The organism is Sphingobacterium siyangense, from assembly GCF_007830445.1.
GTDB classification, from domain to species: Bacteria; Bacteroidota; Bacteroidia; order Sphingobacteriales; family Sphingobacteriaceae; genus Sphingobacterium; species Sphingobacterium siyangense.
On the sequence record NZ_VLKR01000039.1, the window covers coordinates 1 to 53198 of the forward strand.

53 protein-coding genes and 1 pseudogene are annotated in these 53198 nt (G+C 40.4%); 25 read left to right on the forward strand and 29 right to left on the reverse strand.

Translation table 11 applies throughout. The features are described 5' to 3' along the window. From IQ31_RS23640 to IQ31_RS23655, 4 genes are all read right to left on the reverse strand, one after another. Positions 1 to 252 (reverse strand): DUF4372 domain-containing protein (locus IQ31_RS23640; protein WP_145330512.1); only part of this gene is annotated, 252 nt, incomplete at its 3' end. Positions 253 to 478: 226 nt separating this feature from the next. After that, complete coding sequence (locus IQ31_RS23645; protein WP_145330514.1) at positions 479 to 700, reverse strand: heavy-metal-associated domain-containing protein; 222 nt, start codon at positions 698 to 700, stop codon at positions 479 to 481. Between the two features lie 142 nt (positions 701 to 842). Next, positions 843 to 3260 carry a heavy metal translocating P-type ATPase gene (locus tag IQ31_RS23650; protein WP_145330516.1) on the reverse strand — a complete coding sequence of 806 codons (2418 nt, stop codon included), beginning with the start codon at positions 3258 to 3260 and terminating at the stop codon, positions 843 to 845. A gap of 126 nt (positions 3261 to 3386) precedes the next feature. Continuing rightward, complete coding sequence (locus IQ31_RS23655) at positions 3387 to 3647, reverse strand: hypothetical protein (RefSeq protein WP_145330518.1); 261 nt, start codon at positions 3645 to 3647, stop codon at positions 3387 to 3389. A gap of 167 nt (positions 3648 to 3814) precedes the next feature. On the opposite strand from IQ31_RS23655, the gene IQ31_RS27450 reads away from it, so the two are divergent. The 5 genes and pseudogenes from IQ31_RS27450 to IQ31_RS28310 all read left to right on the forward strand — a co-directional run bounded on the left by IQ31_RS27450 (position 3815) and on the right by IQ31_RS28310 (position 7824). Beyond that, positions 3815 to 3955 carry a hypothetical protein gene (locus tag IQ31_RS27450; RefSeq protein WP_158638965.1) on the forward strand — a complete coding sequence of 47 codons (141 nt, stop codon included), beginning with the start codon at positions 3815 to 3817 and terminating at the stop codon, positions 3953 to 3955. Positions 3956 to 4100: 145 nt separating this feature from the next. Further along, complete coding sequence (locus tag IQ31_RS27455) at positions 4101 to 4244, forward strand: hypothetical protein (protein WP_153848663.1); 144 nt, start codon at positions 4101 to 4103, stop codon at positions 4242 to 4244. Positions 4245 to 4331: 87 nt separating this feature from the next. Further along, entirely contained in the window at positions 4332 to 4700 is a 369-nt protein-coding gene (locus IQ31_RS23660; protein WP_075992579.1) for a response regulator, read from the forward strand. A 12-nt stretch (positions 4701 to 4712) separates the two neighbouring features. Beyond that, positions 4713 to 6711 (forward strand): annotated as a pseudogene (locus IQ31_RS23665) (lantibiotic dehydratase family protein); the annotation flags it as partial. Between the two features lie 72 nt (positions 6712 to 6783). Next, complete coding sequence (locus tag IQ31_RS28310) at positions 6784 to 7824, forward strand: thiopeptide-type bacteriocin biosynthesis protein (protein ID WP_425304075.1); 1041 nt, start codon at positions 6784 to 6786, stop codon at positions 7822 to 7824. On the opposite strand, the gene IQ31_RS23675 is transcribed toward IQ31_RS28310, so the two are convergent. After that, positions 7794 to 8498: a LytR/AlgR family response regulator transcription factor gene (locus tag IQ31_RS23675; protein ID WP_088161522.1), complete on the reverse strand. Its 705-nt coding sequence runs from the start codon at positions 8496 to 8498 to the stop codon at positions 7794 to 7796. The two genes, IQ31_RS28310 and IQ31_RS23675, sit on opposite strands and share 31 nt — an antisense overlap. Positions 8499 to 8526: 28 nt before the next feature. After that, positions 8527 to 9636, reverse strand: coding sequence for a sensor histidine kinase (locus IQ31_RS23680; protein ID WP_157698450.1), 1110 nt, complete (start codon positions 9634 to 9636; stop codon positions 8527 to 8529). 491 nt (positions 9637 to 10127) lie between these two features. Here IQ31_RS23680 and IQ31_RS23685 point away from each other — a divergent pair, with 491 nt between their 5' ends. The 3 genes from IQ31_RS23685 to IQ31_RS23695 all read left to right on the forward strand — a co-directional run bounded on the left by IQ31_RS23685 (position 10128) and on the right by IQ31_RS23695 (position 12706). Beyond that, positions 10128 to 10580, forward strand: coding sequence for a DinB family protein (locus IQ31_RS23685; protein ID WP_145330524.1), 453 nt, complete (start codon positions 10128 to 10130; stop codon positions 10578 to 10580). A 284-nt stretch (positions 10581 to 10864) separates the two neighbouring features. After that, positions 10865 to 11335 carry an OsmC family protein gene (locus IQ31_RS23690; protein ID WP_145330526.1) on the forward strand — a complete coding sequence of 157 codons (471 nt, stop codon included), beginning with the start codon at positions 10865 to 10867 and terminating at the stop codon, positions 11333 to 11335. Between the two features lie 135 nt (positions 11336 to 11470). Next, positions 11471 to 12706, forward strand: coding sequence for a TCR/Tet family MFS transporter (locus IQ31_RS23695; protein WP_333888926.1), 1236 nt, complete (start codon positions 11471 to 11473; stop codon positions 12704 to 12706). Between the two features lie 91 nt (positions 12707 to 12797). Here the strand turns inward: IQ31_RS23695 and IQ31_RS23700 are convergent, their stop codons facing one another. The 3 genes from IQ31_RS23700 to ribB form a co-directional block, all read right to left on the reverse strand. Beyond that, positions 12798 to 13367 carry a Crp/Fnr family transcriptional regulator gene (locus tag IQ31_RS23700; RefSeq protein WP_088161518.1) on the reverse strand — a complete coding sequence of 190 codons (570 nt, stop codon included), beginning with the start codon at positions 13365 to 13367 and terminating at the stop codon, positions 12798 to 12800. A gap of 70 nt (positions 13368 to 13437) precedes the next feature. Beyond that, positions 13438 to 14196 carry a siderophore-interacting protein gene (locus IQ31_RS23705; RefSeq protein ID WP_088161517.1) on the reverse strand — a complete coding sequence of 253 codons (759 nt, stop codon included), beginning with the start codon at positions 14194 to 14196 and terminating at the stop codon, positions 13438 to 13440. Continuing rightward, positions 14177 to 14854 (reverse strand): 3,4-dihydroxy-2-butanone-4-phosphate synthase, encoded by a 678-nt coding sequence (ribB, locus tag IQ31_RS23710; RefSeq protein ID WP_145330528.1) that lies wholly within the window; start codon positions 14852 to 14854, stop codon positions 14177 to 14179. The genes IQ31_RS23705 and ribB overlap by 20 nt, the downstream gene beginning before the upstream one ends. A gap of 258 nt (positions 14855 to 15112) precedes the next feature. On the opposite strand from ribB, the gene IQ31_RS23715 reads away from it, so the two are divergent. Further along, complete coding sequence (locus IQ31_RS23715; RefSeq protein ID WP_088161515.1) at positions 15113 to 16348, forward strand: MFS transporter; 1236 nt, start codon at positions 15113 to 15115, stop codon at positions 16346 to 16348. A 115-nt stretch (positions 16349 to 16463) separates the two neighbouring features. Here the strand turns inward: IQ31_RS23715 and IQ31_RS23720 are convergent, their stop codons facing one another. Further along, positions 16464 to 17333, reverse strand: coding sequence for a pirin family protein (locus tag IQ31_RS23720; RefSeq protein WP_145330530.1), 870 nt, complete (start codon positions 17331 to 17333; stop codon positions 16464 to 16466). Positions 17334 to 17579: 246 nt separating this feature from the next. Between IQ31_RS23720 and IQ31_RS23725 the strand changes: the two genes are divergently transcribed. Beyond that, positions 17580 to 18449 (forward strand): alpha/beta hydrolase, encoded by an 870-nt coding sequence (locus IQ31_RS23725; protein ID WP_088161514.1) that lies wholly within the window; start codon positions 17580 to 17582, stop codon positions 18447 to 18449. Between the two features lie 42 nt (positions 18450 to 18491). Here IQ31_RS23725 and IQ31_RS23730 read toward each other — a convergent pair whose 3' ends face one another. Both IQ31_RS23730 and IQ31_RS23735 read right to left on the reverse strand, forming a co-directional pair. Then, positions 18492 to 19418: an SRPBCC family protein gene (locus IQ31_RS23730; RefSeq protein ID WP_232475779.1), complete on the reverse strand. Its 927-nt coding sequence runs from the start codon at positions 19416 to 19418 to the stop codon at positions 18492 to 18494. A 40-nt stretch (positions 19419 to 19458) separates the two neighbouring features. Further along, complete coding sequence (locus IQ31_RS23735) at positions 19459 to 19773, reverse strand: EthD family reductase (RefSeq protein WP_088161512.1); 315 nt, start codon at positions 19771 to 19773, stop codon at positions 19459 to 19461. Between the two features lie 167 nt (positions 19774 to 19940). Here IQ31_RS23735 and IQ31_RS23740 point away from each other — a divergent pair, with 167 nt between their 5' ends. Then, on the forward strand, positions 19941 to 20930 hold the full coding sequence (locus IQ31_RS23740) for a GlxA family transcriptional regulator (protein ID WP_088161511.1): 990 nt from the start codon (positions 19941 to 19943) through the stop codon (positions 20928 to 20930). Positions 20931 to 20937: 7 nt separating this feature from the next. Further along, the gene (locus IQ31_RS23745; protein ID WP_145330532.1) at positions 20938 to 21738 is read left to right on the forward strand and encodes a GNAT family N-acetyltransferase; all 801 of its coding nucleotides are present in this window, start codon (positions 20938 to 20940) and stop codon (positions 21736 to 21738) included. A 62-nt stretch (positions 21739 to 21800) separates the two neighbouring features. Here the strand turns inward: IQ31_RS23745 and IQ31_RS23750 are convergent, their stop codons facing one another. After that, on the reverse strand, positions 21801 to 23003 hold the full coding sequence (locus IQ31_RS23750; protein ID WP_088161509.1) for an MFS transporter: 1203 nt from the start codon (positions 23001 to 23003) through the stop codon (positions 21801 to 21803). 170 nt (positions 23004 to 23173) lie between these two features. Between IQ31_RS23750 and IQ31_RS23755 the strand changes: the two genes are divergently transcribed. Beyond that, the gene (locus IQ31_RS23755) at positions 23174 to 24772 is read left to right on the forward strand and encodes a sulfatase family protein (protein WP_088161508.1); all 1599 of its coding nucleotides are present in this window, start codon (positions 23174 to 23176) and stop codon (positions 24770 to 24772) included. Positions 24773 to 24814: 42 nt separating this feature from the next. Here IQ31_RS23755 and IQ31_RS23760 read toward each other — a convergent pair whose 3' ends face one another. The 5 genes from IQ31_RS23760 to IQ31_RS23780 form a co-directional block, all read right to left on the reverse strand. Beyond that, the gene (locus IQ31_RS23760) at positions 24815 to 25612 is read right to left on the reverse strand and encodes a GIY-YIG nuclease family protein (protein ID WP_145330534.1); all 798 of its coding nucleotides are present in this window, start codon (positions 25610 to 25612) and stop codon (positions 24815 to 24817) included. Positions 25613 to 25795: 183 nt separating this feature from the next. Next, positions 25796 to 27829, reverse strand: coding sequence for a heavy metal translocating P-type ATPase (locus IQ31_RS23765; protein ID WP_145330536.1), 2034 nt, complete (start codon positions 27827 to 27829; stop codon positions 25796 to 25798). A 34-nt stretch (positions 27830 to 27863) separates the two neighbouring features. Beyond that, positions 27864 to 29174: an efflux RND transporter periplasmic adaptor subunit gene (locus IQ31_RS23770; protein WP_145330538.1), complete on the reverse strand. Its 1311-nt coding sequence runs from the start codon at positions 29172 to 29174 to the stop codon at positions 27864 to 27866. Between the two features lie 7 nt (positions 29175 to 29181). Beyond that, the gene (locus IQ31_RS23775) at positions 29182 to 33504 is read right to left on the reverse strand and encodes a CusA/CzcA family heavy metal efflux RND transporter (RefSeq protein ID WP_145330539.1); all 4323 of its coding nucleotides are present in this window, start codon (positions 33502 to 33504) and stop codon (positions 29182 to 29184) included. Positions 33505 to 33656: 152 nt separating this feature from the next. Then, positions 33657 to 33986, reverse strand: a complete 330-nt coding sequence (locus IQ31_RS23780) for a DUF6660 family protein (protein ID WP_145330541.1) — start codon at positions 33984 to 33986, stop codon at positions 33657 to 33659. A 513-nt stretch (positions 33987 to 34499) separates the two neighbouring features. Here IQ31_RS23780 and IQ31_RS23785 point away from each other — a divergent pair. Together IQ31_RS23785 and IQ31_RS27540 are read left to right on the forward strand one after the other, a co-directional pair. Next, positions 34500 to 36107, forward strand: coding sequence for a fimbrillin family protein (locus tag IQ31_RS23785; RefSeq protein ID WP_145330543.1), 1608 nt, complete (start codon positions 34500 to 34502; stop codon positions 36105 to 36107). Positions 36108 to 36187: 80 nt separating this feature from the next. Further along, positions 36188 to 36358, forward strand: coding sequence for a hypothetical protein (locus tag IQ31_RS27540; RefSeq protein ID WP_167512273.1), 171 nt, complete (start codon positions 36188 to 36190; stop codon positions 36356 to 36358). Positions 36359 to 36460: 102 nt separating this feature from the next. On the opposite strand, the gene IQ31_RS23790 is transcribed toward IQ31_RS27540, so the two are convergent. The 7 genes from IQ31_RS23790 to IQ31_RS23820 all read right to left on the reverse strand — a co-directional run bounded on the left by IQ31_RS23790 (position 36461) and on the right by IQ31_RS23820 (position 44040). Then, positions 36461 to 37120 (reverse strand): DUF6266 family protein, encoded by a 660-nt coding sequence (locus tag IQ31_RS23790; protein ID WP_145330546.1) that lies wholly within the window; start codon positions 37118 to 37120, stop codon positions 36461 to 36463. A gap of 383 nt (positions 37121 to 37503) precedes the next feature. After that, complete coding sequence (locus tag IQ31_RS23795) at positions 37504 to 38670, reverse strand: alpha-hydroxy acid oxidase (protein WP_075992560.1); 1167 nt, start codon at positions 38668 to 38670, stop codon at positions 37504 to 37506. Positions 38671 to 38769: 99 nt separating this feature from the next. Next, complete coding sequence (locus tag IQ31_RS23800) at positions 38770 to 39540, reverse strand: SDR family NAD(P)-dependent oxidoreductase (RefSeq protein ID WP_075994786.1); 771 nt, start codon at positions 39538 to 39540, stop codon at positions 38770 to 38772. Between the two features lie 57 nt (positions 39541 to 39597). Then, a complete protein-coding gene (locus tag IQ31_RS23805; RefSeq protein WP_145330548.1) occupies positions 39598 to 41241 on the reverse strand; it encodes a sodium:solute symporter in 1644 nt (547 codons plus the stop codon). Positions 41242 to 41250: 9 nt separating this feature from the next. Then, entirely contained in the window at positions 41251 to 42471 is a 1221-nt protein-coding gene (locus IQ31_RS23810; RefSeq protein WP_145330550.1) for an enolase C-terminal domain-like protein, read from the reverse strand. A 48-nt stretch (positions 42472 to 42519) separates the two neighbouring features. Further along, positions 42520 to 43566 (reverse strand): alpha-L-fucosidase, encoded by a 1047-nt coding sequence (locus IQ31_RS23815; RefSeq protein ID WP_145330553.1) that lies wholly within the window; start codon positions 43564 to 43566, stop codon positions 42520 to 42522. Between the two features lie 45 nt (positions 43567 to 43611). Continuing rightward, positions 43612 to 44040, reverse strand: coding sequence for an L-rhamnose mutarotase (locus IQ31_RS23820; RefSeq protein WP_244294568.1), 429 nt, complete (start codon positions 44038 to 44040; stop codon positions 43612 to 43614). A gap of 162 nt (positions 44041 to 44202) precedes the next feature. Between IQ31_RS23820 and IQ31_RS23825 the strand changes: the two genes are divergently transcribed. Both IQ31_RS23825 and IQ31_RS23830 read left to right on the forward strand, forming a co-directional pair. Next, positions 44203 to 45084, forward strand: coding sequence for an AraC family transcriptional regulator (locus IQ31_RS23825; protein WP_145330555.1), 882 nt, complete (start codon positions 44203 to 44205; stop codon positions 45082 to 45084). Positions 45085 to 45216: 132 nt separating this feature from the next. Then, the gene (locus IQ31_RS23830) at positions 45217 to 45708 is read left to right on the forward strand and encodes a low affinity iron permease family protein (protein ID WP_145330557.1); all 492 of its coding nucleotides are present in this window, start codon (positions 45217 to 45219) and stop codon (positions 45706 to 45708) included. A gap of 221 nt (positions 45709 to 45929) precedes the next feature. On the opposite strand, the gene IQ31_RS23835 is transcribed toward IQ31_RS23830, so the two are convergent. After that, positions 45930 to 46520, reverse strand: a complete 591-nt coding sequence (locus IQ31_RS23835; RefSeq protein WP_075992554.1) for a YciE/YciF ferroxidase family protein — start codon at positions 46518 to 46520, stop codon at positions 45930 to 45932. A gap of 261 nt (positions 46521 to 46781) precedes the next feature. Between IQ31_RS23835 and IQ31_RS23840 the strand changes: the two genes are divergently transcribed. The 3 genes from IQ31_RS23840 to IQ31_RS23850 all read left to right on the forward strand — a co-directional run bounded on the left by IQ31_RS23840 (position 46782) and on the right by IQ31_RS23850 (position 48544). Beyond that, positions 46782 to 47033 carry a hypothetical protein gene (locus tag IQ31_RS23840; RefSeq protein ID WP_145330559.1) on the forward strand — a complete coding sequence of 84 codons (252 nt, stop codon included), beginning with the start codon at positions 46782 to 46784 and terminating at the stop codon, positions 47031 to 47033. Positions 47034 to 47357: 324 nt separating this feature from the next. Beyond that, the gene (locus IQ31_RS23845) at positions 47358 to 47966 is read left to right on the forward strand and encodes a DUF4142 domain-containing protein (RefSeq protein ID WP_145330561.1); all 609 of its coding nucleotides are present in this window, start codon (positions 47358 to 47360) and stop codon (positions 47964 to 47966) included. Between the two features lie 77 nt (positions 47967 to 48043). After that, positions 48044 to 48544, forward strand: coding sequence for a hypothetical protein (locus IQ31_RS23850; protein WP_145330563.1), 501 nt, complete (start codon positions 48044 to 48046; stop codon positions 48542 to 48544). Between the two features lie 33 nt (positions 48545 to 48577). Here IQ31_RS23850 and IQ31_RS23855 read toward each other — a convergent pair whose 3' ends face one another. Both IQ31_RS23855 and IQ31_RS23860 read right to left on the reverse strand, forming a co-directional pair. Beyond that, positions 48578 to 48805 carry a hypothetical protein gene (locus tag IQ31_RS23855; RefSeq protein WP_145330565.1) on the reverse strand — a complete coding sequence of 76 codons (228 nt, stop codon included), beginning with the start codon at positions 48803 to 48805 and terminating at the stop codon, positions 48578 to 48580. A 132-nt stretch (positions 48806 to 48937) separates the two neighbouring features. Further along, entirely contained in the window at positions 48938 to 49423 is a 486-nt protein-coding gene (locus IQ31_RS23860; RefSeq protein WP_075994783.1) for a DUF421 domain-containing protein, read from the reverse strand. A gap of 228 nt (positions 49424 to 49651) precedes the next feature. On the opposite strand from IQ31_RS23860, the gene IQ31_RS23865 reads away from it, so the two are divergent. From IQ31_RS23865 to IQ31_RS23880, 4 genes are all read left to right on the forward strand, one after another. Continuing rightward, positions 49652 to 50395: a nucleotidyltransferase gene (locus tag IQ31_RS23865; protein WP_145330567.1), complete on the forward strand. Its 744-nt coding sequence runs from the start codon at positions 49652 to 49654 to the stop codon at positions 50393 to 50395. A 1-nt stretch (position 50396) separates the two neighbouring features. Continuing rightward, positions 50397 to 51131 carry a metallophosphoesterase family protein gene (locus tag IQ31_RS23870; RefSeq protein ID WP_088161493.1) on the forward strand — a complete coding sequence of 245 codons (735 nt, stop codon included), beginning with the start codon at positions 50397 to 50399 and terminating at the stop codon, positions 51129 to 51131. Between the two features lie 135 nt (positions 51132 to 51266). Next, positions 51267 to 51821 carry a type 1 glutamine amidotransferase domain-containing protein gene (locus IQ31_RS23875; protein ID WP_145330569.1) on the forward strand — a complete coding sequence of 185 codons (555 nt, stop codon included), beginning with the start codon at positions 51267 to 51269 and terminating at the stop codon, positions 51819 to 51821. Positions 51822 to 51908: 87 nt separating this feature from the next. After that, positions 51909 to 52160 carry a Rho termination factor N-terminal domain-containing protein gene (locus IQ31_RS23880; RefSeq protein WP_145330571.1) on the forward strand — a complete coding sequence of 84 codons (252 nt, stop codon included), beginning with the start codon at positions 51909 to 51911 and terminating at the stop codon, positions 52158 to 52160. 63 nt (positions 52161 to 52223) lie between these two features. On the opposite strand, the gene IQ31_RS23885 is transcribed toward IQ31_RS23880, so the two are convergent. Continuing rightward, the gene (locus IQ31_RS23885; RefSeq protein WP_145330573.1) at positions 52224 to 52427 is read right to left on the reverse strand and encodes a hypothetical protein; all 204 of its coding nucleotides are present in this window, start codon (positions 52425 to 52427) and stop codon (positions 52224 to 52226) included. Positions 52428 to 52708: 281 nt separating this feature from the next. Between IQ31_RS23885 and IQ31_RS23890 the strand changes: the two genes are divergently transcribed. Next, positions 52709 to 52924 carry a hypothetical protein gene (locus tag IQ31_RS23890; protein WP_145330575.1) on the forward strand — a complete coding sequence of 72 codons (216 nt, stop codon included), beginning with the start codon at positions 52709 to 52711 and terminating at the stop codon, positions 52922 to 52924. Positions 52925 to 53198: the final 274 nt, after the last annotated feature.

The following is a 53198-nucleotide window of genomic DNA, read 5'->3' on the forward strand; positions in this document are numbered from 1 at the left end:
GGATATATTAGACTTACTTGGAGCTCTTACTACACCTAAGTGGTTCAGATTACCAGTGGTACTGCGTAGACCGTTACTAATATCACGAACCGAATCTGCCGAGGAAAAATGACAGAAAAGCATACTGACTAGATGCGTCCAGCTGTTGATCCCTTTCTGATGTTTGTCACTTTTGTGCTTTGAAACCAAATCTTTGAATAATTCGCGGTCGATAAGAGATAAAATCTGACTAAAAACATTTAAATTTATCATGGCGGTGTGTTATAATTTTGCGATTTAAATATAGCAACTTTGCTATATCTAAACACCGCCACTTTTTAAACGTTTAGGACGCAAGTGAAAATGGATAAAAAGGAAACCCGAATTTATAACTAATAAAACTGAGTTCAGTTTCGTCTTATAATTATACTTCATAAAAACACCCTAAAAGTTTTGTCCAGCTTTTAGGGTGTGATGCTTCTATAGATTTATGGAACAATTATGTGGAGTAGATCACTGCATTAAAACCCTTCTTTTTGATAATTTCAATTATTTCTTCTTCCGAAACGCCTTCAGATTTTACAGTCAGAATTTTGTCTGCATTTGTGGTGTCAACATTCCATTCACATATACCGTCCACATTATCTAGATCTGCACTTACTTTGGATACACATCCCCCACAAGTGAGGTTTGTTTTGAATTGAAGTTCTTTGCTTTCCATGTTATTTAATTTTAATGTTATTAATCTATTTAATTATCTGTACAAATATCCCTTTAATTCGATTGGCTATACTTACAGTTTTTCTATTTTGTTTTATAATATTTACCGTTTAAAACACGGTCTACGGCTCAACCATCGTTAGCTATTTTTTCCAGCGAAGCCGCAAGCTATTACTGACAACACTTACACTGCTCAATGCCATTGCAGCTCCAGCTATCATCGGGTTTAAAAGGAAACCATTGAATGGATACAGAATGCCTGCAGCGAGGGGAATTCCAATTAAATTATAAATAAATGCCCAAAACAAGTTTTGCTTAATCGTTGCGACCGTTTGTTTCGACAGTCGAATTGCCTGGGGTATCTTCGTCAAATCAGAAGAAATAATTGTCATTTTCGCTACATCCATTGCAATATCACTTCCTTTTCCCATTGCAATACTGACATCCGCTGTTGCTAAGGCTGTACTATCATTAATACCGTCCCCAACCATAGCGACCACCTGTCCCCTTCGCTGCAATTCCTTAACAAAATCAGCTTTGTGCTCTGGCAATACCTCGGCTTTGTAATGCTGAATCCCTGTTTCCGCAGCGATGGCCCTCGCTGTAGCCTCGTTGTCACCAGTCAGCATATATAGTTCAATTCCCATTGCTTGCATCTCCTTGATTGCACGTACAGAAGTTTCCTTAATCTGGTCCGCAATGGCAATTACAGCTAATGCAGTATGACTATTGGCAAACCAGATCACTGTTTTCGATTGATTTCCCCATTGAGTAGCATGTTCCATCAATTCTGTCGAAATTGTAATCCTATTTTCATCCAACAACCTCCGATTCCCTACATAGTAAGTTTCGATTCCTTCACTGCCTTTTACACCCTTCCCCGTAATACTTTCGATAAAGGATATTGGAGTAACTTTCACATCATTAAAATACCCTACAACAGCTTCTGCCAATGGATGTTCTGACTGTTTCTCCAAGCTTAACAGGATACCTTTCAAATTATCTTCATTATTTTCCCAATACACGTCAGTAACAACAGGTTTTCCCTCCGTAATGGTACCGGTTTTATCCAAAACAACTGCACTTACCTTTTTGGCCAGCTCCAGACTTTCCGCATCCTTAATTAAAATGCCCTGTTCAGCTCCCTTACCCACTCCAACCATGATCGCTGTAGGAGTTGCTAAACCTAGTGCACAAGGACACGCAATAACTAAAACCGTTACTGCCGCCAACAAACCCTGTACCAGATGGTTTTCTCTACCTAAAGTAAACCACAGTAGAAAAGTTAAAATAGCAATACCAATGACAACAGGAACGAATACACCAGCAATTCGATCGACCAGTTTTTGTACAGGAGCCTTACTTCCCTGTGCATCCTGTACCATTTTAATGATCTGTGCAAGCATTGTTTCCCGCCCAACTTTTGTAGCTTTGAACTGAAAACTTCCCTTTTGATTGATCGTCCCTGCAAATACCTGTTCATTTCCCGTTTTTAAAACCGGGACCGGCTCTCCGCTTAACATACTCTCGTCAACATAGGAATTTCCACTGATAACAACACCATCGACAGCGATCTTCTCCCCTGGTTTTACCAGAATGATATCGCCGGTATGAACGGCTTCTATAGGAACCTGACGCTCTACTCCATCCGATTGAATGACCATAACCGTCTTCGGCTGCAACCCCATTAGCTTTTTAATGGCAGATGAGGTGTTACCTTTGGCCTTCTCCTCCAGCAATTTACCCAATAAAATAAAAGCAATGACAACTGAGGCGGCCTCAAAATAGACATGTGCATGCAAGCCACGTTGATGCCAAAATTCAGTAAAGAGCATATTAAATACGCTAAAGATGTAAGCTATCCCCGTGCTCAACGCAACAAGTGTATCCATATTGGCCGAACGGTGTTTCGCCTGTTTCAACGCATTGACAAAAAAGTCCTTACCTAGCCAAAGAACTACGGGTGTAGAAAACAGCCACATAATAGGATTTGCGTACGGCATATCCATAAAGAACATACCAATTACAACTACGGGAAGGGATAGCAATACTGCCCATCGTGTTTTGATTTTAAGCTTGTGAAATTTAGCGGCGTGAATAGCCTCCAATGTTTCCTGCTGTGTAGATTCATCTTCGATTAATAAATCATAGCCACCAGCCTGGACTGCTTTCTGAATTTTTAAATGATCCGTAATATTAGGCAAATATTCAACTGTAAGATTTCCAGTTGCAAAATTTACAGACGCATTGACAACCCCTTGTTCATATTTCGCCATACTTTCGGCGCTACTGGCACATGAGGCGCAAGTCATCCCAAGAACTGGAAATGTTTTGGTCAATGTAGAAACACCATAACCAAGATCTTTGATCGTCTTTACACTGCTAACGACCGCTTCACTATCTTTAGGTACGATAGCAGCTCTATGGTTATTCAATTCCACCCGATAGCTCGCCAAGCCTTTGACCTGAGCTAGTCCTTTTTCGACAATTGAAGCACAATGTTCGCTTTCAACATCTTCTAAAGGTAGATAAACCGTATCTTTATAAATATCTGTCGCCATAACTGATTGTTTTATTTTACACAACAAATTTGGCCACAAATAACATCGAAATCATTACACAATTAAGGAATTGATTTGTAATATTTATTCGATAATACGATACGACAGGTTAAACTCAATTCTTCTTTAGCTTTCCACTTCCTCAACAAAACCATAGATAATATAATCGCCGCGTTCTTCGAGTTTAATCGTTTCCATTCCACTCCAGCCGGATGCATTGGTATTTTCATCGATAAAATTTTGAATTCTGTCAAATGCGACACCAATCTTTGTTTTCCCATCGGCATAGATCTGATATTTCGCAGAGGTCTGCCAGCTTACTTTTTTTCTAAATAACCGTAACCCTTCTCTTTTCAAAAAACTGTGCATTTCATTCGATAAATTCATATTCTCATTTGTTTTACGCGCTCACACTACTCACCTATTTATTTGGCAGATGCTTTTCTGGTCAAGGACTTACCTCAAGCCTCCTCATTAGTTTATCTATTTACGCAACACGGTTTTAATGGCTAAAGAAATGGTTTTTCGCTGCTAAAATAGATAGCCCTAAAATAATGAACCTGATAGAATCCTACAATAATGCCGTCACTATTTCATCGTACTCAAATGCTATTTTGTCGAATTTTCCAACAGCACACGATGGACCTTCTTTCAATGCTGATTATAATCTAGCAGACGATTTGAACAGCATCTAATACACGGCGAACAGAAATAGGAACAGGCGCTATTTTTTCGTCGAATAGATTCTTTAGTTCGTCCGATTCATTTTCAATTCTGTCGATATTTTTCGTTGTTCTTTTCCATAGCTAGCACATTTGTTTACAATTTAAACGTATAACTATGGAAAACATTGAAAATTTTTTAGCGGAGGATTTTGTATTGGATGTACAAACTGTCTGCGTGGTCGAACCGATCTCATTTTTTGATTTTGATGATATGGAACTGGTAACTATTAAGACAGTTACATCTTCAAAAGTAATATAAAAGAGGATAATGCTGTGAGGGCGTTCTGGTAGGCGCCTTTACAGCAATCGTCTTTATTGCCTACTAAATAAAAAAAGAACCGAGTATATGACTTCACCCAAGCTTAAATGTATTCTTATTGAGGATGAACCCTTGGCGACAAAAAAAATAGTTGAATACATTCACATGTTTCCAGATCTTCAATTGATAAAGATGGTTGAAGACATTGAAAATCCAGCATTATTTAGTCATGATCTAAAATCTGCAGACATCCTATTCCTCGATCTCATTGTTAGCGGCGGTAATATTAATACACTTGCCGAATTGATCGCCGATATTCCTATCCTGATCATAACGTCCGCTGTGTCACGCTGGCATTATCCGGAATTTATCAAAAACAGAAAGCATTTTGCACTACAAAAACCAATTTCGCCCGAAATGTTTCAGTCCTGTATAAAACAAGTCATGCAATACTAGTCCTACTAATTCATGTCATTATTTCACTTATCCGATTATTTTCTTCTGCGCACGCCGCTGCTTCCAGCTGCATTTGCCGTTGATCTTTTAACGATAAAAGAGAGACATGAAATAGAAGAAAAACTTCGTCATTTGTTTCAAAATGAGCAATTAAAAGAAGCCCTATTTCTGGCAAGCCCTGCCTTCTCAGTAGAAGTTCAAAAATGGCTTGAATACAAGAAAGAGAGCAGCTCAAAAATGATCGCTTCACTACTCAAATATGCGATTAGGATGAGCACTAGAAGTACGCCTTTCGGTTTATTCGCAGGGGTATCTTTTGGGAACATTGCCGTCTCCGAAAAAAAGGTATCGTTAATTAGGGCTAATGCGAATAAAGCTGTATTAAAACTGGATGCCACCATTTTGACAGGAATTATTGAACAGCTATCAAAAGATAAAAGAATTTACAGTCAACTCTATTATCGTATCAATCCGACCTTATACTTAGATGGTAAATATTACAAATATTATCAAAAAGGGTCAAATGGGAAGAAAGGACAGCATATCCTGAAACGCATAAGGCTTACCCCAGTTTTGGATCGAGTCATCCAACACTTTGAACGTAATAAGAGAACCAGCCACTATCAATCATTAATCGATCTGCTGCAAGGTCTTGGAGCATCAACAACGCATGCGCCCCTATTCGTCAATAACCTCATCAGCCTTGGAATCATATCTTCTGAATTACAGCCCAATGTAATTGGCCGAGGTTATCTGGATAGCCTGATAACGACGCTTGAAAGAGTGGATAAGGCGGAAAATTATTTAAATCCTTTATTAACGATAAAAAGATGGCTTCATAGTTCTCAATCTGTCATTGAGATCCGAACCGCCATCCTTAAATTATTGCAGCCTTTGGCTCCAGACCTCGATATGACCAATTCGTTACAGGGGGACCTACTCATAGGGATGGACGAAAACAATTTATCAGATACCGCATTAAATCACATAAGAGATCAATTTCAGGATTTACTGCCACTTTGCAGCCAGGCTAAGTTAACAGATTTTGACCAGTTTAGAGCTGCGTTCTCTGTTAAATATGAAGATAGAATGGTCCCGCTAACGACAGCTTTAGACCCCGATATTGGGATTGGTTACGGACGTCAAGAAGGTGTTTACAATATAACGGATGAAATACTCGGGGATGTTAAAAACATCACTCCGACGGGCGAAAAAAAATATGGGGACCACCATTATCAAGATCTGGTCATTGAAAAATTTGTAGCAAGTGTAAAAAATCAATTCACCGAAATTCGGCTGACCGGCAAAGATCTAGATCATATCGCTAAACAGCGTAAACAAACAGCTCATACTATCCCTTCTTCATTCTATGCCATCGGCAATCTCCTTAGAAGTTCATGTCAGGAAAATTTATTCTTCAATCTAGGTACTATTGGTGGTTCGTCATCAGGAAACTTAATTTCCAGATTTGCACATTTGGATGAAGAATTGCATAACAAATTTAAAAGAATCGGCCAACAAAGAGCAACAGCAGTTTCCCAATGCAATACTTGCCGAGATTTGTCATTACCCAGACAATAATGCTGGTAATATAATTTATAGACCTGCGCTGCGAAAGACATCAATTTGTCTAAGCCCAACAATCGACGAAGAACAAGAGCAAATTGATGTTAATGACTTATACCTGTTCCTTAAAGAACAGCGTCTAATCTTGTGGTCCAAGAAATTCAATAAAATGGTTATCCCCCGTTTGACGACGGCCCACAATTTTGAACAAGGTATGAATATTTATAAGTTTCTCGCAGATTTTCAGTTCCAAAATAATAGGTTGGATCTTTCCTGGAATTGGGGAATTATGAAAGAGCAGCGGAGGCTCCCAAGAATAAGCTACAAAAATATTATCTTGTCTAGAGCCCAGTGGCGAATTCAAAAAATAGCGAAATACCCCAGCAACCCTCAGGCTTTCATAAAAAATATACAAGCGGAGTTAGCAATCCCTGCAATGGTCATCATCAGCAGCGGCGATAATGAACTGTTGATAAATTTAGACAATCCTTTTTGCATAGAAATCATATTGGATCATATGTGCAAAAGAGAGACCATATTAACCGAATATATCCTGAATGACTATTCATCAATAGCCAGGGATAAAGATGGACATATTTTTGCCAACGAAATCATTATTCCAATAGAATCACAACATGAGACTTTCACAAATGAATCAGCTCCGCAAGACAATAACCTAAAAAGATGCTTCCCTTTGGGCAGTGAATGGCTTTACGCCAAGATCTATTGTGGTTTACATTTTGCAGACACCTTGTTAAAGGAAGTTTTCCCCATTATCGTAGAGACAATTAGTCAACAAAATGTCCTAAAAAAATGGTTTTTTATACGGTACAACGATCCATCGCCCCACATTAGGTTTAGAGTTGAGCTTTCAGATCCAAGCCAGTATTATTTCGTTATATCCACGCTTAATACCCTATTGGAACAGTTTATTAAAGACGGCCAGATATCAACGCTATCCTTTGACACTTATACACGGGAGATTGAACGCTATACCCCATTTTGTATGGAACTTAGTGAGGAGCTATTCTATCAACAGAGCGAAACGGTACTGAAGGTTATTCACCAAAGTACTTCAATCAATGATCGATGGCGCCTGGCTTTCGAAAATATTGAGTCGCTATTAGAAGCTGCAAAATTTACACTGATCGAGAAAAGAGATTTCTGCCTACAGATGAATACCCTTTATCAGCAAGAATTTGATAATAATAAAAACCTTTGGATTCATCTCAACAATAAGTTTAAAGAGAAAAAAGACTGGTTCGACAAACCTTTAGACAACCTAGAAGAATCGAAAAAGAAACTAAATGCACTTCAATACAGCATATTTAACACCTTACAGAGCCATAACGAGCAAGATGAATTCAAGTCGGCTCGGACATCGTTACTATCAAGCTACGTTCATATGTTTATTAATCGATTGTTCATGTCTGATCAACGCTTACATGAACTTGCCGTTTACCACTTTATGGTTGGCTATTATAAAATGCAAATTGGGAAACAGAAAGAACGTATGAATCCGATAAATTATAGGAGTCCCATCTTCGCGAAAAGTTGATTACGATATTGTAAACCTATAGCGAGTTCTGTCCCATTTTTCAGAATGACTTTACTTGCCTCAACACCCTTGATCTGTTTGATATTGACAATATAGGACCGGTGCATACGAGCAAACATATCCCAAGGCAGTTCTGCTTCCATATCTTTCATGGTAGACAGCAACGTTTGCATACCTTCTAACGTATAAATTTGAATGTAATCCCCCCAGGCTTTAAGATAGAAAATATCCGCCGGATCTATAAAAATAGTTTTGTTCCGATCCTTTATCTTAATCGCCTTTCTTTCACCCTGTGGGCCCCTTCTAGAAAACAAAATTGCCTTTTGGACTTTTTCAATTGCCTTGATCAAGCGCTCTTCCGTCAGGAGTGGCTTTAAGATATAATCGATCACATCCAGCTCAAATCCATCGACCGCATACTCATAATGCCCAGTTATAAAAACAACAAATGGTGGATGAGCAAGTCCTTTGAGAAAGGTAATTCCGTCCATTTCAGGCATATCTATATCCGACAAAATGAGATCTACCTCGTGCTGCCTTAAAATGTCAATTGCTTGCAATGGGCTCTCGAATACACCCAATATTTCGATCAGGCCTAATTTGGAAACTAATTTCTCCAGGCGACCTCTCGCAATAGGCTCATCTTCAATAAGGATAGTTTTAATTCTATTCATAAGTACTTCGCAACCCGTTGCTTTGGTGCTACGGCTCTGTTTCCGAATGTAAAGTTACAACAAGATTAACACTAAATACACCCTCCTGCGACTTTATTTCCAAATTGTGATTATGAGGATAATGAAGTTCCAGTCGTTTTTTTACATTTTCTATCCCTAATCCGCCGATATAATTTTCTGGTTTTGAAAGTTCTCTATACGCATTAGCCACGTGCATATACACCTTGTCATCCGCAACCTTAATGTCTACGGATATCCATCCCGCCGAAGAACTTAACCGAGGTCCGTGTTTGAATGCATTTTCCACAAACGGAAAAAAGATCAAAGGAACAATCATGCTGTTTTCGTCCTCGGCCACCAAATTTAGATTGATCTGCACGGTCTCGCTATAGCGTAACTTTTCCAATTCAACATAATCCTTTAGCAATTGAAATTCGCGACTAATTTCGATCCTGGGTTGATTACTTTCATGCAGTAAATACACCATAATACTACTTAAACGCATCATACTTTCGCCGCCTCGTTCATCATGATCAGATACCAGCACATAGATGCTATAAAGTGTATTAAGTAAAAAATGTGGATTAATCTGGTATTTTAGAAAGGCGAGTTCCAATTGGACATTGTTCAATTCCAATGCCGAATTTTTCAATTCGAGTTTCATTTTTGAATTTCTGACAGACATAAATGCCTGTACAATTTTTACAGTCAATGGCAGCGCCACCAAAAAAATAAAATCCAACAAATAATCGCTAATGGAAGAAAGGCGAAAAGCACCAAAGATTCCTTGACTTAATATTATTTCAAGATAGCTTGACAGGCGAACATCTGGTGTTAGATATTTCAACGTTAATAGGGCAGCAAAGTAACTTAGAAACGACCACCAGGCGTAAATAAACAACAACCATAATATACATAATACAAACTTCCCTGGAATAAACCACCGCGGAATGATGATATATGCTGTCACATAAAATATTGTCAACAAAGAAAAGACGTCCTTTACAAACAAAATCCAGGAATTATCAATATCTATCCGCTGATAGGAAATGAATTGCATTCCCAAAACCAAAAACCAAAAACACAAATGGAGAATAATACGTTTCCCCGTATTGTAATTTTGGAAAAACCTGTTCATAGATAGCATACTTTTCAATAATATCAGTCTAATATAATGATATCCTTTAGTTTGTGGTAGTCTGACTTATCAAGTGATAACGCAAAAAGACATTTCTGCGACAAAAAACAACCACCTATAACGCTAACAATCTGAATATATCCCAATTAGGATCTGAGCAAATCAAAAAAAATAGCATTACGCACAAAACAATAAAATTGTAACAAATATATTGCTTTAAAATGAAAATGATTTTTAGCGTGCATAAAACAGCTAGCTCATCCAGCAAATAAAGTAATTTGCTAAGTTATCAATATAGAATAACGTTATCTCTAATTTCAATTAAGTTGGTAATTTTCAAAACTTACCTAATAAGGTAAATATAATACGTAGCGATCACTAAAATGTCTATTTACATAACATAAATTGTCCATAATTGAAGGCTCAGCAAAAAAAGTTATTGCGATCTTCCGTATATTTAATTTTACAGAACCCACATAAACAACAATTAGATGTCAACTACTTTTATGCAGCTTTGGTTATATAATAACTGGGCCAATACAGCACTACTGGATAAACTGAAAAGTGAAGGCGAAAATGTACCTCATTCTTGCATACGGCTCTTTAGCCATATTGTCAATGCTCAGATTATTTGGTTAAGTCGATTAACTGGTGAAAAACCACCTGTTGGTGTTTGGGATGAGCACAGTATCATCGATTGCCAAAGGTATCACGATTTAGCTTCAGAAGGATTTGGGCAGCAGATTCAGCGCAGAAATGATATAGAGGATGAAATTATCAATTATACAAACACACAGCATCAGGCTTTTCATAATAAGGCCAACGACATTCTGTTACACGTCTTTAATCATGGCACCTATCACAGGGCGCAAATAGCAAGCGAAATGCGGAAAAATGGTATTGAACCTATCAACACAGATTATATCACTTTTGTTCGCACATAACAGTACTGTAATCAGACGCCACTGTAGTCTGATTACAAACGAAGTAGTTTTATTGAAATGCCGATTTGCTCCAAACGATAAATATCATGCTGGATCAATCCTTCCGTAAGGTAATAAAAGGAATACCCTAGGACATACTCGTTTTCAACCAGATAATGGTCGCTTTGATTTTTAAGCAGTTCTATTAAAATTTTGATCTAGTCGATGCGACCTATCCTACACATCTTGCAATTGGCGGACTAGACCCTCTATAATATTGGAGAATACCTTAACTTTGAAACAAAATGAGTTACAAACATATCTTTAAAGCGACCTTAACATGGGACCATCCTGAACAGCCTAGTGCTGTGGGTTCAAAAATTTATACAAAGAGCCATCACATCGCGATCGAAGGCAAAGCTGACCTGCAAGTTTCCGCAGCAAAAGCATTCAAGGGTGACCCCGCATTGTACAATCCGGAAGATTTGCTGCTTAGCAGCCTGATTTCTTGCCACATGATGTCCTATTTATACGTCTGCTCGAAAAATGGCATCGAGATTTTATCCTATACGGACAATGCTATCGCTACCCTCGAAACGGATGGAGATGGAAGTGGTCGTTTTACGGAAGTTATATTACACCCCGAGGTTCTCATCACAGATGAATCCCAGATAGAACTTGCTTTATCCTTACATACCCAAGCAAATAAACTGTGTTTTATTGCGAATTCATGTAATTTTACTGTGCTGCACCATCCCCAATGTCAAGCGATCTAATCATACCTGGACGTTCTATCGAAAGAAAAAAGCCTCTTGTTTTCGGTTTGTTAACACAACCGAAAATATAACACGCAGCAAAAATTCGTAATTAAATAACAAACAAGTTTTTAAGGATTTCATTACTTTTGAATCATGATGGAAAATTCCAAGAAAAAAGCAGCAATCGGATTCATATTTATTACACTACTAATCGATATTACGGGTTGGGGAATCATTATTCCAGTCGTCCCTAAACTTATCGAGGAATTGATTCATAGCGACATCAGTGAAGCGGCAAAATATGGCGGCTGGCTCGGCTTTGCCTACGCTTTCACCCAATTCATCTGTTCTCCCGTCGTTGGTAACCTCAGTGACAAATATGGCAGAAGGCCAATTATTTTGATCTCACTTTTTGGGTTTGCTGTAGACTACATCTTTCTTGCCCTCGCGCCAACTATAGGTTGGTTATTCTTAGGACGCGTTATCGCCGGATTGACAGGTGCTAGTTTTACAACGGCAAGTGCTTATATCGCCGATATATCTACGGATGAAGATCGGGCAAAGAACTTTGGCTTGATAGGCGCTGCATTTGGTCTTGGCTTTATCATCGGCCCAGTTATCGGCGGTCTACTCGGTCACTATGGTGCCAGGGTTCCCTTTTATGCGGCTGCAGGACTGTGTATGCTAAACTTCCTGTATGGCTATTTTATCTTACCTGAGAGCTTAGATAAAGAAAAACGTAGAGCTTTTGAATGGAAACGCGCAAATCCAATTGGATCCTTTAAGTTTCTTGGAAAACATCCAGAAATATCCGGATTAATCGTTGCCTTAATTTTAATATATATCGCAGGCCATGCAGTTCAAAGTAACTGGAACTTCTTCACCATGTATAAATTCGACTGGACAGAAAGAATGGTGGGTATCTCATTAGGTGTTATTGGATTATTGATTGGATTGGTTCAGGGCGTTTTAATTCGATGGACAACGCCCAAACTTGGTGAACAAAAAAGCATTTTCTATGGATTGACCCTGTATGCTATTGGACTACTGTTATTCTCGTTTGCAAGCGAAGGATGGATGATGTTCGTCTTCCTTATCCCCTATTGCTTGGGTGGTATTTGTGGACCAGCTCTTCAGTCTGTTATTACAAAAAATGTTCCTTCAAACGAACAGGGTGAACTTCAAGGTGCACTAACAAGCTTAATGAGTGCAACATCGATTATTGGTCCACCGATGATGACAAACCTATTTTATTATTTCACCCATGACAAAGCACCATTTAAATTTTCTGGCGCGCCGTTTTTCTTAGCATTTATCCTGATGACGATTAGTGTGATCATTGTCTATAATGCTTCTCGCAAAAGGAGAAATCAGCAAATAAATCTTTAGACCTGATTGATCAGTCTGCACTATTTTCATCTATCTTCCTCTAAAACTCAACTGGCCTATGCAGTTCTTAAATGCATAGGCCAGTTGAGTTTTAGAGCTTTGACTTTAAACGGCTCAATGTCTCCTGTGAAATATTCAGATAGGAAGCAACTATTCTATTGGACAGCCTTCTGACAACCATTGGATTTTCATCCAACAATAAACGATATTTTTCAAGGGCATCTTGCATTAAAAATGACATCAGACGCTTTGTATTTGTTACATAGGCAATTTCCAAATAGAGACGGTAGAACTTCTCCCACTGTGGAATAAGGTCCAACAAATGATAAAAATCCTTATGACTTATATAGTAGATTTCAGTAGGTTCCAAAGCCTGAATAAATTCTTCAGACTCTTCTCCTGTAATAAAACTAACTAATGCGGTTGCAAACTGATTCTCAAAGGCAAAGTAGCGTGTTGCTTCTTGTCCAGACTCATTTATAAAAAAAATACGTAAACACCCCTTGGTCACGAAAAATGAGCGTTGGCTTATTTCACCATTGGCCAACAAAAACTCATTTTTCTTTAGCTTTAAAGGCTTAAAATAGGAGCCTATTAGATGTAATTCATCTTCTGTTACCGTAATTTTACTCGTGATATAGGATATCAATAGCTCATCCATTTTAATTGCTGTTCTAAATTAATTTCCAGCAAAACTAATAAAATTGGATTAACAGAAACTAATTTAAGAACTAGATCGGCTCATTTAAATTCGTAAGTTCACTTTCTGCATGCCCCGCTCTCCAATATGCACAGGTATATAGGTCTTGTGAAGTCCTCCCCTTTTCCTCCCGAAAGTAATGACGTAATTCTTTCACAATGGCATACTCCGCAGCAATAAAGATATAGCTCGTTTGATCATCCGCCCTAAAGTCGGCTTTCTTAACATATTCAGCGAGATTACTCCCTTGTTCTGGTGTCTGATTATAACACCATTGTATGCGTGCGCTGCAGGCTGAGGACAATACAAGCTCGTCTTCTTTTGCCAGAATCTCAATAATTACTTTTGCTCTAGCCGTCGCTGGAAGCTCTTCTAATATTGCAGCAATAACAGGTAAAGCTGTTGTGTCTCCAACCAGCAGGTAACAGTCTACCTGGGGAACCAATTTTCTTTTGCTCTCCTTCATGCCAATTTCCAATTGATCGCCCTTTTCCGCCATGATTGCCCAAGCAGATGCAGGACCGCTATCACCGTGAACAACAAAATCGACATGCAATTCTCTGTTATAAAGATCTATTTTACGATTGGTGTAAGTTCTGACGACTACTTCTTGCGCATTGTGCTGTAACGGAACGAAAAGCTTGTTATTTGAACCCGAACTGACTTCGGCCAATAACCCGAGCTGCTCATCGGTTAAATCAAATATTACCCGGATAAGATGTGGTGTAAGGTACTCTTTTCGGCCAACACGGAATACCGATCTTATTTTTTTAGTGTTTGTCTGATTCATATGCTGTCTTTCGAAAATTATTATTTAGCTTTCTATAGGTAATAATATCCTCAATAGATAATACGGTAAGATTATGTTTCAGTCCGAATGCTGAGACCTCATTCAAACGCGCCATTGTCCCATCCTCATTCATCAATTCACATAAGACAGCCATCGGTTCTAAACCCGCCATAAGCATCAAATCGATACTGCCTTCTGTATGACCATCGCGACCCAATACTCCGTTCGCGTGCGCCCGCAAGGGAAAGATATGACCTGGGCGAACAAGGTCCCCCGGTTTAGCATCCTGCGCACAGGCCGCTCTTATTGTGGCAATTCGATCGGAAGCCGAGAGCCCCGTAGTTGCCCCTATCTTTGCATCGATAGATACTGTAAATGGCGTTTGGTAAGGACTTGAATTAGCTGACACCATATAAGGTAAGTCTAATTCATTCGCTTTCTCATGGGTGAGACAAAGACAGACAACACCACTACAATACCGGATCATTTGTACCATATCCGGTATGCTCATGTTTTGGGCAGAGAAAATAAGATCCCCCTCATTCTCTCGATCTTCATTATCGATAAGAAGAACTCCTTTACCGGCCTGTAAATCCATTAATGCTTTTTCTACCCTTGCTATGGGATCATCCCCAAACATTGTTAACAAATTTCTCATATCATTCTATATTATCCTGCCTCTTTACGAATAACAGAGGCTGGCTTATTTGATGACAAAGATCTATCCATGAAAAACAATAAACATTGACTTAAGTCAAAAAACAGAAAAACAAAAATGGAGCTCAACATTCAATTATTTCAAATCTAAAGCATCTTTAAACACCCAAAACTTCAATTCTTCAATTCATGGATCGAATTCTTCAATTCCTCCATTACTGATCGCTGTAAATTTGCAGCCAAGGAAATAAAATTCAAAATGATACATACAACAGACATAACAAATCAAAACATAGAGCTTCACGTAGACTCAAAGCGGGATACACCAATACTTACGAAGCCTCTTTTATGGCTTATTACCTTGACAACTGGAATAGTCGTCGGCAACAACTATTATAATCAACCGCTTTTGGGATTAATGGCAAAAGACTTTCACGTTAGTGAAGCTGCAATTAGTATGATTGCTATGCTCACCCAGATCGGTTTTGCAACAGGACTACTCTTTCTCGTTCCTTTGGGCGATATGATAAAAAGAAAGAAATTAATATTATCAATTTTTCTACTTATCATAGCCTCCTTATTGGCAATGGTCTTCGCTCCCAGCCTCGAGCTACTTTATATCGCAAGCTTTATGGTTGGATTTAGCTCAGTCGTTCCCCAAATGCTCGTCCCCCTTACGGCCGAACTTGCTACTCCCGAAAAACGCAATTCTTCAATCGGAATGGTCATGAGTGGCTTACTATTAGGTATTCTGCTCTCCCGCGTCGCAGCAGGATTTATTGGCGATATCTGGGGATGGCAAGCGATCTATTATATAGCGATAGCGTTAATGGTTCTATTCATGTTATTATTAGCTTTCGCACTCCCCGATGTGAATCCGACATTTCAAGGAAGTTATCTACAATTAATGCACTCATTGATCCATCTAACAAAAACTCAACCGGTATTACGGCTATCTGCACTCAGAGGTGCCCTAGGTTTTGCGGGATTCAGTGCTTTTTGGATTACATTAGTATTTCATTTACAGAAAGCTCCTTTGCACGCGGGTTCCGCTGTAGCTGGATCCTTCGGATTAATAGGGGCTGTTGGCGCTCTAGCAGCAGCATTGGTAGGCCGGATTTCAACGCGTGTTTCTACGTATACCGTTATTCTTGGTTCCATATGTATCCTGCTATTGAGCTGGATTGTATTCTACATCGGGGGGAATAGCTATACCGGATTAATAACTGGTGTAATCTTAATTGACCTGGGTTTACAATCAATGCATATCAGCAATCAATCTGCTTTCTTTGCCTTAAATCTAGGGGCAACCAACCGACTAAATACAGTCTATATGTTTAGTTACTTTGCGGGTGGATCATTGGGTAGTTACTTGGCCTCGCTCGCTTGGAAATACTTTCAATGGAATGGCGTGGTATTGACAGGCTTTTGTTGTACACTACTGGTTCTCATCATCCATATCTGCTACGACAGACGGCCAAAAAACTTTTCTTAGGCGTTGAACACCATAATCTAAAGAAAAGCTAGTTAACAGAAAATCTTCTATATGATGATATCCATTCATGGCCTACATGTTATAAATGTAGGCCATGAATGAAAACTTATTTCATTTATTCAAGTACGCCAAACTTGCCAGCCTGAAAATCTTCAAAAGCTTGGTAAATCTCTGCCTGTGTATTCATTACAAATGGGCCATAGCTCACGATAGGTTCATCAATGGGCTCACCGCTTAACACAAGTAAAACCGCATTTTTTTGGGCCTTTATCGAGATCTCTTCACCATCATGACCAAATAAAACAAAACTATGTTCCTTCGCAAGTTCGCCGTTGACCTCGACCTCCCCATTCACAACCAGCATCGCAGTATTATGATTTTGTGGGACTAAAAAGTTCGTTTCATGTTGCTCCGCCAATTTGATATCAAATAGATTGACAGGCGTATAGGTGTTCGCTGGCCCTACCGTATCCTGAAATTTCCCCGCGATGACATTAACTACCCCTGCGGCGTCAGGCAATAGTACCTTCCCCATCTGATTGGCTGTAATCGCCTGGTAATGTGCCTCCGTTGATTTATCTTTCGCTGGTAAATTAACCCAGAGCTGAACCATTTCAAACAATCCACCTTTTTTTGAAAATTCCTCTTCATGGTATTCTTTATGTAATATACCCGCACCGGCAGTCATCCATTGTACATCACCCGGACGAATAACTCCACTGTTTCCCGAACTGTCGTGATGGGCTACACTGCCTTTGTAGGCGATAGTAACGGTTTCAAATCCCTTATGCGGATGTACATCCACGCCTCTGATATGATCCGAAGGTCCAAAATCAAATGCTGCGTTGAAATCTAGTAAAAGAAATGGACTCATCCTCCTTTGGGAAATCCCATTCCCTGGTATCATATTAAATACACGAAATCCATCCCCTACCATACCCGGTTGAGCTGGACGTTGGAAAATTCTTTCAATTGATTTTTTCATATTATGATCTCCTTTTTTATCGTTCTTGATGAATTTAAGTTGAAGCCCAAATTGATTCACTTCATTTTAAATTGCTATCTCAAAGGTACGACAAGAAGAAGCCTGCTTCCAACAACCTGGATTAAGGCATAAACTTAACCTAGATTAAGTTTATAAGAAAAGATACTGCTAAAACTAGTAATCCCACATTTTCTGGATGCCATAGAAATATGTAACTTCAATAAAAATCATAGACCAAGTATCCTTATGAGCTCAAACAATACCGTTACATTAATAAAATTTTACAGTCACCTTTGGTTACGCCCAATACTAGTACTCCTGCTATTCATCTTTTTATCCCCCGTAGTACATGCGCAATCCAACAATAAATCTAAAGTTAAAACAAACTGGAATGAAATACTTGAAGAACAACTGTTTCCAGGTAAAAAGCTCCAAGATTCCACGTTCAGCTTTCAGGGCAAATTTGAAGAACAATTTATCACAACAGCAGATCATGTTAAACTCCATGGAATCTTGTTTAAGGCAGACAAGAGCAAAGGACTAATTTTCTATTTGCATGGCAGTAATGGGGCTGTAGATACCTGGGGTAAAATTGCCAATATCTATACTGATAACGGATATGATCTTTTTATGTTGGACTACCGAGGTTACGGAAAAAGTGAGGGTAAAGTAACCAATGAAGAACTACTTTATCGTGATCTGCAAACGGTCTATGATAAGCTGACACAACAGTATCGGGAAGATCACATTATCATAATCGGTCAATCTATGGGCACGGCACTTGCTTCAACTATTGCTTCGCATAATTCTCCGAAAATGCTTATTCTTCAGGCACCTTACTATAGTTTTCAAGATTGGACACAACATATCGCTCCTGAACTCGATACAAGCGGGATCCCCTTTTATTTCGACAATGCTGCGGCATTGCAAAAAGTAAAATGTAGAACGATCATCTTCCACGGAGACCAGGATAATGCCGTCTATTTTGATTCTTCCATTAAACTGAGTAACTTCTTTAAAAAACAGGATAAATTGATACGTTTGGCAAAGGAAGGACATAATGATTTTTCTAAAAATAAAGACTATCTGCATGCGATTGCCGAGCTATTGCGATAGTCTCATTTTATACCAAAAATACACTATGCCCCTTCAGGAATTTTATACATTAAATTCGGGATAAGGAAAACCCTTTCCTTTTTCACAGAAAAATTTTAAACTCCTGAAAAATAGTGCCCAATCAAAACTACAGGAAGCGAATTCCGCACTATAATTTGTCCAGCCATCATGGTGAAACAGCAGCATACATCCCTTTTGCTGAGGTTCAAGTTCAAAGGTCAGTGTCGTTCCAATCCATTCCTCAAATGCTTTGACACAGCGCCACTCGACCCTGGAATAAGGCTTCAGCGAAATAACTTCCATATTTTTAAAATAGCTGGGACCAAATCCAAAGCGCAGGATCGCACCAATCTCTGGCTTTGCCTTCGTATCTGGTGTCCACCAGCCTGCTAGTCCTTCCGCCGTTGTAAGCGCCTTGTAAACAGTCTCTACAGGCGTTTCAATTAACAGCCTATGGTAGATACTTTTTGTCCCAGGATCATGTGGTATGCGATTCTCTTCCATAGCCCCCAGCGCTATTTTCTCCTTTGGAGTAGGCTGTCCCAGCCCCGTTAAAATCAATTGTCTTAGGCTGTCCGCTATATAATACGTCCAGGCATCATGACATACCTGATAACATTCCATCTGGGAATTAAGCCCACGATGGGTGAAATGTAATGTAGTTGTACCCTCATCTTCCACAATATCGAAGATAATGGAACTATTAGTCCATTCCCGTTCATCCTGGGTAAATTTAAAATAGTTTTCGAGGACCCGCCAGACTACTTTACGATCTGTTTCCATCGTTTCTATTCGTATTCGACAACGATGTACATCCTGATAATGATATATAAACTCATCATGCAAAGCAGCAGTTGGCCCTTCAATATTTTGAGACCACCATCCACGGACATTATTGATTGCTTCAAATACACGTTGAGCACCTGCTTCAACGGTAATGCTTATTTTAAAATCGTCCTTTTTCATCATTCATCGTATTTTATAACGTTAACTCATACTTCTTATATTCCTATACCTCAATCGAATCAAATATGTAAATCTGAACATCATGATCATGAGGTGCCAAGATTCTCCGGTCAACTGCACAAGCCTTTCCTTGTTCAGACGCAAATGCTATTTTAATTGCTGCTAAACTTTCAAAATATAAAGTTCCAATACAATACACATCGTCGTGTCCAGTCGTGGACATAATTCCACCTTTGGCCACTTCATAACGAATAAGTCCGGGAAGCGTTTTTGCCAAGGGAATATGTGTCTCAAAATAGTGTTTGTCAAAAAACTCCCTATTCGTAGGAGTCTTATATATTGCGATCACTCGTACCATCTTGTGGTATTAATTTAAATTTATAGATCAAATATAGCGGACTTCAAAACACAAAAAGGGGTGTAAAATAGACATTCTCAGCGGTTGATTTAGACAAGTCGTTTCGGTATATTTGAATAGTATCAAATAAGCGTATTATCGTTTATTCAATCTTATAAACTTTCAACATGAAACACCTAACAATCTTAGTTCCAGACAGTCAGACAGGCCCTAATACCATATCGTGCATTGTTGGAACATACCATGTATTCACAGAAGCGAACCGCTATTACGATCAACTGAACAGGGAACCTATATTTAATATAGAATTGGCAGGAGTTTCCAGGCAGAGTAACTTTGTCAATGGATTGTTAACGGTCATGACGCAGAAAGATATCGCTACGATTCAAAAGACCGACCTCATTATTGTACCCGCTGTCATTTCTAATTTTAGTGCGATAGAAGCTGGTAATAGCATGCTCTCAGCATGGATATTAGACCATTATACCAAGGGAGCAAATGTTGCAAGCATGTGTACCGGCGCATATCTGCTCGCATCCACAGGGCTTTTGGATAACAAAAACTGCTCTATCCACTGGAAATCAGCGGCAAATTTTCATAAGCTCTTTCCAAAGGTTAACTTAAAAACAGAACAAATTATTACTGATGAGCAAGGAATCTATACCAATGGTGGCGGTTATTCGTTCCTTAATCTCCTCCTTTACCTGGTCGAAAAGTTCTACGACAGACAGACGGCTATTTATTGCTCCAAAATATTTCAAATTGATATTGCCAGACAAACACAGTCCGATTTTATGATCTTTAATGGTCAAAAATCACATGGAGATGAAATGGTCATGCGTGCACAGGACTACCTCGAGAATAACTTTTCAGAAAAAATTTCCATGGAGAAGTTATCTGAAAAATTCACTGTCGGACGTCGGAATTTCGACCGTAGATTTATTAAAGCGACAGGCAATACGCCCGTGGAATATCTTCAACGGATAAAAGTAGAATCGGCAAAAAAAGAATTGGAAAGCTCGAGGAAAACGGTAAATGAAGTGATGTACGCTATTGGATATACGGACATAAAGGCTTTTCGCGAGATATTCCGTCGGTTTACAGGAGTCTCTCCCCTTGAATATAAAAACAAGTACAATAAAGCAGCAATAAAATAGATGTTAGATGAATTTTGAACCGATTCAGTTTACTGATCTCCCCGTCATCACAGCATTAAGTCCAGAAGGATGGGGTAATGTGCCGATCAAAATACAGCATTATATAGAAAGCCCTTTTTGTTTCCCCATAAAACTCCTGGTCGATCAGAAAATTGTGGCCATAGGTACGACCATTATCCATAGCAACGTTGCCTGGCTCGGACATATTATCGTCGCTCCCGATGAAAGAGGAAAAGGCTATGGGAAACAAACCACCCAAGAACTTATTCGTATGGCAAACAGCAAAAAATGCAACAGCATTCAACTCATTGCAACGGATATGGGCGCGCCTGTTTACACAAAGCTCGGCTTTAAGGAATCTTCTTCTTATCTTTTCTTTGATGATATACAAGCACCCCATCTTGAAGAAGCGGACAATAATATACAGCAATATCAATCCCGATACAAAGAGCAACTTCTGAGGCTCGACCTGACAACCGCAGCCGAAAATAGACAATGCGAAATAGAACCGCATTTCATTTCAGGTTTTCTATATGTGAAGAACCAAACGCTCCGCGGTTATTATCTTCCTTCTTTGGGAGAAGGCCTTATTGTTGCCAATGAACAAGCTGCAGGAATGGCATTGTTAAAAATGTATTTAATGCAAAATTCCAAAGTTGTGCTACCAAAAGAGAATACAGCTGCCGTTTCCTTTCTATTGAACCAAGGATATCCAATAAAACGCCAGGCCAAGCGCATGTACCTGGGGGAAAATATCGATGTTCAATTTCAGTCCATCTTCAATAGAATTGGTGGAAATCTAGGTTAACACCAATTCTATACGTTATTTTTTTTAGACCGATAGCAAATTTCAAGACAACATAATGGACGCTACGAAAGCTGACCTACGGCATCCTCAAGAACCTCTTTGGCAGCCACAGCCGGTTGCTTTTTGCTTCGTTGGATATAACATAGGGAAATTACGATTCCTAAAGCTGCCATAACCGCACCAACCAAGGCCGGAGAAGTATAACCGTAGCCTTGATTAATGGGTACACCACCGAGAAAGGCACCCAATGCATTCGCAATATTAAAACAAGCAGGTCCTAAAGAAGCAACCAACATTTCAGCATCACTTTTTACCGAGTTAAGCAATAATAAGGTTAACGAAGGTACGAGCGCAAAAGTTGTGACTCCGGTTAAAAAAGTCATCACCAAAGATACCCAAACGTTGTCGGACAGCCCGTAACTAACCAACATACATAAAATCTGAACCACCAGTACGGCTACAACCACCTTTGTTGAAGAAAAAGCGTCCGTCAACTTCCCTCCGATCAAATTCCCCACAAACATACCTAATCCAGCCAAAACCATAATATAAGGCAGGTATTTATCAGCAACACCAGACACTTCAGTCATCAGCGGAGCTATATAACTTATCCAGGCAAACAGCGCTCCTGGAGCTACAGAAAATAACAAAACCATAAACCATACATTCACATTCCGAAAAATGCCAAAGTCCTTCCAAGGATTATTTTTAGGTGCTGCTTTCATCTTAGGCATCCACAACTTTAAGGCTAACATGGTCAAAATACCGACGATAACAATCAATAGAAAAGTATAACGCCATGAAAAATGATGTCCAATATAGGTCCCCAATGGAACCCCAAATAAATTGGCAACTGTCAATCCGGAAAACATCGTCGCTACAGCCTGCGCTTCTTTACCAGGATCAGCCAATCGACTGGCAATGACAGACCCTACTCCGAAGAAAGCACCATGTGGCAATCCCGAAATAAAACGCGAGACCAACAAAAGACCATAGTCTGGAGCAACCACAGACAGTCCATTAAATAGGGTAAACAATCCCATGAGGATAATCAAAGTCTTAAGTGGCGAGAATCGATTCATCACAACCACCAACAGTGGGGCACCGATAACTACACCTAAGGCATAAGCTGTAATGAGATAACCAGCTTCCGGAATTGAAACTTGCAGACTTTGGGCAACGTCCGGTAGCATCCCCATCATACTAAATTCGGTAATTCCTATCCCCAATCCCCCCAGTGCAAGTGCTAATAAACTCTTCTTCATATATAAGTGAAATTATTAATAACACAAATTTCTATTAGAATAATTTAACAAACAAATCATTTAAATAGTACAACCTATCATTAAACTAATAGCACCGTCTTTGTCTCAATGAAAACACCTATATTAGCCTGAGGTAAAATCGTTCAGCATAACACATTCAAACCCTAACCATGAAACTGCATCATTATATACTTACTTTCACCTTGTACACACTTGTACCTTCGTGGGCATTGGCACAAAAAGGCCATGCAAAAAAGCATCCAAATATTGTATATATCATGAGTGATGACCATGGTTATCAAGCGATAAGCGCTTATGGTTACGGACTGAACGAAACGCCCAATATTGACAGATTAGCAAAAGAAGGTGCCATTTTCACACGTGCGACCGTGACAAATTCATTATGTGCGCCCAGTCGGGCTGTACTCCTAACTGGGAAGCACAGTTATATGAATGGGAAAATTGATAATGAGGCAAAATTCGATTGGAATCAGGACAACTTTGCCAAGATTCTCCAAAAAAACGGGTATCAAACAGCATTAATCGGTAAAATCCATATGGATGGCCTACCTCAGGGATTTAACCACTCAGCGGTCCTTATTGACCAAGGCGAATATTATAATCCAAACTTTATTATCAATGGTGTAAAACAACAAATACAAGGCTATGTATCGGATCTCACCACCGATATGACCCTAGATTGGATCGCTAAAAGAGATACCAGCAAACCTTTCTGTGTGCTCTATCATCAAAAAGCGCCACACCGAGAATGGCTACCTGCTTTGCGACATCTTCAACAATATACATCAAAAACCTACAAAGAACCGAATAATCTATTCGACACCTACGAAGGAAGAGGAACTGCTGCTAAAACCGCTGAAATGAATATCCTTAAACACATGAACTGGGCTGGTGACAACAAGATACCTCCTGCGCTAATGGATGAATTGGGACTAAAAGAATATCTATCCTGGGATAAAGCTGCCTTCAATGGAAACCTAGGAAGAATGACTGCAGCGCAGCGCGCAACATGGGATTCAATCTACAACCCAATCATGGCAGATTTTAAGATGAAATATCACAACATGTCCAAAGAGGACCTGATGCGCTGGCGATATCAACGTTATATGCAGGATTATCTGGGTACCGTTGCTGCAGTGGACGACGGTGTTGGACGTCTATTGGAATTTTTGAAAGACAATGGACTCGACGAAAATACAATTGTCATTTATACCTCAGACCAAGGGTTCTATCTGGGTGAACATGGTTGGTTTGACAAACGTTTTATGTATGAAGAATCGCTCCGAACCCCCTTATTGATCCGCTATCCAGCAGAAATTAAAGCTGGCCAATCCTCAAAAGCACTTGTTCAGAATCTTGATTTTGCCCCCACAATCCTAGATTATGCAGGACTTGCAATCCCGAAAGATATGCAGGGAAAATCTTTTCGTGGTCTACTCAATGGAAAAGAAAAACAATGGCGCGATGCAGTATATTACACCTACTATGAGTACCCTTCCATTCATATGGTAAAACGACATTATGGGATTCGTACCGAAAGGTACAAACTGATCCATTTCTATTATGACAAAGATGAGTGGGAATTATACGATCTAGAGAAAGATCCACAGGAAATGCAGAATGTATACAATGTACAAGCATACCAAAACGTACGTGAAGAAATGCATCATAAACTGGACGAAGCCCGAGCCTACTACAAAGATTCCGATGAGAACGACAAAAAGTTTTTACCGAAGGTAAAACAATAATTTACTGGCCTACTAAGCCAGTAAATTATTGTTGTTAAAAATCTAAACAGGGTTGAGTTTGAAATAACGTCTCAAAATACGTCTAACGTCCCTATTGTCGGCTTTGAAGATGATGGCTTCTCGCTTTTTCTTTTCGCTATATACACGCTTATTACAGTAGCCAAATCCTTTATATCGACCATCCAACAAGTAAACAAGTCCCTTTTCTTTGGGATTACGCCCTAAGAACTCCAAAAATATCTCGCCCATCGGAAGCTCCGAAGAGGCTACAAATTCCTGCACTCTTCGATTATAGTCATCTGGAAGCTCCTGCGCAATACATGCCCCTTTGCAGGTCTTCAACATATATTGAAAACAATGTTTCGTATACGTCTGTAATTTGTTTATTTTTTGGCAGAGCTGATAAGCTTCAACAATAGTGAATAATTGCTCGCGCCCCTCCTGGTAACTCGAAAAGGTCATTAGCTCCTCTCGCTCGGGATCAAGCGTTTCAACTTGAAGAACTTGATAGCCCAATGGATTCACCGCTAGATAAAGGCCAAATCCGTAGTGGGTTCGACGCTGCGCCCGATTATAATAGGGTTGATATTTTTTGATCAGGTCAGATTCATGCAATAGCGCTAGTAATTCATGGCCAGTCAGTTCAAATCCAACTCTGCAGGCTGCTCCTTGGATTTTGCGTTCCTTAAAATCTGTGCTTCTAAAATGCTGCAATAACCTATTTCTAATATCGATACTCTTGCCGACATAAATTAGTGCATCATACTTATCATAAATATAATATACGCCGACTGCAGCGGGAATTCCTTCAAGCAATCCCGCAATTTGCTCTTTCGTCATCACTTTAACACCAGGTAATACCTTACAAAGGTAATTTAAAAAATAGTCGATTCACTTCGTGGATCTGCACGCTCAAATATACTAATATATTTAGTATTTATAAATGATAGCGAATAAAAATAGGAATACACCCGCCCTTCATTTCATCCAATGAAAAGGGCGGGTGTAAGTTAGCGCCAATTGTTAAAATTTCATTTTCTGAATTCTAATGGCATTCAATATCGCTATTAACGATACGCCAACATCGGCAAATACAGCCTCCCACATTGTTGCCAAACCTCCAGCTCCAAGAATCAACACGATCCCTTTGACTATAAAAGCAAGGCCAATATTCTGATAAACAACTTTTTTCGTTTGTTTCCCAATGCGAATGGCCGTTGGAATCTTCGAAGGTTTGTCATCCTGTATCACGACATCTGCCGTCTCGATCGTCGCATCACTGCCCAGTCCACCCATCGCTATTCCAACATCACTCAGTGCGACAACCGGAGCATCATTAACGCCATCACCAACAAAAGCAACAGATTCGTTTAGCCCCTTTATTTCCTTGACCTTATTCACTTTATCTTCCGGAAGCAGGTCACCATAGGCCTGATCTATTCCAAGTTCCTTGGCAACATAGGCGACTACTGTCGACTTATCCCCGCTCAACATCGTTGCTTTTACACCGAGCTTATGCAGTAGCTGAATTGTAAGCGCGGCATCTGCTTTAATGCTATCAGCGATCGTCATGAATCCTACAAATTTACCGTCCAAAGCAATGGCAATGGTCGTATATACGATACTATTCGGATCGATATCATAGGCTACATTAAATTTGTCCAGCAATTTAAAGTTACCCACCAGCAACTCTTTGCCTTCAGTAATTCCTTTTAATCCATGTCCGGCGATTTCTTCTATATTATGGAGATTAATAGACTCGTCGATCGCACCTGCATATTCCCTAATCGCTGTTGCAACTGGATGGCTACTGTGGCTCTCTATTTTATTGACGAGCTTTAAAATTCTTGACTCGTCGTAACCAGCCTGTAGCTTAATTTCCTGCACCTTAAAAACGCCGGCAGTCATTGTTCCGGTTTTATCCATCACCACATGCCGGATATCTGCCATCGCATCCAAAAAATTACTGCCTTTAAAAAGTATACCATTTCTACTCGCAGCACCGATTCCACCAAAATACCCCAAAGGGATTGAGATGACGAGTGCACAGGGACAGGAGATCACTAAAAATACGAGTGCTCTATACAACCAGTCGCTAAATACATATTGATCGACAAACAAGTAAGGCAGGAGGCAAATTCCAATAGCCAAAAACACGACAATTGGGGTATATATCTTAGCAAATTTGCGGATAAACAGTTCAGTAGGCGCTTTTTGAGCTGTTGCGTTCTGTACAAGCTCTAGGATTTTACTCAGTTTGCTATCTTGATAAGCTGTTGTTACCCGAATTAGGCTCACCGTGTTCATATTAATCATTCCTGCCAGCACAACATCACCTTTCATTTTTGTATCTGGCTTGCTCTCGCCAGTTAGCGCTGCAGTATTAAATGCGCCTTGTTCAGAAAGCAACTCACCATCGAGCCCGAGCTTTTCGCCAGGTTTCAGCTGAACAATTGCTCCGATACCTGCGTCTGCGGCTTTGATTACTTTGCTCTTTCCATTCTCCAAAATAGTCACTTCATCCGGACGCTGATCCAGTAGTGCCTTAATATTACTTTTAGCTCTACTCACCGCCAAGGTCTGAAATACCTCGCCTACAGCATAAAATAACATCACCGCCACAGCTTCTGGGTATTCTTTGATCGCAAAAGCTCCTATCGTAGCGATACTCATTAAAAGAAACTCCGAAAAGATTTCCCCTTTAGCAATACTCTTTAGGGCATCTCTGACTACAGGAAACCCAACAGGCAGATAAGATACGATATACCAGCCCGAACGAACCCAATCCTTAAACCATGCTTGCGCAATCCAATTATCCATGGCTATTGCTGCAATGAGCAAAATAAAAGAAATTAGCGCGGGTAGAAATAACTGCATCTGACTAGCCCCTGCCGTTGAGTGATCGTGACCGTCTTCATCATGGCTATGATCATGACCATGACTGGAAGCTGGAGCTTTCCCAATAAGGTCTTCAGCTCCCGCCTGACTATATATTTTTTCTGTCTGTGTACAACAAAGCTGTCTGCCTTGTGCATCATAACGATGTTGATGTTCCATAACTTGCTTTGATTCTGTTAACAAATACTGTCAATTAATGTTCGTGCCCACCTGTATTGCTCATTTTAGCATTGATAAAAAAGGCACCCTTTACAACAATTTTCGTTCCAGCAGGAACTTCGGTAACCGGGGTAATCGCCGTATATCCCAGAGCAGACACGCCTTTTTGAATCTCTATTTTTTCAAAATTGATGTTTTTAGCCTGTTCTTCGCCATGCTGCCCAGCTTCTTGCTCATTTTTATGCGCATGTTTTGCTTCACCTTCATCGTGTGCATGCCCGCGATCGTCGTGCCCTTCTTCATGCTCCTCAGGTTTCTTGTCTGTCTCCACAAAAATATAATACTTGCCGTCAGCCTCCACGATTGCATCATTCGGAACAGCCGGAGTCCGTACATTATTGACACCGATCATACCCGTGATGTTCATCCCATCAATCAACCCCACTTTGCTGCCCACAACCGTACTGTGCACAGCGATGGTCTTGCTATCATTTTCAAAGGAAGATCCAATTGTAAAAACTTTGGCGGTATAGGTCTTATCCGGGTTGTTGGTCAGTTGAAAGTTGATGAGCTGTCCGACTTTAACCAAAGGTAGATCCTTTTCAAACACCTGCAGATCCAAATGCAACAGACTATTGTCAACAATCTCGATCACGGGTGAAGAGACATCTACATAACTCCCAATTTTCGCAAAAACATTACTTACTGTTCCATTGATAGGGCTTGTTACGGCTAATGAGGTCCGCATATTGGACAGATTAACGCTATTGGGATTAATGCCCATCAATTGGATCTGTTGTTGCAAAGAAGCCTTTCGAGCCCGCAAACTATTGAAGTCTGCTGTTGCGGCCTGCAGATTTTTCCGCGCCCCCGCATTACCTTCATTGAGTTCCTGTTGCCTTGCCATTTCTTGTTCTGCCAAGGTAATCTTACTTGCGAGGGAGACATATTCCTCCTGCAACTGTACAAACTGGGGGTTGGTGATCGTAGCGATCACCTGCCCCTTGCGTACGTGATCACCCAGCTGCACGTTTAATGACTTTACAACACCACCGTAAAGCGCCGTTGCATTCGCTTTATTGTTATTGGGTACACTTAAAAGTCCATTGGCCTTGATTGTAGCCGTTAGTTCCTTCTCTTCAATACCTCCAAAAACGATGCCCACAGCTTTTATTTGTGCCGCACTCAATGCCGCTATGGTAACCGGACCTTCCTCATGCCCCGCTTCGGATTTAGGCGCTTCCTTTCCCTCCGGTTGACCTTTAGGCTCCGACTCATTAGAACCGCAACCGTAAAAAACAGTAACGGCTATACATACGATAAATATCTTTATGAAAACTTTCATTGCTGACTTATTTGTTATTGAAGTAATTATATTGAATTGCTGATTGATTATACTGATTGAGGACGTCTAAATAATTCTGGCGAATCCCAATGGCCTGACTTAAAAATTGACTTAATTCAGCAAAATTGATCTCCCCTGTCCTATAAGCCAAACTAGCCGCTTTAATGATGGCATCAGCTTGTTTTAAACCCGAAGACTCATAAAATTGTAGTAACGCACTATTCTTGTCAATTTCAGCAAGTGCGTTTCCTTTATTTGTCTGGAATGCCTGCGTCTCATATTCCAACTTACGCTGTTGAACTTCCATTTCAGCGTTGGCAGCCTTCACTTTACTTTTATACGCGCCTAGGCTAAAGACCGGAAAAGATGCGGAGACCGAAAATCCCGACAATGGATCTTTGGCTCCCCAAACACGTTGGGAGAAAAATCGACCCGAGAACTCAGGCTTATTTGTATTTTTCTGAACACTGATATTTGATGAAGCAATATTTACGTTTTGCTGCTGTAAAACAAGTAAAGGATGTGCTGTTTCCTCAGATGGACTGGCGTTCACGACAATCTTCTCCAAGGACTGATCCAATGGGAGCATCCACTCGTTACGGTCCAACAAGAGCATAAGTTGCTGTTGCTGGATAACAATGTCCTTTTTGTTTTGAACAAGTTGTGCTTGCAGTTCCTTCAGTTTTGCTTCAGCTGCGATCTTGTCCAGCGCAGCCACGTCACCCGTTCTGAAGCGAAGTTCAGTTGCTTTGAACATGGCTGTATAGATGCTATCCAGCTCCATATACAGCTTTTGGCGATCCTGGAGATACCAAAGTTGAAAATAGGCTGTCCTCACGTCTTTGGTAATCGCAGTTTTCAATACATCCGTATTTAAATTCGCATATTTTAGCTGCTGTTTAAAATACTCCTTGCGCGCCGCATAGAGCCCGGGCCAGGCAATACTTTGCGTTATACCAATTTTCAATAAGCCGGCCTTATCCGTAGGACGGTAATCTTCATTTTCTGCAAAAATCCCGGTCTTGGGGATTTCGGTCGCCGTTTTGACATTGAAACCAGCGCCTACGATTTCAGCCTGGTTGACCTGAAACTGACGATTGCTCTTCAGTGCAGTTTCCACAGCTTCTGTAACAGAAATGCGCTCTTGGCCAAACACCTGAGATCCCAAGGCCATAAATAAGAAAGCAAGTACTGTAACAAAGGTCTTAGCATCCCTACTTCGTTTCATATTCAATTTAGAATTAAAAATTATATACAATAAGGGCAGCACAAACAACGTCAGGAAAGTTGCCGTTATCAGTCCGCCAATAACAACCGTTGCCAAAGGCTTCTGAACTTCAGCGCCGGCACTTGTACTTATTGCCATCGGTAAAAAGCCCAGTGAGGCCACTGTCGCTGTCATCAGTACAGGACGTAAACGGGTCAAAGTACCTTCTTTAACGCGTTGAAAAATATCATCGACGCCCTCTTTTTTCAACTGATTGAATGTCCCAATTAAAACGATACCGTTGAGTACGGCCACACCAAACAAGGCGATAAAACCGATACCGGCACTAATACTGAAAGGCATACCGCGCAACATCAATGCAAAGACACCCCCGATAGCACTCATTGGTATTGCGGTAAAAATTAACGTGGCCTGCTTAAAGGAATGGAATGTGAAATACAACAGCATAAAAATAAGCAATAAGGAAACTGGCACAGCAATCAGCAGGCGCGAGCTCGCTTTTTGCAAATTCTCGAACTGACCTCCGTAGGTGAAATAATAACCCGCGGGAAGTTTTACATTTGCAGCCAATTGTTGCTGGATATCCTTTACTACGGTTTGAACATCACGCCCTGCCACATTAAATCCAATCACAATTCTTCGTTTACCAGCTTCGCGACTGATTTGGGCCGGCCCCAATTTATAATCGATGGCAGCAACCTGAGAAAGAGGGATCTGCGTACCCGTATCTGTAGGAATCATCAGATTACGCACATCATCAATACTATTTCGGTGTGTTGTATCTAACCTGACGACCAGATCAAAGCGACGTTCATTTTCATAGATCTGGCCCGTACTCCGACCGGCAAAGGCGGTACTCACCACATCATTAACGTCCTGAATTGTCAATCCATAATTCGCGATACGGGTGCGGTCATAAACGATATTAATTTGCGGGAGACCAGATACACGCTCCACCTGTGGAGAAGTTGCCCCTTGAACAGATTGAATCTGAGCGGCAACCACATTGGCGTAAGCGGCCAGTGAGTCGATGTTTTCACCGAAGATCTTTACAGCAACATCCTGACGGATACCCGTCATTAACTCATTGAAACGCATTTGAATAGGTTGATTTTTCTCAAAGAAGACACCCGGGATTACTTCTAGCTTCTCCAGAATAGCACTCCCCAGTTCTTCATAAGAACGGCCCGACTTCCACTCTTTTTGAGGCTTCAATACCACCATAATATCTGTCGCTTCAGGTGGCATAGGGTCTGTCGGCACCTCCGCAGCTCCTGTTTTACCGACAACCATTTTCACTTCATCGAACTCTTTGATAATCCGGGAAGCCTGCATAGAGGTTTCAATACTTTGCGAAAGCGAGCTTCCCTGAGGAAGTATACAATGGAATGCATAATCGCCTTCCTGCAATTGTGGAATAAACTCGCCCCCCATGTTCTTGAAAAAGAAGGCCGACAAAGCAAAAATGGCAACAGTTAAACTCACGATCAGGTATTTAAACCGAATGGCTTTCTGTAATAAAGGCCCATATATACGTTGTAGTCCCGCAATCATCCGGTCACTCAACGTTTTCTTGTCGCTGTATTTTTTCGGCAGAAACAGAGCGCACATCATGGGGATATAGGTTAACGAGAGAATCAATGCCCCGAAAATGGCAAACCCAACTGTTTGCGCCATTGGACGAAACATTTTTCCTTCAACACCCACCAATGTTAAAATTGGAATATAGACAATAAGAATAATGATCTCACCAAAGGCTGCACTGGTACGAATCTTTGAAGCAGATTCAAATACCTCATGGTCCATTTCGGCCTGGGTCAATTTCTCGGTTGACTTTCGTAAGCCTAAGTGGTGTAGCGTAGCTTCCACCACAATGACGGCTCCGTCCACAATCAAACCGAAGTCTATCGCACCCAAACTCATTAAATTGGCACTTACGCCGAAGACGTTCATCAGTCCAAGTGCAAACAGCAGCGCCAGTGGAATCGCCGAAGCAACGATAAGACCTGCCCGCAAGTTCCCAAGAAATAATACCAGGACAAAAATTACGATCAAGGCTCCTTCAATCAGATTTTTTTCAACAGTACTGATCGCACGTCCAACGAGGTCTGTCCGGTCCAAATAAGGCTCTATGACCACATCATCAGGCAAAGATTTTTGAATAGTCGGTAGTTTTTCTTTCACACGATTGACCACCTCATTGCTGTTTTCACCCTTTAGCATCATGACGACACCACCCACAGCATCTACCTCACCATTGTATGTCAAGGCTCCATAGCGCACAGCATGACCAAACCGTACATCTGCAACATCTTTTACATAAATCGGTATAGACCCTGATTTTCGGATAGCGATATTTCTGACATCTTCCAAAGAGGTCGCCAGTCCAATCCCCCGGATAAAGTATGCATTCGGTTTTTTATCAATATAGGCACCACCTGTATTTTGATTATTTTTCTCTAAAGCAGTAAATATCTCCGGGATCGTGATATTCATCGCTTTAAGTCTATTCGGATCAACAGCTACTTCATATTGTTTAAGCTCACCACCGAAACTATTGACCTCGGCAATTCCAGGAGTTCCGTAAAGTTGACGAGCAACAATCCAATCTTGCATGGTTCGCAAATCTTTTGCGTTGTATTTCTTTTCGCTTCCCTTTTTGGGATGGATGATATATTGATACACTTCTCCCAATCCGGTACTTACTGGAGCCAACTCAGGTTTACCAATACCCTGTGGAATCTGATCCACCGCTTCTTTCAAACGCTCACCGATCAGCTGACGGGCAAAATAGATATCTACATCATCATCAAAAACAACGGTAATGACAGAAAGACCAAAGCGTGAAATACTCCTGATCTCCTCAATTTTGGGTACAGTTGCAATACTTTGTTCAATTGGAAAAGTCACCAATTGCTCTACTTCCTGTCCGGCAAGAGTTGGACAAGAGGTAAAGATCTGGACTTGATTATTGGTAATATCGGGAACGGCATCTATGGGTAGTTTCGTCGCACTCCATGCCCCCCAAATGATAAGCAACAAGGTCATTAAACCGATAACGATCTTGTTCTTAATGCTAAATTTTATAATATGATCTAACACAATATACGTGATTAATGCTTAAATAATAGCTCGTTAGAATATCTTCAGCGCTTGTCGTAATAAAATACAACAAACGGATTCCGAGCACAAAGCTGAATAAAGAACAGCATAGCGCGCTCTATCAGATTTGTTTTTAGAATTTTTACGAAAAATTAAGCATTAACTTTCGGCGGCTGCCAGATGCTTCCAAAATAACTGGAAACAATCGCTGTATTGTGTAAAGGATTACGATTATCAAAATAAATTGATACCGGGACACCATCTATTTGCGGGAATTGATAGGCATAAGCCGTTATATTTCCACTGCAACAATTGCAATAGCAGAAAATAGAACAGGCATCAGATGCATCATCACTATGGTTATGCGTTTGGTTTAATTGTATTTCCATAGCAGTCTGCTCACAGCGATTGCTAGAATCACTGCAGGGAACAAAAGAAAGTCCCATAATATATGCTATCAATATGAAAACAATTAACCTCATGAATACGCAAATTTAAAAAAAATAAATCAAAATCTCCCCTTGCCCCAAGAAATCTATTGGTTAGCGTCATCTCCATTGCCTCCTATAAAATAAGGAGAGCGGCGCTTTCAACCGAGCATTTTTTTTACCCCTTAGGCCTCATAAAACCGCACAACCCTACACTGCACTATCACCTGATACACATATTAATTATAAGTAAATTATTATTCAAATAAAACGAATTGTAATTAACAGAAAAACACATAAAACATGTTTAAACAGCATTATAAATAAAAAACAACACTATTGTAGATATTTCTCTACAAGAAATACAAGATAACACAAATACAGTATATTAAGTAAAATGCTATTTATATAATTGCATCGATAAAAAATAACAGCAACAAAAACGCAATGGTATACCATGTTTTAAACACAAATCGGCATACAACTGCAAGATTTTTTTTTTGCAAAACAAATAAACAACGAAATCAAATAATCAAAAATCAATAACAAAACAAAATGTCAATTAACATGAATCTAATCCCCCATCGCCGACTGACAAACCTGTTCATGCTAGGCTGCAGCGCTTTCGCACTTAGCCTCTACTCATGTAACAAAAGCGGAGAAAACACCGCGTTAACAGGAGAAACTGTCGTTAAAATCAATCTATCGGGCGTAGAAGCTTACAATGAAACAGACAACAATGCTGTTCAAAAGCAAGCATCTGCAAACGCTTCACATTCATCAAGCAATGCGCCTGATGTACAGGAAATGACTATACCGCTAGAAAACGGAGGCTCAGTTGACGTAGTCCTAACAAACAGTTCAGCGGTTACAAAAAGCCTCGTTGCTTCATCCAACCCCAAACTAGCGGCTGTCCAAACACAAGAGAAGCCATTGGACAAAAACGTCAAGTATAAAGTTGTTGTCTATGACAGCCAAGGAGCTTACGTAACGGCAAAAGATTATAGCTATGGTGAGGAAGCTACTGCCGCAGGTATCGTTCTTGACGCCGGAAAATCATATACGTTCATTGCCTATTCGATCAATAGCACCACAGCATTACCGGATATTAACAATCAAAACACACTATCCACAGCCAGCTTAAACAATATAAGTGGCGACTTAATGTATTACACAGGCACATTAACGTTAAAAAATGGTGTAAACAATTTAAATGCTGTGTTAAAACACAGATTTAGCCAAATCACCACAACATTGAGCATGGATCCAAGTATGACCGGGGCCATCACTCAAATCGGGACTGCAGTACTAAAACCTAGTCACAGTAGTGCAAATTTAAAATTCTCAGATGAAACATTAACGTACAATGGCTTGAACAACGCTGGTGTGACCACGCAATTCCCGGCTTTAGGAAATGGCTTACGTACTATCATCAGTAACCCATCATTATTGATTCACCCCACCACCAGCAACGGGACATTGATGCTCGGCAGTCTAACTCTTGATGGTGAAACCAAAACAAACATCACCATTCCAAATGTTAAGATCAATCCTGGACAAAAATACGATCTGAAACTTAACTTCAGAACCTGTACACAAGATGTAACCAGCAATGGCTTGAACTGGAGCTATCCAGCAACAACATCGGGTGGTAAAACGGGTATTATGAAAGACGGTAAATTCTATGCCAATGGAACAGCCATCGACAGAAGCTTTACCGCTCCAGCGGCAGACTATGGTTTTGTTTTCGACATTACCGAACTAGACAATGCATTCAATCTGGAAGTAAATGGTGTCAAATTAGCAAAACAGGAAATTCAATTTCAATCAAATGCGGTTGCCTCTACACAAAATATCCAATTTTTCGACGGAAGCAAATACGCTGGCAACAATATCGAAACGGGCAAAAGAATTGACGAAGTGTACAACATGAAAGGTACCAGTACAAATCCTCTCGTTAAGGTTGTGATTAGCAGAACTGGCCAGGTGACCATGTTTGGTAGTAAAACATCCGGCGGTCCTTTATACGAACTTAAACTCGTGAATGGCAACAGCTTCAACACATTCCCTTGGAGTGCAACACAAAGCAACACCGTAAAAGTAACCCAACTTGTTGATGGACGTACTATTATCAAGGGTATAGGTGCCGGAAAGAAGAAAATCCCTTGCCAATAATCAATAAATAGATCAATAATCGGAAAGACTAAATCTTGCTGCGTATAACAAAGAAAAACAGCACGTAAAAAATAGCTATTATGGAAAAGAAATTAGCGTACATCGCCCCCAAAATTAATACAACGACAATCGAACTTGAACAAGGTATTGCAGCTGGTTCGGCATATGCCAGACCAGAAGATGCCAACAGCGGTAAAGTAAACGAACAATGGGAAGTAGGATCAACAGATAATAGAAATATCGACTGGTAAACTATTTTCAACAGTAAACAAAAGGAAGGGGCAGTCAAAAATGAATTGCCCCTTTTTATGCAATTTTATAATAGACGATCGTGTCATCCATATTTTTTATTGTCAAACCTTTAGCGTACCCAAGTGCAGACTGTCTGTATTACCTCCACCATAACTTTCGATAAAAAAGATATACACCTCATAGGTCACTTCCTTTCTATTTTTTGGAATTTCAACATTTTGTTTGCCAGACATTAAGCTGCTTTTCAAATCGTTCATCACAAGTGGATACCCGCCCCCATGATCCGCTGCATTATACAGGATTAAGAACGAATCGTAAGATCCCGTGTCAAACTTTTCCTCCAGATAAGCATCATATTCCCAGGTGACCTGAAGCACTTGGTTTTCTTGATCGAAATCCATTGTGTAGGAAGTAATGGGATTGGGGCTTCCTTTGGCAATCATAAATTTCGACCAATCAACGACAAAACCGTCTTCTTCCTGGATAAGTGCTTTATTCAGATTATAAGACATCGCTATATCGTATGCCCGTTTAGGATAGCTGTACACCTTATACCCCATATTGATGATCGGTTTTAACTGGCTAATATGTGACCTCACAATTTTGAAGCGTTTTCTACTCAGCAGTTGCTTAGGAGTGGGCTCCCGTTTTTTAACGCTAGGGAGAGATCGTACATAATTTCCTGTTTTAGTCGACACAAACACAACAGAACCTGCTTTCCCGGAAACAGTTCCATTTACACCATTTTTGACTATTGCCATAATTACTTGATTATGTTATAGATAATAAAGATAAACATTAATACGGAAAAATACGCATACCAAATTATAGCTAAAAACAGTTTTCAATCAATACTTAGACAGTAATTAGTCACTGTTTATTCAGTCTTCACTGAGCAAGCACTGAACAAGCACTGAACGAGCACTGAACAAGCACTGTTTAAAAGTGGAATTTGATTACCATCTGTTGCATCTAAGAACTAAAGGAGAAAAGGTAAAAGCCGACGACCTTTCATGCGAACTATAACGTAAAAAAAATGTCTCCTACATTTGCTTAATACAAACATAAGAGACATCTTCTTCTTTTTATCGTAGGTCTTATTGCCAGCCCAAGGCTGGATCGGAAACTCGACCTACTGCTGCAGTTACAGGACAGCCTGCAGACGTTTTGGAAAATCTTCAATCTTTGAAAGACTCAATTGCTTCATAACCTGAAACAAATGCGTCTTAAACATATTGATTGTATGTTCCCCACCTTCATTGCCCAATGCGCCAACCCCATACATAAATGGTCTTCCCATAAAATTGAAATCCGATCCAACTGCATGTGCCCGCGCGAGGTCAACCCCTGATCGAATACCACCATCTAACATGATTTTTATCTTCTTTTTATAGTCTGGGTTGCTCGCCAAGTGGATCAATGAATTGATCGAAGATTCACTTGCATCGAGCTGTCGTCCACCATGATTTGACACAATGACTCCATCAACGCCCAATGCGATAGCAGCCTGCATATCTTCATCGGTGGCAATCCCTTTAAGCACCAGGGGCCCTTTCCAAAGATCCCGAATAGCTTTAATTTTCTCAACATCAACTTTACCCGTAAATGTTCTGTTCATAAACTGTCCCAGCTGCGCTAAATCAAGTCCCTTTTCCATGTAAGGCTTCAATGTTGCAAAAGAAGGTATTCCATGCCTTAATGTTTCTATCCCCCAAGTTGGACAGGCAAAAGTTTGCAAAATATTGGCGATACTCATTTTAGGTGGCATAGACAATCCGCTTTTTATTTCACGATAACGAAGTCCAAAAGCAGGCACATCCACCAGAACTACCAATACCGGACATTCAACAGCCTCCAGACGTTTAATAATATCATCGCGCAACCTGTTTTCCGTAGGATGATAGAGCTGAAACCAGGCTTTCCCATCAGATACCTCGGCAATACGTTCAATACTACTTGTTGATACTGTACTCAAAATATAGGGAATATCATTTTTTGCTGCCGCTTTCGCAAGAATTTCAGGCGCATTCGGCCACATCAATCCCTGAAGTCCGATAGGTGAAACACCAAAAGGTGCACTGTAACGACGACCGAATAATTCTACAGATAGGTCTATTTCTTCGCTCGCAAGCAGATATTGCGGCTTCAACAGAATATTATCAAAATCATTCTCATTTCTGGCAAGGTTCAATTCTTCATTTGCACCTCCGGTCAGATAATCAAATGCAAATCGGGGAATCCTTTTCTTCGCTTTAATCTTTAGATCTTCAACAGAAGGATAACGTGTATTATATATAAATTTCTGGCTCATGATTGATATATTATTTATAAACAGTCTATGACTGCGCGCCAAACTTAGAAAAATTGCATTTCAAATGCAAGCTAATTGTAGCTAATATAAAAAAATCTGTCATACATTTCTGCGATACCCCAATTCGGCACCACCACTTACAGGTAGATTTACCCCTGTGATAAAGCGTGCTTGGTTTGACAGCAGAAACACACAGGCATCGGCAATAACATCACCCTCGGGACAGTATCCCAGCAAATGAATATCCTTCAAAAAGTCAAAAACCTGTGTTGGATGCGCTTGCTCCAGTGTCCATTTGTTGAGCATGGGTGTCATAACAGCTGCAGGCATAACCGAATTGACACGAATACCGACAGACGCATAGTCTATGGCCATAGATTTTGTCAACGCGTTGATAGCACCCTTTGTGGCGGCATATGCCGCGTGGTTCTCCTGGCCAATATCCCCCACTAAACTGCTCGTATTTAGAATACAACCCGCAGATTCCTTTAAATGAGGGTAGCCATACCGTGTAGTCAGAAGAACACTTTTCATGTTGGTTTCCAGCAACCTTGTCCATTCATCATCCGTAGTTTCATGCAAAGGCTTTGCTGGGCTTGCCAGACCAGCATTGTTATGGATTGCATCCAGCCGCCCAAAAACAGCAACAGTCTTTTGGATGGCCAGGTCAACTTCGCGGGCTTGCGTAACATCCGCACAGATACCGATATGTGGCGCACCGATCAGTTCAGCTGTAGCATCTACCGATCCTTGATCGAGACCAATAAAAGCAACCTTTGCCCCTGCTCTGACATAGGCTTTTACACATTCCAAACCGATTCCAGCAGTTCCTCCTGTAATCAATATTATTTTATCTTCTAAGGTTTTCACGTTTTTATTATTCTTGTATTTAGCATCAAGTTCCAAAGAATCGGAACAAATTAAAAATTAGTTGAAAATTACATATAAAATCACGACAATAGCTAACAGCAATGCAGACAAAATACGGTAATTCCCGATACCCGACCAGGCTTTTCCCCGAAGTGGATCCACGGGGTTCTTCCAGTACAAATCCCGACTTTGTGCAGTATGCTGCACGGGATACTTATACGATAACAAAACCTGAAGTAACATACAGATCAAAAACAGATAGAAAGCCATCATCATAAATGGTGTCTGCCCTACCCACGAGTCAGGTAGCAGCTTATTCAGCAAAAATACGGCAACCCCCAAAACAGAACCTATCCACAGGGTAAGTTTTGCAGCTGTTGCTGATGCTCCTTTCCAAAAAACACCTAAAAGAAACACGCAGGTTATTGGTGGTGCAATATGAGCAATCACATCATTTATGCCATAAAAAATACTCTCATAGCGATCCAATAGTGGTAAAAGAGCCAGGGAAAATCCCATGGCAATAACTGCGGCAATTTTCCCGATACGAATCAGCTGTCCATCGGAAGCAGCAGAGCGTCGCTGTTTAAAGATATCGTAACTCACCATGGTCGATATCGAATTTAGCGCACCCGATATCTGACTCATTAAACCCGATAAGAGCGCCGCTACCAACACACCGATCAATCCTGAAGGCAAAAGTTGCGTAATCATGAGTGTATAGATACCTTTTGAATTGACCTGCCCCTGATGGTCTACGCCAAGACTGCTTAAATCAAATTGACCTGTTTTAAACAGCGTATACGCAAATAGCCCCGGAAGCACAAAAATAAATACAGGCAAAATTTTCAGAAAACCACAAAAAAGGGCACCCACACGTCCATGGTTTTCGTCCTTGGCTCCTAAAACGCGCTGAACAATGGTCTGATCGGCACACCAGTACCAGATGCCTAAAATCGGATAGCCAAACAATACGGCATACCAAGGCATTCCACTTCCATCGTTGCTACCACGGAGCATAGAAAGACGATCAAGGGCATTATCCTGCGCCAGAACAGCTTTCATCGGCATCCAACCGCCCATCTTGTCAAAAGCTGCAAAACTGATAATAAAAGCTCCTGCAAGCAACACAATTGTCTGGATAGATTCCGTCACCACAACAGCGCGCAGCCCACCCAATATCGTATATATTCCAGTTATCACACAGATTACCGTAATACTCAAATACATATTAAATCCAAAAAGTGTTCGTAGCACAATCCCTCCGGCCAACATCGAAAAAGCGATATGAATAACAATGGCCGATAGTATGGATATAAACGTGAGCCAATCTCTGCTGGAACGATCATAACGCCGTTCCAGAAAGTCAGGCAAAGTTGTAACACCCGATTTGAGGTAAAATGGCACAAAAAAAAGCGCCAGTAAGATTAAAGTAAAGGCAGCCATCCATTCAAAGTTGCCGTTAAGCAAGCCTGTATCAAATCCGCTCTGTGCCAAACTAACCAGATGTACCGTTGAAATATTAGTTGCAAAAAGCGCCAACCCAATGGCTGGCCACCGAAGTGTCTTTCCAGCCAAAAAATACCCTTCAGCGCTTATTTCCTTCACTTTCTTAAATCGCCCTGATCCAGCCAATATGCCGACAACCAAAATCAACACAATATAAAAGATGGCGATACCTAAATCTAAATTTCCTAACATAACGTCAACTTATAACAAATCACAACTGCTTCCCACATCCATTGGGGTACGGTACACGCCATTCGCTATAGACACAGGATGTACAAAATGAGACTTTAGGTGTGGAATATGCTCCAAAAACAAAGCCTCATGCCCAAGGCTTATATGGTTAAACAAAACAAGATGCTGATGAAGCTGCCCCATATCACCGACATGCGGTACAACAGGAATATTGTATTTTCGACAAAGTAGACTCACTGAAATAAACTCGCTCACGCCGCCGACCCGAACAGCATCCACCTGTACAAATCCCGCCGCACCCATTTGAAGGTAATTTTTAAACAAGATACGGTTCGGCACATGCTCACCCATGGCAACTTTTATCGGCGCAATGTGCTCGGCTAAGCGTTTATGTCCAACAATGTCGTCGGGATGTGTCGGCTCCTCTACCCAAAAAGGATTCATCTCCTTAAGCTCTTGACAGATGGATAGCGCCTGAGGTAGCGTCCATTGCTGATTCGCATCGAGCATTACTTTAGCTTCATCACCCGCAACCTCCCGTACAATATGCGCACGACGGATATCCCGTAATGTATCTTCACTACCTACTTTGAGTTTCATTGCGGAGAAACCGTTATCTAAAGCACGTTTACAATTCTCCCGTACTTTTTCATCAGAATAGTTAAACCAGCCTACTGATGTATCGTAGCCCGCATAGCCCTTTTCAATAATGTCCATTCTTTTATGACCAGTTGAGATAGTCGACTCCAACAGGCTGATGGCTTCACCCTTTGTAAACTCATCTTCCAAATAGGAAAGATCCAACGTATTGACAATCTCTTCAGCACTGAGGTCGGTTAACAGCTTCCAAAGTGGAACTCCTCTCGTTTTAGCCCAGAGGTCAAAACAGGCATTTGTTACCGAAGCTAGGGCCAGATGAACGATACCTTTATGGGGACCCAACCAACGAAATTGCTGTTCGTTGCTCAACTTATTAAACAATTGACCAAAATTTGCCATAAGATCTTCAATTGGAATCCCTTTCAATCGTTCGGCATAGAAAGCTGCAGCACGACAGACCAGCTCATTTCCTGCTCCCAGTGTAAAAGCCAGACCTGTGCCTACGCGCCCCTTATCATCTGCCAATCGAGTCACAGCATAAGAATAGATCGGATCCTTGTGAATCGCATCACTGCCCGCACCTGTAGCCAAAGGAAATCTCCGATCCTGAATATCAAACGTCTTTATCATAAAATCTTAACGTACTTGTTTTTAGTGTTTAGGTTAATCTATTTTGAATTACAACTTTAACTTATCCTTTAATTTGCGCAAAATGTCAACATCCGAATCCTTTATGCGTCCCATCCGATTGGGACCAACGTTTAAGATCAGGATATTGTCTTGTGCGGTTGCGGTCTGATAAATCCCCGCAAGCTCTTCCAAAGACTTATACTTCTTGTCTGTAGTATTATAAAACCAGCGTTCTCCAAGTACCACTGTTGTCTCAAAAGGCATGTAGTAAGTATTCCCGTTGGCCATAAAAAGCTTAGGATCAGGATTGATCGGAAGATAGGGATCGCCTAGCCTAAAGTCACTTGGAAAGTAACGTATAGGATAATAATTCTGCTGATCTTTCGGCAAAACAATGTGTTTGTCTGTGTTCTCAGGTGATCCTATACTCCAGTTTATACCAATTTGACACCCGGGAACCTTTTTCTTGATCAAATTGTAAATCGCCTGCGTGGGCCATCGATAGCTCTCTTTTTCCCAGCCACCGTCCAGCCAAAGCTCAACGATATCTGTATACTTTTTGGTCATATCAACCAACTCACTAAGCTGGTTCAACATATATTGATTATATGCTGCATCTGCAGACATGTCTTTTACATTGGGGTTCTGCTTTCGGTCCCATAAAGAATAATACAAACCAAGGCGTATCCCCTGTTTGGCGCATTCTTTAGCCAGCTCCTGCACAACATTTGTCGCGTTTGAAGAACTCGCCACATCGTAGTCCGTATACTTACTATCCCATAAACAAAAACCTTCATGATGTTTCGTAACCAAAATCATGTACTTCATCCCAGCTTCCTTTGCCGTTGAAACCCACTGTTTAACCTCAATAGCCGATGGCGCATACGAGCTAGCAGGTTTAGATCCGTCTGTCCACTCCTGGTCATGAAATGTATTCATGCCAAAATGAACGAACATACCATATTTTCGGTCAATTTGCTCCCGCTGATAAGCATTGGGGTGTATCGATGGAACAGGTACAATAGTCTTTGTCTGCGCACAAAGATTTGTTCCCAATACAGCAAGTGTCAAACTAAATAATAATTTCTTTCTCATGGTTATATAATGTTGGTTATTATAGCATTCATTCTTTTTCTTTCTTTATTCCGTATGGAATACTTCCGCCATACCAGACCATATCTCCCCTTTCTCCTGTGCATCGGACAGGGGTTGCTGACAAGGATCCGTTTCTTTCCACCAACGCTGTGTCTCTGGATCGGACGCCATCTTCTGCATATCAAGCTTGAAATTTTGTCCTACATATTCGAAATAGCTAAAAAGAAAAAATTTACCGTCTATTTCCTTCAAAAAAATAGAATAATTGCGGATATGACATGCCTTGATCTTTCGAAGTACCGTGGGCCAAACCTTGGCATGAAGTTTCTTATAATAAGCTACTTTCTCTGCTTTTAATCCTGTTATAGATGCATAGCGAGCCATAGGGTGGCTTCTTTCTGTAGACCGAAAGGCTGTCGCACAAAATACGACAAAGACGATCATCATGCTATAAGGATATAATTTAGGATTCATAAGTTCTACGCGTTATTTTATACGAAATTACGCGCTTAACAGTACCGTGACTACTGCTAGATTGCTTATTTCTCCCACTATATTAACATTTTTACCTCTTTTTACCTCTTTTTAGGACAAAATAAGCTATATTACTTGCTCTTAATTAAAATAACCAAACGCATGAAACCTGTTTTTGCAAAAATTCTGGAAGGTGCAGCTATTACGACTTTTGCGACCAAAGATGTGCAGCGACCATTCTTCTCCACCGAATTTCACTTTCATAGCGCCTGTCAAATGACCTATATTGTGGAAAGTGAGGGAAAACGGATCATTGGAGATAATGTGAGTAACTTTGTTTCTGATGAACTCACTTTTGTAGGACCCGATCTGCCACATGTTTGGCACAATAACAATATAAATTGCCCGGGCTCGGCCATCGCGGAGACAAGGACTTCCCGCTCTTTGGCCTTGTATATAGAACCTAAATTAATGATTAAAGTTTTAGGGCATTTCTTTCAGACACACAAAATCGAAGCATTCTTTTCGGCCTCAAAACGTGGTCTCCTATTCCGTGGTGCAACAAAGGAAAAATTAAAGGTAAAGCTAAAAAAGATCGTACAGCTGGATTATGGCTTTGAGAAAACCATTTTGTTATTGGAGATTATCGAATTGATGTTATCCACAGATGAATTTGATTACCTCTCCAGCGCGGGATACACCCACAACTATAGTCCTATTGACAATAGTAAAATTGACAGCATCTTTAAATTCGTTTTTAACAACTATACTAGAGAAATTCAATTGGATCAAGTTGCGCAGCTATCTAATATGTCGAAACATTCCTTTTGCCGTTACTTAAAATCCCGTACGCAGAAAACCTTCGTCCAGTTTGTCAATGAGGTGCGCATTAGTGAATCCTGTAGATTGATTGTTGAAAATAAGCATCAAATCACGCACATTGCTTATGCTTGTGGTTTTAATAGCCTTTCAAACTTTAATAAAATTTTCAAGTCAATTAAAGGAATCACACCTAGTCAGTACAAAGCTCAAATACGGCAGTAGCAACAAAGCAGGTAGGCTATTCTTAGCTATGGAGCAGACAAACCTTTGAAGAACGGATCTTTTAAGATAAAGCTAATAAATGCAAACAAATTCAGTTTCAGTGGGGTCTCTATAGAAACTTAAAGTTTAGCAATGAAAAAGAGAAAAAACTTATTTGAACGGTTCTCAAACTGGGCGACACACGCAACTGGTAGTTCAGCAGCATTTATTATTGCAACCTCTACAGTTATCATTTGGGCAGTGAGTGGTCCCATATTTAACTACGCTGAAACCTGGCAACTGGTCATCAATACAGGTACGACCATTGTTACTTTTCTAATGGTATTTCTTATTCAAAAATCGCAGAATAAGGATTCAAAGGCAATCCACCTCAAGCTCAATGAATTGATTGCCTCTCACGAGGGCACTAGCAATAGAATGGTTAATTTGGAAGATCTCAGTGAAGAAGAACTTGATCAGCTTGCAAAATTTTATGCCCACGTCGCTAAATTGGCGCTTCAGGAAGGTGACCTTACCTGCACACATTCAATTGATGCCGCAAAGGAAAATCACGCTTTTAAAATGAAGGCTCGAAAAGAAAGACACGCCGCCACAAACGGTAACAGAACAGACAAGACGGATTAGCATTTCAAATTATTAATGATAAAAAAATAAATCCCCGTAATGGGGATTATTATAAATTGTAAAGCCGTGCTTCCCATATTAGAGTATTTCATAGCTCATTTTTTGGAAAAGTCCCAGCAAAATTGGATTGAGCCTTTTATACTTTCTTTACATAGGTGCTTTTAGCAACACACTTACTGATCATTTTCTTCGGTTTTCACAATCGTGTTATAGACAGCTACCTATTTAGCTTTCGAATTAAGATTTGTATCGGCCAGCGCACTTAGATCTTCGTCACATTTCTTTTCCTCATCCAGTGTTTCAAGTAGCAATTTCAAAGCATCCTTATGTTCCAGCACTTTTGCAAAAGCCGCCAGTGTGCCATAAGTAGCAATTTCATAATGTTCCACCTTTTGAGCCGCAGCAATAATAGCGGCATCCCGAACAGACCCGACTTCTGTTTCTTTCATAAGGCTTTCTGCTTCTTCAACCAAGCCCGCCATCGCTTCGCATTTTTCAGCTTTTGCTTTCACTCCTATAAACTCAAAACATTGTTCGAGGCGCCCCACATGCGTTTCTGTTTCCGCCAAATGTTTAGAAATAGCAGATTTCAATTGTTTTGAACTTGCATTTTTTTCCATCTTAGGAAGTGCCTTTGTCAGCGCTTTCTCAGCCCAGTAAATATCTTTTAGACCATCTTCAAATAATTCCGCTAAATCTTTTGCTGCACCTGCCTCGGCACGTAGCTTTCTTCCTTCCGAAGCAGATGCTGAAGTTGATGTGCTACCTGATTTTGTGCTTGTTTTGCTTTTGTCTGCTGATGTTGTTGCCATAATAATAAGTTTTTTGCTCCGAAGAGCTGTTCGTCAAATAAACAGATCTCAAACTTTTTTCGTTCAGCAAATCACGCTGATACTTTCAAATCAAGCATTTACCACATATCTCCAGTAAAAACACGTTTTTCCGATACAAGGCCCCAAAAGAAGAACCACGCTACAATTAACGTACAAATCATGCTAAATTGCGTACTAACACAGTTAACGATCAAGCAACAGCGGTGGTTCATCAACAAATGATTATAAATTAAATGTAGCATGAATAAAAATTGCACAACTCAGGATGCCCATCGAGGTATGGCCATTCTCGGTTCAACGATCGTATCACAATCAGGTCCCGAAAATCTTCCGAACGATATTCCGGACGAGCATGAAGAAGATCTACCGGAAAACACACCGGATCAACAACTGGAAATTGATCAGGAAGATTCTAAAACGGATGAAGAAATAGACCTAGGCATTGCCGAGGAAGAACCGGAGATACCCAGCCAAAAAACAACTGTTTCATAGCTGCCTGTTTTTAGTTTAGCTGAGTAATTTATTTTTGATGTTCCGAAATTGACATAAAAGCTTTAATCATGGTATAATACGAATTTGTACGATGCATTTACGTAAACAACACCGTTTTCGATTTAAATACGTAAAATATAACAGTTCCAAACCCTAGCTTCTCGACCACTGTTCACTATTTAAAACACACACATAAAGGAGTCTATGTTTATATCATCGGTATCGTCTTATCCATTTTAGCATCTTCTACTATCATTAGTTATGGACAAACAAGGAAATGACAACCGAAATAGCATACATCGTTAACAATTAAACAATAGCATTATGAAAACCTTTTTAAAAACTTTGGGAACGCTGCTAGTGATTTTTGCTTGCATTTTAACTGTTCAGGCGCAAGACAGCAAACCCGCTCAGCCACAGCCTGGAGACTTGGACTTTGCCAGCAAAGCCACGGCCAGCAACAATTTCGAACTGCAGACAGCAAGCATTGCTCTCTCAAAATCACAAAACCCTAATATAAAACAATATGCACAGATGATTACAGACGACCATACTGCTGCAGGAAATGAACTGTCGACCATTGTAAAGAATAAAAATTGGCAGCTGAGTACGAGTGACGATCAAAATTATAAATCCATGATCGACCAACTCAATCATGCGGACACAGCAAGTTTTGACCGCATCTATACCGATCTGATGGTTAAGAGCCATCAGGATGCCATTTCACTTTTCAAAGATGCGAGCACAGGCACAGCAATTACAGATGCTGACCTTAAGAAATTCGCTACTGATAAAATTCCCGCATTTGAAAAACATCTTGATCAAATTAAAAATATGCAGCCTTCAGATCCTTCGATAAGTGATATGCACATTACACCAAATGCGCCATCGCCAGCTGTTAAGAACAAAGTGCTCAAACCGACATTAAAATAATAAGCATATTTATTTCATTTATTCACTCCGAAGGACAAAGCCATAAAGGCGATGTCCTTCGTTATTCTTATCATACCATGGAACAGACATTCGACTACATACATGAACTTCTTAATAGACAAATGGCGCTACGTGCTAAAATTGAAGAAAGCCCTATTGCGGGCGAAATTAAAATGAGCTATGGGCAGCATTTTTATCAGGAAGAAGTGCGGTCTATGGGGCTTGCAATGATCCGCGATGGTTGGGACATGGAGGGCGAACAATTGATCCTCGATTTCACACATGAACACTATCCGACGCGAGCGAAGGATGAACTTATCTGGATAAACAAAATGATGCATTACCTGGAGGCTATTACCGATACCTTTATTGACAATCTACATGCCGAGGGCTACCGCTGGTTACAAGGGAATGTCGATATGCCCAATGAACACGCGATATTCTATCCCGTTCACGACATAGATGCATTTGGAAAATTGTCCCAAGAACTAGGGTTGAATACTCTTATAGATCTGAAAATACCAAACCCATTGGAGCAGTTACCAGGTTGGATCTATTATCGCTCTGTAAGTAAATAATTTTGCACCATCGTTCGCAAAGATACAACTGGGTCAATCCGTATTTTTACCGCGATCCAGATTGTCCAATGGCACCCCTTCTTTTGCGCTCCCGTCATTTTTTGTCGTATCTTTTCCGCGGCTTCGGTGAATATTGTCTAACGGTAGACCATTTTGGTTGACTGCGGTGTCTATCAAAGTTTCCTCGCTATTATTAGCCCTATTATCGCAAGACATTGCTATTGTCGCAAATGCGATGACCAAATAAAAATATTTTATCATAATCTTATCTTTTATTTATGTTTTTTACCCCTTCCCAGGTTAGCTATGTGAAGTGTCAATAGGCTTTGATTCAAGTGATCCCTTTCGACGTCACAATATGTTTTTACACAGGAAGAGTTATCTGTTAAATATTTATTTTCTTTCCTTGAGTGTAAAGCTTATTCGGCCATTCGGCTCCATCAAAGCCATATCTACTTCATCAAGGTGCTTACTGTTTGTTTCTAGCCGCAAGCTCGTCAGTAGATCTGTGCGACTTACACCCAGTCGATCCATCTGATCCCATTGGATTTTACCGTTCTTGTATAAAACAGCCGGCTTACCTTTTACCATATTACCCAAATAGGGAAGCCGGGCCGATACCTGGGCCAGGATTTTATTGACAATAATCATGACAAAGCCAGCGAACACCGTTGACAGGAACGGCGAGGCGCCAACTATCCCTCTAGCCAACACTGCACCTAGCATAATAATGATTACGAAATCCACACCCGACTTTCGGCCGAGAATTCGAATTCCTCCTAGTCGAACCAGAAAAAGCGCTATAATAAACATAATAAACGCGCGCGATCCCATCTGTAACATCGTGAGATCCTCACCAGAGCCAAAAAAACTGTCCATATCTATGCTGTTTAGATCGTTGTGATATGTCCATCCATACTTCATCAGGCAATGAGCCCTCTATTTTATTTCAGACCATTTTATTTCAGAACATCGATAAGAGCCCTCCGAGTTCCAAAAATTTTTAAATAGAGTACTTTTACTATTAATCTGGTGGATAATACGTTTTCATTGACTATCAACAAACTACTGCATTTATTTGACTGTCTTTAATAAAAAGTAGACAATATGATTCATTTAGATAATCCACCTGAGGATTGCTTGGCTTTCTTTCAGGATACATTGAGACTGCTACAAGAGAACGGATGTCAATTTATGGTAGGTGGCGGTTTGGCTATGTTTCACTACACAGGGATCATACGGCCTACGAAAGACATGGATATTTTTTGCAAAAGCAGCGAATACCCAAAAATTCTCAAGCATTTTGCCGCCAGTGGTTATAAAACGGAATTGACGGATGTAAGATGGCTGGCCAAGATTTATAAAGCCCCCTATTTTATTGACATTATTTTTGATAGTGTTAACCACAATTGTACTGTGGAACAAGATTGGTTTGACAGGGGGCCTGAGGGAGTGCTGTTTGATACAACCGTACGTTACATACCCGCAGAAGAACTCGTTTGGTGTAAACTGTATGTACAAAACAGAGAGCGGCACGACAGTGCCGATATAAACCATATTTGGCTAAAATATGGGAAGAAACTAGATTGGGATCACTTATTGGCGCGGATGGATCAACATTGGCACCTCTTGTTGGCTCAAATGCTCGTCTTTCAGTTTACCTATCCGCATGACTATCGCGATATTCTTCCAAAGGACTTATTTGATCAGCTTATTAAGCGGGCAGCAGATCAGTATGAACTACCTCCTTGCTTAGAGAAAGTTTGCCTGGGACCGCTCATCGACCAGACGCAATATGAGATCGATATTAAAGATTGGGCGTATAAATCATATACAATAAAAACTGTTTGAGATGAATAAAAAGACAACAATAGCCGCTTTGGGCGATATACATATGAATGCAAATCAGCATGGAAAATGGAAAACAAAATTTGAAGAGATTTCAGAAAAGGCAAAAGTCCTGCTATTATGTGGTGATTTGACTGACACTGGGGATGAAGAAGAGGCTGAATTACTCGTTGCCGAACTTCAATCCATCAAAGTTCCGGTCCTCGCCGTATTAGGAAATCACGATTATGAAAAAGGACGGCAGAAACAGATTCGACAGATTTTGACCGACAGTAAAATTACGGTTTTGGACGGCGAAGCAATCGTGATCGAAAATATTGGTTTTGCCGGCGTAAAAGGATTTGGTGGTGGGTTTGACCGTTATATGTTGTCGATGTTCGGCGAAGATGCCATGAAAAGTTTTGTGCAGGAAGCTGTAAACGAATCATTGCTACTGGACCGTGCCTTGGCAAGGTTAGAGCAAGAGCATGCAGCTATAAAAAAAGTCGCTTTACTCCATTATGCACCTATAGCGGAAACAGTATTGGGTGAACCCGAACAGATTTATCCTTTCTTAGGCTCAACACATTTAATGGAGCCGCTCCAGCGGCGTAAAGTTACTGCTGCCTTTCATGGGCATGCGCATGCGGGGAAATTCAAAGCCCTATCCCCCGCCGGAATACCGATTTATAATGTGGCAGTACCTGTACTGAAAGCTCATCATGGCGACGATACATGCTTTGCACTTATCGATATCTAAATTCAAAATCAACTTTAACTTCTCATTATGGTAATTGTCAAAACCCATCTCGAAAGTAATTTATATCAAACCTTCGTAGGTTTAGATCCGTTCTCTTTAAGAACAAAAAACATATAATACAAACAAACTTTAGCTATGGAAAATTTAAAAAATAAGCGGATTGCCATATTGGTAGCAGATGGATTTGAAGAAATCGAATTGACCAGTCCCAAAGAAGCGCTGGAAAATGCAGGCTCCAAAACAGACATTATATCACCGGCTAAAGGAAAAGTTCGCGCAAAAAATGGTGATGAGTGGTCAAATGATTATCCTGTCGATGTCGCTCTTCAGGAGGCAGAAGAGGATAAGTACGATGGATTGCTGCTGCCCGGCGGAGTCATAAACCCCGATAAATTGAGAACCAATAAAACGGCTATTGCTTTGATCAATGCTTTTTGGGAACGTGATAAACCGATCGCGGCAATTTGCCACGGTCCACAATTACTTATTAATGCGGATTTGGTACGTGATAGAAAAATAACGTCTGTCGAGGCCATTCAAATGGACCTGATTAATGCAGGCGCATTATGGGAAGACAGTAAAGTCGTCGTTGACGATAAACTTATTACGAGCCGCACGCCCGACGATTTACCCGCTTTTAATAAAGCCATTATCAAAGCATTTGCTATGGAAAAAAAGAACAAAGCGTAATAGTACCGTCTAATAACGTATTAAAACGACCAACCTTTTGTGTCTGTAACATGTTCAGCATATAAGTAACAAATAAAACAGAACATTATGAATACGACAAAAAGTTCAAGCCATACGACTGTTAAAGGACAATCGCAGGGCAACAGCAGCAACAAAGAAAAAAAATCAGCTCCAGCAACTGCTAAAAGCGCTTCTGCGTCTAAGAGTTCACAAAAGGGAAGTTCCGAAAAAACCAAAGCTGAGCTCTTGGAAATGGCAAAGAAAATGGATATCACGGGTCGTCATGATATGACAAAAGATGAACTTATTAAAGCCATTGACAAACAGGGCAAAAAATAGAAACGTTTTTAACGTATAGGTTCGGCCACTATAAAAAAGACCCGCAGCAAATGCGGGTCTTTTTTATTTCTTCCTTTCCTTGGGCCTATCAGCAGGGTCATTGGGCATGTCATTGAGCTGATCCACCTGCGGGTCTACACCAGCCTCGGCATCTCCTTGATCCTTATCGTTTACATCCCGAAGTGACTCCCCGTTCACTCCTAGCTTGACCTTTTTCTTTTTTTCCATTTCGGTCCCGACAACGCGGTTTTCATTTTTTGTAGCCATATTCATCTATTTTTTGTTGTTTAATCAATGTATAAGCATATGGTGAAAACCAAATCGGACAAGGCCCACGGTGTTTTTTGTATTGGTTTTCTCGATCATAGGAACAGCACTCAATTGTAAAATGTTTTTTACAATTTAATTTATCTAAAAACTAAGAATATAAGATCGATTTTCTTTTTCTATCATAATAGCTAATTTGAAAATCCGAAACGATTTTGATGTGACCTTTGTTCTTCGGAAGAGAGTATGCAGTGGCATGCCATCATTAAACAATAAATAATATGAAAAACCCAACAAAATTAATTTCCTTCGGTCTAATATGCTTAGCAGCCTATGGATGTAATGGCGTTAAAACTGATGATCAAAAATCAAAGGAACTGATGCGGGACTCCGTTCCCAACGATACCACGACGATACAATATCGCGATACCACATCTGCAGAATCCCGTGGAGAAATCCCGCCAACACCCCAGCCCGATACATCAACAAAAAAGTAAAACAAATATAAATTGGCTATTGTTCTTGCGTGATAATAGCATAATTATGAAATCCTCCCGTCGTGAGATGGCTGGAGATTAGATTTATTGTAGAGAGCTCACTTGCGTCCTAAACGTTTAAAAAGTGGCGGTGTTTAGATATAGCAAAGTTGCTATATTTAAATCGCAAAATTATAACACACCGCCATGATAAATTTAAATGTTTTTAGTCAGATTTTATCTCTTATCGACCGCGAATTATTCAAAGATTTGGTTTCAAAGCACAAAAGTGACA

Bases quoted from the DNA above. Each gene is read 5' to 3' on its own strand.
- IQ31_RS23645 (WP_145330514.1), bottom strand. From the start codon at position 700: ATGGAAAGCAAAGAACTTCAATTCAAAACAAACCTCACTTGTGGGGGA.
- IQ31_RS23650 (WP_145330516.1), bottom strand. From the start codon at position 3,260: ATGGCGACAGATATTTATAAAGATACGGTTTATCTACCTTTAGAAGAT.
- IQ31_RS23655 (WP_145330518.1), bottom strand. From the start codon at position 3,647: ATGAATTTATCGAATGAAATGCACAGTTTTTTGAAAAGAGAAGGGTTA.
- IQ31_RS27450 (WP_158638965.1), top strand. From the start codon at position 3,815: ATGAACCTGATAGAATCCTACAATAATGCCGTCACTATTTCATCGTAC.
- IQ31_RS27455 (WP_153848663.1), top strand. From the start codon at position 4,101: ATGGAAAACATTGAAAATTTTTTAGCGGAGGATTTTGTATTGGATGTA.
- IQ31_RS23660 (WP_075992579.1), top strand. From the start codon at position 4,332: ATGACTTCACCCAAGCTTAAATGTATTCTTATTGAGGATGAACCCTTG.
- IQ31_RS28310 (WP_425304075.1), top strand. From the start codon at position 6,784: ATGTGCAAAAGAGAGACCATATTAACCGAATATATCCTGAATGACTAT.
- IQ31_RS23675 (WP_088161522.1), bottom strand. From the start codon at position 8,498: ATGAATAGAATTAAAACTATCCTTATTGAAGATGAGCCTATTGCGAGA.
- IQ31_RS23680 (WP_157698450.1), bottom strand. From the start codon at position 9,636: ATGAACAGGTTTTTCCAAAATTACAATACGGGGAAACGTATTATTCTC.
- IQ31_RS23685 (WP_145330524.1), top strand. From the start codon at position 10,128: ATGTCAACTACTTTTATGCAGCTTTGGTTATATAATAACTGGGCCAAT.
- IQ31_RS23690 (WP_145330526.1), top strand. From the start codon at position 10,865: ATGAGTTACAAACATATCTTTAAAGCGACCTTAACATGGGACCATCCT.
- IQ31_RS23695 (WP_333888926.1), top strand. From the start codon at position 11,471: ATGATGGAAAATTCCAAGAAAAAAGCAGCAATCGGATTCATATTTATT.
- IQ31_RS23700 (WP_088161518.1), bottom strand. From the start codon at position 13,367: ATGGATGAGCTATTGATATCCTATATCACGAGTAAAATTACGGTAACA.
- IQ31_RS23705 (WP_088161517.1), bottom strand. From the start codon at position 14,196: ATGAATCAGACAAACACTAAAAAAATAAGATCGGTATTCCGTGTTGGC.
- ribB (WP_145330528.1), bottom strand. From the start codon at position 14,854: ATGAGAAATTTGTTAACAATGTTTGGGGATGATCCCATAGCAAGGGTA.
- IQ31_RS23715 (WP_088161515.1), top strand. From the start codon at position 15,113: ATGATACATACAACAGACATAACAAATCAAAACATAGAGCTTCACGTA.
- IQ31_RS23720 (WP_145330530.1), bottom strand. From the start codon at position 17,333: ATGAAAAAATCAATTGAAAGAATTTTCCAACGTCCAGCTCAACCGGGT.
- IQ31_RS23725 (WP_088161514.1), top strand. From the start codon at position 17,580: ATGAGCTCAAACAATACCGTTACATTAATAAAATTTTACAGTCACCTT.
- IQ31_RS23730 (WP_232475779.1), bottom strand. From the start codon at position 19,418: ATGATGAAAAAGGACGATTTTAAAATAAGCATTACCGTTGAAGCAGGT.
- IQ31_RS23735 (WP_088161512.1), bottom strand. From the start codon at position 19,773: ATGGTACGAGTGATCGCAATATATAAGACTCCTACGAATAGGGAGTTT.
- IQ31_RS23740 (WP_088161511.1), top strand. From the start codon at position 19,941: ATGAAACACCTAACAATCTTAGTTCCAGACAGTCAGACAGGCCCTAAT.
- IQ31_RS23745 (WP_145330532.1), top strand. From the start codon at position 20,938: ATGAATTTTGAACCGATTCAGTTTACTGATCTCCCCGTCATCACAGCA.
- IQ31_RS23750 (WP_088161509.1), bottom strand. From the start codon at position 23,003: ATGAAGAAGAGTTTATTAGCACTTGCACTGGGGGGATTGGGGATAGGA.
- IQ31_RS23755 (WP_088161508.1), top strand. From the start codon at position 23,174: ATGAAACTGCATCATTATATACTTACTTTCACCTTGTACACACTTGTA.
- IQ31_RS23760 (WP_145330534.1), bottom strand. From the start codon at position 25,612: ATGACGAAAGAGCAAATTGCGGGATTGCTTGAAGGAATTCCCGCTGCA.
- IQ31_RS23765 (WP_145330536.1), bottom strand. From the start codon at position 27,829: ATGGAACATCAACATCGTTATGATGCACAAGGCAGACAGCTTTGTTGT.
- IQ31_RS23770 (WP_145330538.1), bottom strand. From the start codon at position 29,174: ATGAAAGTTTTCATAAAGATATTTATCGTATGTATAGCCGTTACTGTT.
- IQ31_RS23780 (WP_145330541.1), bottom strand. From the start codon at position 33,986: ATGAGGTTAATTGTTTTCATATTGATAGCATATATTATGGGACTTTCT.
- IQ31_RS23785 (WP_145330543.1), top strand. From the start codon at position 34,500: ATGAATCTAATCCCCCATCGCCGACTGACAAACCTGTTCATGCTAGGC.
- IQ31_RS27540 (WP_167512273.1), top strand. From the start codon at position 36,188: ATGGAAAAGAAATTAGCGTACATCGCCCCCAAAATTAATACAACGACA.
- IQ31_RS23790 (WP_145330546.1), bottom strand. From the start codon at position 37,120: ATGGCAATAGTCAAAAATGGTGTAAATGGAACTGTTTCCGGGAAAGCA.
- IQ31_RS23795 (WP_075992560.1), bottom strand. From the start codon at position 38,670: ATGAGCCAGAAATTTATATATAATACACGTTATCCTTCTGTTGAAGAT.
- IQ31_RS23805 (WP_145330548.1), bottom strand. From the start codon at position 41,241: ATGTTAGGAAATTTAGATTTAGGTATCGCCATCTTTTATATTGTGTTG.
- IQ31_RS23810 (WP_145330550.1), bottom strand. From the start codon at position 42,471: ATGATAAAGACGTTTGATATTCAGGATCGGAGATTTCCTTTGGCTACA.
- IQ31_RS23815 (WP_145330553.1), bottom strand. From the start codon at position 43,566: ATGAGAAAGAAATTATTATTTAGTTTGACACTTGCTGTATTGGGAACA.
- IQ31_RS23820 (WP_244294568.1), bottom strand. From the start codon at position 44,040: ATGAATCCTAAATTATATCCTTATAGCATGATGATCGTCTTTGTCGTA.
- IQ31_RS23825 (WP_145330555.1), top strand. From the start codon at position 44,203: ATGAAACCTGTTTTTGCAAAAATTCTGGAAGGTGCAGCTATTACGACT.
- IQ31_RS23830 (WP_145330557.1), top strand. From the start codon at position 45,217: ATGAAAAAGAGAAAAAACTTATTTGAACGGTTCTCAAACTGGGCGACA.
- IQ31_RS23835 (WP_075992554.1), bottom strand. From the start codon at position 46,520: ATGGCAACAACATCAGCAGACAAAAGCAAAACAAGCACAAAATCAGGT.
- IQ31_RS23840 (WP_145330559.1), top strand. From the start codon at position 46,782: ATGAATAAAAATTGCACAACTCAGGATGCCCATCGAGGTATGGCCATT.
- IQ31_RS23845 (WP_145330561.1), top strand. From the start codon at position 47,358: ATGAAAACCTTTTTAAAAACTTTGGGAACGCTGCTAGTGATTTTTGCT.
- IQ31_RS23850 (WP_145330563.1), top strand. From the start codon at position 48,044: ATGGAACAGACATTCGACTACATACATGAACTTCTTAATAGACAAATG.
- IQ31_RS23855 (WP_145330565.1), bottom strand. From the start codon at position 48,805: ATGATAAAATATTTTTATTTGGTCATCGCATTTGCGACAATAGCAATG.
- IQ31_RS23860 (WP_075994783.1), bottom strand. From the start codon at position 49,423: ATGGACAGTTTTTTTGGCTCTGGTGAGGATCTCACGATGTTACAGATG.
- IQ31_RS23865 (WP_145330567.1), top strand. From the start codon at position 49,652: ATGATTCATTTAGATAATCCACCTGAGGATTGCTTGGCTTTCTTTCAG.
- IQ31_RS23870 (WP_088161493.1), top strand. From the start codon at position 50,397: ATGAATAAAAAGACAACAATAGCCGCTTTGGGCGATATACATATGAAT.
- IQ31_RS23875 (WP_145330569.1), top strand. From the start codon at position 51,267: ATGGAAAATTTAAAAAATAAGCGGATTGCCATATTGGTAGCAGATGGA.
- IQ31_RS23880 (WP_145330571.1), top strand. From the start codon at position 51,909: ATGAATACGACAAAAAGTTCAAGCCATACGACTGTTAAAGGACAATCG.
- IQ31_RS23885 (WP_145330573.1), bottom strand. From the start codon at position 52,427: ATGGCTACAAAAAATGAAAACCGCGTTGTCGGGACCGAAATGGAAAAA.
- IQ31_RS23890 (WP_145330575.1), top strand. From the start codon at position 52,709: ATGAAAAACCCAACAAAATTAATTTCCTTCGGTCTAATATGCTTAGCA.